This window comes from Streptomyces sp. NPDC045470 (assembly GCF_040646595.1).
In the GTDB taxonomy this organism is placed as follows: Bacteria; Actinomycetota; Actinomycetes; order Streptomycetales; family Streptomycetaceae; genus Streptomyces.
In genome coordinates this window covers 348,873-404,707 of the sequence record NZ_JBEZAN010000006.1, presented here as the reverse complement: position 1 = coordinate 404,707, position 55,835 = coordinate 348,873, and the positions used below count along the sequence as shown (strand labels likewise).

Annotated in this window: 54 protein-coding genes (2 of these 54 cut by a window edge); 21 read left to right on the top strand and 33 right to left on the bottom strand. The window is 72.5% G+C overall.

Annotation, left to right across the window (positions count from 1 at the left end):
• From serC to AB0A97_RS20920, 5 genes are all read right to left on the bottom strand, one after another.
• Positions 1-82: the start of a 3-phosphoserine/phosphohydroxythreonine transaminase gene (serC, locus tag AB0A97_RS20940; RefSeq protein ID WP_361151894.1), read on the bottom strand. It extends 1,064 nt beyond the left edge of the window; the window shows 82 of its 1,146 coding nt (coding positions 1-82); its start codon is at positions 80-82; its stop codon lies beyond the left edge, outside the window.
• 86 nt (positions 83-168) lie between these two features.
• Complete coding sequence (locus tag AB0A97_RS20935) at positions 169-1,554, bottom strand: glutamate-cysteine ligase family protein (protein ID WP_361151891.1); 1,386 nt, start codon at positions 1,552-1,554, stop codon at positions 169-171.
• A gap of 47 nt (positions 1,555-1,601) precedes the next feature.
• Positions 1,602-2,291, bottom strand: coding sequence for a class I SAM-dependent methyltransferase (locus AB0A97_RS20930; RefSeq protein ID WP_361151889.1), 690 nt, complete (start codon positions 2,289-2,291; stop codon positions 1,602-1,604).
• Positions 2,291-3,454, bottom strand: a complete 1,164-nt coding sequence (locus tag AB0A97_RS20925) for an amidohydrolase family protein (protein WP_361151886.1) — start codon at positions 3,452-3,454, stop codon at positions 2,291-2,293. Before AB0A97_RS20925 ends, AB0A97_RS20930 begins: the two co-directional genes overlap by 1 nt.
• Before the next feature lie 353 nt (positions 3,455-3,807).
• Positions 3,808-4,269 carry a VOC family protein gene (locus tag AB0A97_RS20920; protein ID WP_361151884.1) on the bottom strand — a complete coding sequence of 154 codons (462 nt, stop codon included), beginning with the start codon at positions 4,267-4,269 and terminating at the stop codon, positions 3,808-3,810.
• A gap of 140 nt (positions 4,270-4,409) precedes the next feature.
• On the opposite strand from AB0A97_RS20920, the gene AB0A97_RS20915 reads away from it, so the two are divergent.
• Positions 4,410-5,408: a YafY family protein gene (locus AB0A97_RS20915; RefSeq protein WP_361151982.1), complete on the top strand. Its 999-nt coding sequence runs from the start codon at positions 4,410-4,412 to the stop codon at positions 5,406-5,408.
• A gap of 518 nt (positions 5,409-5,926) precedes the next feature.
• Here the strand turns inward: AB0A97_RS20915 and AB0A97_RS20910 are convergent.
• The 8 genes from AB0A97_RS20910 to AB0A97_RS20875 form a co-directional block, all read right to left on the bottom strand.
• Positions 5,927-6,628, bottom strand: a complete 702-nt coding sequence (locus AB0A97_RS20910; RefSeq protein WP_361151881.1) for a hypothetical protein — start codon at positions 6,626-6,628, stop codon at positions 5,927-5,929.
• Entirely contained in the window at positions 6,625-7,746 is a 1,122-nt protein-coding gene (locus AB0A97_RS20905) for an ROK family glucokinase (protein WP_030023694.1), read from the bottom strand. The genes AB0A97_RS20910 and AB0A97_RS20905 overlap by 4 nt, the downstream gene beginning before the upstream one ends.
• Positions 7,747-8,100: 354 nt before the next feature.
• The gene (locus tag AB0A97_RS20900) at positions 8,101-9,060 is read right to left on the bottom strand and encodes an ATP-binding cassette domain-containing protein (protein ID WP_361151879.1); all 960 of its coding nucleotides are present in this window, start codon (positions 9,058-9,060) and stop codon (positions 8,101-8,103) included.
• The gene (locus AB0A97_RS20895) at positions 9,057-10,127 is read right to left on the bottom strand and encodes an ABC transporter permease (protein WP_361151876.1); all 1,071 of its coding nucleotides are present in this window, start codon (positions 10,125-10,127) and stop codon (positions 9,057-9,059) included. The genes AB0A97_RS20900 and AB0A97_RS20895 overlap by 4 nt, the downstream gene beginning before the upstream one ends.
• Entirely contained in the window at positions 10,124-11,107 is a 984-nt protein-coding gene (locus tag AB0A97_RS20890) for a sugar ABC transporter substrate-binding protein (protein WP_361151874.1), read from the bottom strand. The genes AB0A97_RS20895 and AB0A97_RS20890 overlap by 4 nt, the downstream gene beginning before the upstream one ends.
• A gap of 584 nt (positions 11,108-11,691) precedes the next feature.
• Complete coding sequence (locus tag AB0A97_RS20885; RefSeq protein WP_361151871.1) at positions 11,692-12,465, bottom strand: GntR family transcriptional regulator; 774 nt, start codon at positions 12,463-12,465, stop codon at positions 11,692-11,694.
• Positions 12,466-12,598: 133 nt separating this feature from the next.
• A complete protein-coding gene (locus tag AB0A97_RS20880) occupies positions 12,599-13,480 on the bottom strand; it encodes a transporter substrate-binding domain-containing protein (protein ID WP_361151868.1) in 882 nt (293 codons plus the stop codon).
• 245 nt (positions 13,481-13,725) lie between these two features.
• Positions 13,726-14,625, bottom strand: coding sequence for a LysR family transcriptional regulator (locus tag AB0A97_RS20875; protein WP_361151866.1), 900 nt, complete (start codon positions 14,623-14,625; stop codon positions 13,726-13,728).
• Positions 14,626-14,767: 142 nt separating this feature from the next.
• Between AB0A97_RS20875 and AB0A97_RS20870 the strand changes: the two genes are divergently transcribed.
• Positions 14,768-16,072 (top strand): MFS transporter, encoded by a 1,305-nt coding sequence (locus AB0A97_RS20870; protein ID WP_361151864.1) that lies wholly within the window; start codon positions 14,768-14,770, stop codon positions 16,070-16,072.
• 497 nt (positions 16,073-16,569) lie between these two features.
• Here AB0A97_RS20870 and AB0A97_RS20865 read toward each other — a convergent pair whose 3' ends face one another.
• The 3 genes from AB0A97_RS20865 to AB0A97_RS20855 form a co-directional block, all read right to left on the bottom strand.
• Positions 16,570-17,775 carry a cytochrome P450 gene (locus AB0A97_RS20865; protein ID WP_361151862.1) on the bottom strand — a complete coding sequence of 402 codons (1,206 nt, stop codon included), beginning with the start codon at positions 17,773-17,775 and terminating at the stop codon, positions 16,570-16,572.
• A 141-nt stretch (positions 17,776-17,916) separates the two neighbouring features.
• A complete protein-coding gene (eda, locus tag AB0A97_RS20860; protein ID WP_030023706.1) occupies positions 17,917-18,585 on the bottom strand; it encodes a bifunctional 4-hydroxy-2-oxoglutarate aldolase/2-dehydro-3-deoxy-phosphogluconate aldolase in 669 nt (222 codons plus the stop codon).
• 852 nt (positions 18,586-19,437) lie between these two features.
• Positions 19,438-19,881: a ribonuclease gene (locus AB0A97_RS20855; RefSeq protein WP_361151858.1), complete on the bottom strand. Its 444-nt coding sequence runs from the start codon at positions 19,879-19,881 to the stop codon at positions 19,438-19,440.
• Positions 19,882-20,051: 170 nt separating this feature from the next.
• Between AB0A97_RS20855 and AB0A97_RS20850 the strand changes: the two genes are divergently transcribed.
• The 5 genes from AB0A97_RS20850 (at position 20,052) to AB0A97_RS20830 (ending at position 24,494) form a co-directional block, all read left to right on the top strand.
• A complete protein-coding gene (locus tag AB0A97_RS20850) occupies positions 20,052-20,681 on the top strand; it encodes an XRE family transcriptional regulator (RefSeq protein ID WP_361151857.1) in 630 nt (209 codons plus the stop codon).
• 20 nt (positions 20,682-20,701) lie between these two features.
• Positions 20,702-20,884: a DUF6126 family protein gene (locus AB0A97_RS20845; RefSeq protein WP_361151855.1), complete on the top strand. Its 183-nt coding sequence runs from the start codon at positions 20,702-20,704 to the stop codon at positions 20,882-20,884.
• Between the two features lie 215 nt (positions 20,885-21,099).
• A complete protein-coding gene (locus AB0A97_RS20840) occupies positions 21,100-23,073 on the top strand; it encodes a beta-N-acetylglucosaminidase domain-containing protein (protein WP_361151853.1) in 1,974 nt (657 codons plus the stop codon).
• 103 nt (positions 23,074-23,176) lie between these two features.
• On the top strand, positions 23,177-23,872 hold the full coding sequence (locus AB0A97_RS20835; RefSeq protein WP_361151850.1) for a transcriptional regulator: 696 nt from the start codon (positions 23,177-23,179) through the stop codon (positions 23,870-23,872).
• Positions 23,873-24,053: 181 nt separating this feature from the next.
• Positions 24,054-24,494 (top strand): DUF732 domain-containing protein, encoded by a 441-nt coding sequence (locus tag AB0A97_RS20830; RefSeq protein WP_361151848.1) that lies wholly within the window; start codon positions 24,054-24,056, stop codon positions 24,492-24,494.
• A gap of 52 nt (positions 24,495-24,546) precedes the next feature.
• Here the strand turns inward: AB0A97_RS20830 and AB0A97_RS20825 are convergent, their stop codons facing one another.
• A complete protein-coding gene (locus AB0A97_RS20825) occupies positions 24,547-25,254 on the bottom strand; it encodes an RraA family protein (protein ID WP_361151845.1) in 708 nt (235 codons plus the stop codon).
• Positions 25,255-25,363: 109 nt separating this feature from the next.
• Here AB0A97_RS20825 and AB0A97_RS20820 point away from each other — a divergent pair, with 109 nt between their 5' ends.
• Positions 25,364-26,761 (top strand): inositol monophosphatase family protein, encoded by a 1,398-nt coding sequence (locus AB0A97_RS20820; protein ID WP_361151842.1) that lies wholly within the window; start codon positions 25,364-25,366, stop codon positions 26,759-26,761.
• Positions 26,762-26,780: 19 nt separating this feature from the next.
• On the opposite strand, the gene allB is transcribed toward AB0A97_RS20820, so the two are convergent.
• Positions 26,781-28,115, bottom strand: a complete 1,335-nt coding sequence (gene allB / locus AB0A97_RS20815; protein ID WP_361151839.1) for an allantoinase AllB — start codon at positions 28,113-28,115, stop codon at positions 26,781-26,783.
• Positions 28,116-28,565: 450 nt separating this feature from the next.
• Between allB and AB0A97_RS20810 the strand changes: the two genes are divergently transcribed.
• Positions 28,566-29,363: an IclR family transcriptional regulator gene (locus tag AB0A97_RS20810; protein ID WP_361151836.1), complete on the top strand. Its 798-nt coding sequence runs from the start codon at positions 28,566-28,568 to the stop codon at positions 29,361-29,363.
• A gap of 53 nt (positions 29,364-29,416) precedes the next feature.
• Here AB0A97_RS20810 and AB0A97_RS20805 read toward each other — a convergent pair whose 3' ends face one another.
• Entirely contained in the window at positions 29,417-29,734 is a 318-nt protein-coding gene (locus AB0A97_RS20805; protein ID WP_361151834.1) for a DUF5955 family protein, read from the bottom strand.
• A gap of 223 nt (positions 29,735-29,957) precedes the next feature.
• Between AB0A97_RS20805 and AB0A97_RS20800 the strand changes: the two genes are divergently transcribed.
• The 4 genes from AB0A97_RS20800 (at position 29,958) to AB0A97_RS20785 (ending at position 33,745) form a co-directional block, all read left to right on the top strand.
• A complete protein-coding gene (locus AB0A97_RS20800; protein WP_361151831.1) occupies positions 29,958-30,620 on the top strand; it encodes a nucleotidyltransferase family protein in 663 nt (220 codons plus the stop codon).
• A gap of 224 nt (positions 30,621-30,844) precedes the next feature.
• Positions 30,845-32,473, top strand: a complete 1,629-nt coding sequence (aceB, locus tag AB0A97_RS20795) for a malate synthase A (RefSeq protein WP_361151829.1) — start codon at positions 30,845-30,847, stop codon at positions 32,471-32,473.
• Between the two features lie 122 nt (positions 32,474-32,595).
• On the top strand, positions 32,596-33,387 hold the full coding sequence (locus tag AB0A97_RS20790; RefSeq protein WP_361151827.1) for a VOC family protein: 792 nt from the start codon (positions 32,596-32,598) through the stop codon (positions 33,385-33,387).
• 94 nt (positions 33,388-33,481) lie between these two features.
• The gene (locus AB0A97_RS20785) at positions 33,482-33,745 is read left to right on the top strand and encodes an SCO5918 family protein (RefSeq protein WP_125053272.1); all 264 of its coding nucleotides are present in this window, start codon (positions 33,482-33,484) and stop codon (positions 33,743-33,745) included.
• Positions 33,746-33,762: 17 nt separating this feature from the next.
• Here the strand turns inward: AB0A97_RS20785 and AB0A97_RS20780 are convergent, their stop codons facing one another.
• From AB0A97_RS20780 to AB0A97_RS20770, 3 genes are all read right to left on the bottom strand, one after another.
• Entirely contained in the window at positions 33,763-35,340 is a 1,578-nt protein-coding gene (locus tag AB0A97_RS20780; RefSeq protein ID WP_361151979.1) for a YfcC family protein, read from the bottom strand.
• 8 nt (positions 35,341-35,348) lie between these two features.
• Entirely contained in the window at positions 35,349-36,761 is a 1,413-nt protein-coding gene (locus AB0A97_RS20775; protein ID WP_361151977.1) for a M20/M25/M40 family metallo-hydrolase, read from the bottom strand.
• A 195-nt stretch (positions 36,762-36,956) separates the two neighbouring features.
• Entirely contained in the window at positions 36,957-38,036 is a 1,080-nt protein-coding gene (locus AB0A97_RS20770; protein WP_361151824.1) for an FAD-dependent oxidoreductase, read from the bottom strand.
• A gap of 66 nt (positions 38,037-38,102) precedes the next feature.
• Here AB0A97_RS20770 and AB0A97_RS20765 point away from each other — a divergent pair, with 66 nt between their 5' ends.
• The 3 genes from AB0A97_RS20765 to AB0A97_RS20755 all read left to right on the top strand — a co-directional run bounded on the left by AB0A97_RS20765 (position 38,103) and on the right by AB0A97_RS20755 (position 40,591).
• On the top strand, positions 38,103-38,684 hold the full coding sequence (locus AB0A97_RS20765) for a TetR/AcrR family transcriptional regulator (protein ID WP_361151822.1): 582 nt from the start codon (positions 38,103-38,105) through the stop codon (positions 38,682-38,684).
• Between the two features lie 67 nt (positions 38,685-38,751).
• On the top strand, positions 38,752-39,594 hold the full coding sequence (locus AB0A97_RS20760) for a GNAT family N-acetyltransferase (protein ID WP_361151819.1): 843 nt from the start codon (positions 38,752-38,754) through the stop codon (positions 39,592-39,594).
• Positions 39,595-39,724: 130 nt separating this feature from the next.
• On the top strand, positions 39,725-40,591 hold the full coding sequence (locus AB0A97_RS20755; protein ID WP_361151816.1) for a chitosanase: 867 nt from the start codon (positions 39,725-39,727) through the stop codon (positions 40,589-40,591).
• Between the two features lie 76 nt (positions 40,592-40,667).
• Here the strand turns inward: AB0A97_RS20755 and AB0A97_RS20750 are convergent, their stop codons facing one another.
• The 8 genes from AB0A97_RS20750 to AB0A97_RS20715 all read right to left on the bottom strand — a co-directional run bounded on the left by AB0A97_RS20750 (position 40,668) and on the right by AB0A97_RS20715 (position 48,089).
• Positions 40,668-42,083: a nucleobase:cation symporter-2 family protein gene (locus tag AB0A97_RS20750; RefSeq protein WP_361151814.1), complete on the bottom strand. Its 1,416-nt coding sequence runs from the start codon at positions 42,081-42,083 to the stop codon at positions 40,668-40,670.
• A gap of 304 nt (positions 42,084-42,387) precedes the next feature.
• Entirely contained in the window at positions 42,388-43,791 is a 1,404-nt protein-coding gene (locus tag AB0A97_RS20745) for an 8-oxoguanine deaminase (protein ID WP_361151811.1), read from the bottom strand.
• A 75-nt stretch (positions 43,792-43,866) separates the two neighbouring features.
• Complete coding sequence (locus AB0A97_RS20740; RefSeq protein WP_361151808.1) at positions 43,867-45,273, bottom strand: nucleobase:cation symporter-2 family protein; 1,407 nt, start codon at positions 45,271-45,273, stop codon at positions 43,867-43,869.
• Between the two features lie 86 nt (positions 45,274-45,359).
• On the bottom strand, positions 45,360-46,316 hold the full coding sequence (gene pucL / locus AB0A97_RS20735) for a factor-independent urate hydroxylase (protein WP_361151805.1): 957 nt from the start codon (positions 46,314-46,316) through the stop codon (positions 45,360-45,362).
• A gap of 5 nt (positions 46,317-46,321) precedes the next feature.
• Positions 46,322-46,738 (bottom strand): hydroxyisourate hydrolase, encoded by a 417-nt coding sequence (uraH, locus tag AB0A97_RS20730; RefSeq protein ID WP_361151802.1) that lies wholly within the window; start codon positions 46,736-46,738, stop codon positions 46,322-46,324.
• Complete coding sequence (gene uraD, locus AB0A97_RS20725; RefSeq protein ID WP_361151800.1) at positions 46,735-47,277, bottom strand: 2-oxo-4-hydroxy-4-carboxy-5-ureidoimidazoline decarboxylase; 543 nt, start codon at positions 47,275-47,277, stop codon at positions 46,735-46,737. Before uraD ends, uraH begins: the two co-directional genes overlap by 4 nt.
• A 171-nt stretch (positions 47,278-47,448) precedes the next feature.
• Complete coding sequence (locus tag AB0A97_RS20720) at positions 47,449-47,829, bottom strand: helix-turn-helix domain-containing protein (protein ID WP_361151797.1); 381 nt, start codon at positions 47,827-47,829, stop codon at positions 47,449-47,451.
• Positions 47,826-48,089 (bottom strand): hypothetical protein, encoded by a 264-nt coding sequence (locus AB0A97_RS20715; RefSeq protein ID WP_361151794.1) that lies wholly within the window; start codon positions 48,087-48,089, stop codon positions 47,826-47,828. The genes AB0A97_RS20720 and AB0A97_RS20715 overlap by 4 nt, the downstream gene beginning before the upstream one ends.
• 187 nt (positions 48,090-48,276) lie before the next feature.
• On the opposite strand from AB0A97_RS20715, the gene AB0A97_RS20710 reads away from it, so the two are divergent.
• From AB0A97_RS20710 to AB0A97_RS20690, 5 genes are all read left to right on the top strand, one after another.
• Positions 48,277-49,119: a TIM barrel protein gene (locus AB0A97_RS20710; RefSeq protein ID WP_361151792.1), complete on the top strand. Its 843-nt coding sequence runs from the start codon at positions 48,277-48,279 to the stop codon at positions 49,117-49,119.
• Positions 49,120-49,147: 28 nt separating this feature from the next.
• Positions 49,148-50,041 (top strand): 2-hydroxy-3-oxopropionate reductase, encoded by an 894-nt coding sequence (locus tag AB0A97_RS20705; protein WP_361151789.1) that lies wholly within the window; start codon positions 49,148-49,150, stop codon positions 50,039-50,041.
• A 4-nt stretch (positions 50,042-50,045) separates the two neighbouring features.
• Complete coding sequence (locus AB0A97_RS20700; RefSeq protein ID WP_361151786.1) at positions 50,046-51,059, top strand: thiamine pyrophosphate-binding protein; 1,014 nt, start codon at positions 50,046-50,048, stop codon at positions 51,057-51,059.
• 215 nt (positions 51,060-51,274) lie between these two features.
• Positions 51,275-52,744, top strand: coding sequence for a catalase (locus AB0A97_RS20695; RefSeq protein WP_361151783.1), 1,470 nt, complete (start codon positions 51,275-51,277; stop codon positions 52,742-52,744).
• Between the two features lie 489 nt (positions 52,745-53,233).
• Entirely contained in the window at positions 53,234-53,968 is a 735-nt protein-coding gene (locus AB0A97_RS20690) for a hypothetical protein (RefSeq protein ID WP_361151781.1), read from the top strand.
• Positions 53,969-54,069: 101 nt separating this feature from the next.
• Here AB0A97_RS20690 and AB0A97_RS20685 read toward each other — a convergent pair whose 3' ends face one another.
• The 3 genes from AB0A97_RS20685 to AB0A97_RS20675 form a co-directional block, all read right to left on the bottom strand.
• Positions 54,070-54,303 carry a ferredoxin gene (locus tag AB0A97_RS20685; RefSeq protein WP_361151778.1) on the bottom strand — a complete coding sequence of 78 codons (234 nt, stop codon included), beginning with the start codon at positions 54,301-54,303 and terminating at the stop codon, positions 54,070-54,072.
• A 3-nt stretch (positions 54,304-54,306) separates the two neighbouring features.
• A complete protein-coding gene (locus tag AB0A97_RS20680; RefSeq protein ID WP_361151775.1) occupies positions 54,307-55,575 on the bottom strand; it encodes a cytochrome P450 in 1,269 nt (422 codons plus the stop codon).
• A gap of 85 nt (positions 55,576-55,660) precedes the next feature.
• Positions 55,661-55,835, bottom strand: partial view of an ABC transporter permease gene (locus AB0A97_RS20675; protein WP_361151772.1) — the final stretch only. It continues 617 nt past the right edge of the window; 175 of the gene's 792 nt are visible here — the last part of the coding sequence; its start codon lies beyond the right edge, outside the window — the gene reads right to left on this strand; the stop codon is at positions 55,661-55,663.

Here is a 55,835-nt window from a genome sequence, read left to right as displayed (position 1 = left end):
CGGAGAAGTTGTACGCGTCCCGGGGCTCCGGCGGCGTGCCGGGCGCGCCCCGCCGGTTGCCCTGCGTCTGCAGCCGTCCCATCCCGCCGCCCCTCCCGGTCGTCTGTACGTCCTCAGGCCCTCCGCACGGCGCGGGCGCCTTCACGTACGGCCACCGCCCCCACCCCCTCAGCACATCCGCAGCCCCTCCACGAACGCCTCGATGCCCTCGGAACGGACCTGCGCGACGGCGTCGGTCGCCGGGCTCGTCCGGTCCCGCAGCCGCCGGGCCAGCGGTTCCAGCTCCTCGACGGGCGCCACCGGCTCCCGGCGCAGCGACTCGGCCGCCAGGTCCAGGGCGCGCCGGCCCCACTCCGGCAGCGGCACCCCGGCGACCTCGGCCGCCCAGCCGCGGGTCTGGACCTCGGCGGCGGCCGTACGGGCGTCCTGGAGCGACCAGCCGCCGAACAGGTCGCGGCAGCCCTCGGTGTCGCCCAGCCAGCCCAGCAGGACGGCCAGCCACGCGAACGTCTCCTCCCGGTTCATCGTGGGCAGATGGCGGATCTCGACGAAGGTGCCGCGTCCGCCGTCCCGGAGCACCGCCTCGCCCCGGCCCGCCGCCACCGCCTCCAGCACCTCGGCGACGGTGCACGACTCGTCCAGCCGCATCCGTACCCGTACGGCCGGCCAGCAGAAGACGAGGCCGGACGCCAGGTCGGCGGTGGTGCAGTGCAGGATGCGCTTGGTGCCGTCCGGGTCCACGAATTCGGCGTGGCCCGCCTCGGCGAACTGCCGCGTCGTCAGCTCGGGCACCAGCGGGGTGTGGAGGACGCCGTGCCGGGTGACCTCGAAGATCGGCAGCGCCCAGGCCGCACGCATGTAGTCCGCGAGGCTGCCGTACAGGTGGCGGGGATAGTGCAGACGGTGGGCGAAGAACGGGTTGGTCTCGGACAGTTCCGTGTAGCCGCGCAGCCGCAGGGAGTGCCAGGGCTGCACCCGGCCGCCGAACACCGCCGAGTTGGCGCCCCACGCGAAGATCAGCGGTGTCATTTTGATGAGCGTGTTGCAGGCGTCGATCACCCGCGGCAGCGGGACGTCGACGTTGAACTGGACGGCGGCGAACCCGGGCCAGGCGTCGCTGGCGTAGTGCCCCGGATACCGCTCGGCCTGTGCCAGCCACAGGCCGTAGTGCGCCTTGTCGGCCAGGTACGGGCCGCCGAGGGTCTCGGTCAGCGGCTGGCAGCCGTGCGCGAGGGCGGACAGCCCCTCGGCCGCCAGGGCCGGGAACACCACGTCGTCGAGCGTGCGGTGCCAGGCGGCCTTGGCGGCGGCGAACCCCTCTTCCGGCGGCAGGGCTGCCTCGACCGTGCAGACACCGTAGTCGTTGCCCACGTCCAGGGTGCCGTGGTCGCGTGCCGACCGGGCGCCGACCAGCGTGCCGGTGGTCGCGTCGTGGTACGGGTCGAAGTCCGGTCGGGCGGCGAGCCGTTCGAAGACGGCCTGTACGGCCGGGCGGTCGGCCGCGGCCCCCCGGCGGTCGACCACGGGCAGTTCTGACTCGATGCCGATCTTCATGTTCCAAGCTCTCCGTCGGAAGAGGGGGCGGCGGTGGCGGGGCCACGCTAGGGCCCGGAACCGGGCCCTCGCCGAACGCCGGGCCGCGCTTCACGCTTTACGGTGAACTCGACCCCGTCCCCGATCTTCAGTACCTGGCTCTGCGCGTCCGGCATGCCGCCCACGTGCCGCCGGTACGCGGCGATGACCTCGGCGTTCTTCTTCGGGACCAGGATGTTGTCGGCCACCACCAGGCCGCCGGGACGCAGCGCCGGCCAGCAGGCGTCGAAGTCCCGTACGTACAGCTCCTTCCAGTGGTCCAGGAGGACGAGGTCGATGGGGCCGGACAGGGTGGGGACGAGGGCGGGCGCCTCCAGCGCGGTCAGTTCGACGACGTCGGCGAGCCCCGCCTGCGTCACGTTGTCCCGCTGCTCGGCCCGTTTCGCGGGGTCGACCTCGATGGAGTACAGGCGTCCGCCGGTGGCCCGTACCGCCTCGGCGAGCCAGAGCGTGGAGTAGCCCACCGAACCGCCGACCTCCACGACCGTGCGCGCGGCCACCGCCCTGACCAGGGTGTTCAGCAACTGGCCGACCTCCGGGCCGACGTCGAGCATGAAAGACCCGGCGCGGGCGCGCAGGGCGGTGCCGCCCTGCGCGCGCAACGCCTCCAGCTCCCGCTGCTCCTTGAGGGACCGTTCCTCCAGCTCCGTCAGAACAGCCGTGAACCGGGTGTCCGGTTCCGCGGGAACCCGCCCCATCAGCCGATCCCGAAGAAACGGCGGGCGTTGTCGCAGAGCAGTTGCCGCTTGGCCGCCTCGTCGATGTCCTTCCGGTCGGTCAGAGCCGTGACCGCGCCGGGGAACTTGGCGTCGAAGTGCGGAAAATCGCTGGCGAAGAGCAGATTCTCCCCCAGTCCCTGCTCGATGAGCATGGGCAGCAGCGGGTCCTCCGGCTCCACCCCCAGGTAACACTGCCGCTTGAAATACGTACTGGGCCGCTCGGGCAGCGGCGGCCGGTCCTTGGCGAACTGCTCGGCGTGGTCGTCCATCCGGTTCAGCCAGAACGGGGCCCAGCCCGCCCCGCTTTCCATGAAGGCGAACCGCACTCCGGGAAAGCGCTCCAGGACACCACCGGTGATGAGCAGCATGACCGCCATCATGTGCTCGAAGGTGTGGCTGACGAGGTGGCCCTGCATGGTGTCGTGGGTGCGTTCGGTGCCGATACGGGGGATGCGGGCGACCCCGAACCCCTCATGGAAACAGACCGCCACGTCGTGTTCCTGACAGAACTCCCACAGCAGGTCGTACACCGGGTCGTCGATGTTGGTGCCGGCCACGGTGTTGGGCCGCAGGATGACGGTGCGCACACCCTGTTCCAGGACCCGGCGCGCCTCGTCCACCGCCAGCACGAGGTCGTGCTGCGGCACCGCGGCCACCGGGAACAGCCGCTCCCGGTCCTCGGCGCAGTAGGCCAGCACCCAGTCGTTGTACGCCTTGGCCACCTCGTACGCGAAGGCGGAGCTGCGCAGGGCCGGAAGCAGTCCGAGGACCTTGGACGGGAAGATGTAGGCGCGGCTGATGCCCTCCCGGTCCATGGCGGCGAGCCGGTCCTTCGGATCCAGGCCGCCACGCCGCAGGGCGCCGAGCACGTCCACGGCGGCCGGATCGTCGAACTTCCAGCTCCCCGGGGTGTAGGTGGCCCCCTGGCTGCCACCGAACCAGGCGGCCTGCGTGGGCCGGCCGTGGAAGGTGGACGAGGGCTGCTCGATGACCCGGCCCTCGGCGGTCAGCCGGTCGTCCCGGTAGGACGGCATCCAGGCGGCGTACTTCTCGGGCAGCCTCCCCCGCCACCAGTCGTCGGAGTCGGGCAGCACGATGTGGCTGTCGGCGTCGATGACGGGGTAGTCACGATGAGCGACCATGTACCACTCCTTCGGGAGATCCCAGGAAGGTCTGTCGGTCGGCGCACCCGGCCCGCGGCCCCGCACACACGCACGCAGATCGGCGATGGTCCGTGGAGCGCCCGTACGGATGTCGTCCCCGCGTCCGAGACTCCGGACCATTGTGGCCGCCCCGCGGGCAAAGGGAAGACCGCCACCCGGCCAATGAATCCTCAGGCGGTTCCCGTCGTTACTTGCGTCTCGTCGGTCTCTTCTGTGGGCGGTGGGGTGCCGGGTGGTGGCCCGGTGTTCGTGCGCGGGGGTGTGCCCGGCACTGCCGCGTCGAAGCGCGGTGTGTCTCAAGGCGGGCGGCGGAGGGGCAGTTGACCACCGCCTCAGTCCAAACAGAACTCGTTCCCCTCCGGGTCGGTCATCACGATGAAGCCGGCGCTCATCGGAGGAGCCGGCTCGTGGCGGCGCACCCGTGCAGCCCCCAGGGTGACGAGGCGGGCGCACTCGGTCTCCAGGGCCGCCATGCGTGCCTCTCCCTCCAGTCCGGGGGCTGCGCGGACGTCGAGGTGGACGCGGTTCTTGGCGGTCTTGCCCTCCGGTACCTGCTGGAAGAACAGGCGCGGGCCGTGTCCTTCCGGGTCCTCGATGGCCGACTTCGTGTTGCGCTGGTCCTCCGGTACGCCGATCCGGGCGAGGAAGTCGTCCCAAGCGGCCAGGGGGTCGGCGCCCTCGGGCAGGTCGACTCCGGGTGGGCCGGGGTGGACGTAACCCAGTGCGTCGCGCCAGAAGGACGACAGGGCCCGCGGGTCGTGGGCGTCGAAGGTGAGCTGGAGGTGGCGGCTCATCGGGGTGCTCCGTTCGTCATGGGTGGCGTGGTGTGCAGGTGCACGTGGAGGTCGCGCGGTTCGTCGTCCGCGTCCATGGGGTTACCGTGACACCTCTGGCGGACAGGATCGGTCCGCTATTGCGGGAGGGCGGGCGCGGCATGGGCGGGGAATGCGGTGGCGAGCGGGGTACGACGGAGCGGGTGCTCACCTTGCTCGGGCTGTTGCAGCAGCGCCAGACCTGGACCGGGCCCGAGCTCGCCGACCGGCTCGGGGTCACCCCGCGCACGGTACGGCGTGATGTCGAGCGGCTGCGCGCACTGGGCTATCCGGTGCATGCCGCCCAAGGGATCGGCGGCGGCTACCGGCTCGGCCGGGGGCAGGACCTGCCCCCGCTGCTGCTCGACGATCAGGAGGCGATCGCCACCGCGGTCTCGCTGCTCGCCGGTGCGGACGGTGCGGTGACCGGCACCGGCGACGCCGCTCTCCGGGCGCTGACCAAGCTCGACCAGGTGCTGCCGGCCCGGCTGCGGCACGAGGTACGGGCGCTGTCCGGCTCGGTGGAGTCCTTCGGCGGAGGCCGGACGCCGGTCGATCCCGGGGTGCTCATGACACTGGCCCGAGCCTGCCGCGACGAGGTCGAGGCCGGGTTCGGTTACGCGTCCAAGGGCGATGTGCGGCAGCGGCGGGTCGAGCCCTACCGGCTGGTCGCCTCCGACCGGCACTGGTACCTCTTCGCCTTCGACCTCGACCGCGACGACTGGCGCAGCTTCCGTGTCGACCGGATGACCGACGTGTCCGCACGGACCTGGCGCTTTCGCCCGCGCGCGGCGCCTGACGCGGCAGCCTATGTGCAGGAGGGCGTGGCGAGCCGCGTCTACCCGCACCAGGCGCGCTTCCTCGTGCGCGCGTCGGCCGATACGGTGCGGGCGCAGATTCCGGCGTCGGCGGCGGTGGTGCGGAGCCGCGGGAGCGAGCACTGCGAAGTGCTCAGCGGCGCCGCCGGCCTCGACGCCATGCTCCTGCACGTGCTCCTGCTGGGGCACGAGTTCGAGGTACTCGACCCTCCGGAGCTCGCAAAGCGCTGCCACGCGCTGGCACAGCGGCTCCTGGCGGCCGGAGCAGCGGTCCCGCCCGTGCCGGGTGGGGAGGAGTCGTGAATGACGATGTGCCCGGTAGCGGGCACCGCTCGGCGTGCCCTCGTCTGATCACGCCCGGCCGGACCGTCCCCGAGGCCGCTTCGTGAGCCTGTAGCCCGTGTACCGACGCTCGCTGGGAGAACGTACACACTTCGGGTCATTCGACAGCCGCTGCCCAGCCCGGCGAGGTCGGCCCTGTGGGCGGCGGCGGTTGTCGGGCTCGGTCAGCGCAGGCCGCGGGCGTCGCCGCCGTCGTTCCGCCGCTGGTCCTCGGGGTCTCGCAGCGCTCCGCCGTGGGTGAGGTCGCGCCGGTCACCGACGGAACCCCGTACCGCTGCCTCGCCTGGCTGCTCACCCCCGGCCAGGGCACGTTTCCCGGCGCTCTGAAGCTCCGGCCGGACGCTGCTGCACCCGCGCCGGGCCGGCAGCGGCTTACCGGCGCGGCGCTCGTGGTCTGGAGGTCGCCCTGTATCGACGCGGATCCGTCGTCTCTGCCTCGTCCGACCGCTCGCGGGGGGGGCGGTCCGCCCGTACGCCGCTCAGCGTTCGAAGCGGACCGTCGAGACGACGTAGACCACCGGCTGGCCCGGTTCGTCGAAGTTGACGGTGATGTTCTGGCTCGGGTGGGGGTCCTCGGCCTTGAGGGAGGTACCGGCCCACTGGCCGCCGCTGAGGTCCCAGCCGACCTTCGCCGCCTGAGCCCCGGTGATGGTGATCTCGCCGTCCTTGAGGGCGTCACGGCTGGTGCCGATCCACTTCAGGTAGTGGTCCAGGCCCCAGTCGTTGGTGCGGAACTGGACGTACAGGGAGCTGCGGTGCCAGGCGTTGGACTCGTAGTAGTAGACCGGGGTGGCACCGGCCGGGACCGGGACGTTGTAGATGCGCTGCTGCACCTTGGAGGGGTAATCGTTGTAGAGGCCGGTGGAGGCCGCCTCCTCCTCCTTGCTCTGGCCGCTGTCCCGGCTCTGCTCGGCGGAGATGACGATGTAGCCCGCCGGGATGGCGATCAGCAGGAAGATCACCAGTGCGGTGAGCCAGCGGCGGCGCCGGCTCGGCCGGGCAGCCGCGGACGCGCCGGCCGAGGACCCGGGCGGCGGCCCCGGCGGGGGCCCGCTCGGAGCTCCGGCCGAGGACCCGGACGGCACCTCCGGACGCTCAGGGGTCTCGCGCGCGGCCGGCCCCGCCCCGGGTGGGGCCGGATCGTGTTCCTCGGTCATGGGTGGGGTGTCCAGCTCCGTCATCGCCGGCCCGATCGTTCGTACCGCTCATAGCGTTCCACGCGCCGACGGTTGGCGCGCCGGAAGCGGCGGGCCACCAGGCGGGCCAGGTCGGCGGCGCCGACCATGCCGGCCTCGGGGCCCAGCTGTGCCTTGGCGATACGGGCCTCGGGACGGTAGCCGCGGCCGGTCAGGGTACGCCGGAAGGCATCCCGGGCCGGGCCGATGAGCAGGTCGTCGGCGGCGCTGACGCCGCCGCCGATCACGAAGCAGGAAGGATCCAGCGCGGCGGCGAGATTGGCGATGCCGACGCCCAGCCACTGGCCGATGTCCTGGAGCAGTTCGACGCACATGGCGTCGCCCTCGCGGGCCAGCTCGGTGATGAGCGGGCCGGTGATGTCGGTGACGCGCCCGCCGACCCGGTCGATGATGTTGTACGCGACCGGGGAGTCCGCGGCGGCCAGCTCGCGGGCCTCGCGGACCAGGGCGTTGCCGGAGCTGTACTGCTCCCAGCAGCCGCGGTTGCCGCACGGGCAGCGGTGCCCGGCCGGCACCACCTGCATATGGCCGAACTCGCCGGCCACCCCGTACTTGCCGCGCTTGACCGCGCCGTCCTCCAGGATCGCACCGCCGATGCCGGTACCGAGCGTGATCATGACGAGGTGGTCCTCGCCGCGGCCCGCGCCGAAGCGCCACTCGGCCCAGGCGGCCGTGTTGGCGTCGTTGTCGACCATGACGGGGACCGCCAGGCGGCCCGCGAGGCGGTCCCGCAGCGGCTCGTTGCGCCAGTTCAGGTGGGGGGCGAAGAGGACGGTGCTGCGTTCGGCGTCGACCCAGCCGGCCGCGCCGATGCCCACCGCGTGCACGTCGTGCCGGTCGGAGAGGTCCAGCACCAGCTCGGTGATGACGTCCTCGACGACCTTGGGGCTCTTGGACTTGTCGGGCGTCTCGGTACGGACCTTCTCCAGGATCGTGCCGTCCGCGTCGACGACGCCGGCCATCACCTTCGTCCCGCCGATGTCGATGCCGACGGTCGGCACGCGGGGCGCGCTCAGGTGGGAGCGCCGCTCGCGGGTGCCCACCGTGCGCAGCACGGTCGCTCTGGCGGATCCTCGGTGCACCCGGTCCCGGTACGTGCTCATCGACCCACCTCTTCGCCGTTGCGGTGGCGGCGGCTGCGTGCTCGCAAGAGTCGTCTCGTCCCTGCGGGTGTCGGGAGGCCGGGGCCTCGGGCGTGCATGGTCCGGTGTCGTGCTCGTTCGGTGCCGTACGCGTGTACGGGTTCGTGCTCGTGCGGTGTCGTACGCGTACGGGTCCTGCTCGTACGGTCTCGTACGCGTACGGGCGCTCGCGGGGCCGGGCCCCGAGGGCGCGCGGTGGCCGTGCCGGCGGCGGTGACGTGCACGGTCCGGTGCGATTGTGCCCTAACAGCGGTACACGGCGCATGGCGGCGCGGGCCCGTCGGAACCCGCGCCACCGCCCGTGGGCCGCCCCGCTCAGTGCGTGGGGTGGCCGCCGAGGTGGCTGGGCTCGGGCGCGCGGGCCAGCTCGTGGCTGAGCTGTTCCAGCTCGCTGCCGCCCGCCATCTGGCGCGTCAGCTCGTCCAGGGCGATCTCCGACCGGGTGTGGCGGCCGGCCATCGTCCCGCGCTTGAGGAGGACGAAACGGTTGCCCACGAGGTAGGCGTGGTGCGGATTGTGGGTGATCAACACCACGCCGAGCCCGGCGTCCCGCGCGGCCGCGACGTACTTCAGGACGACGCCGGACTGCTTGACGCCGAGCGCCGCGGTCGGCTCGTCCAGGACCAGCACCTTCGCGCCGAAGTAGACGGCGCGGGCGATGGCCACGCACTGCCGCTCGCCGCCGGAGAGGGTACCGATGGGCTGGTCCACATCGCGCAGGTCGATGCCCATGCGCAGCAGCTCGGCGCGGGTGGTCTCGCGCATCAACTGGACGTCGAGCCGCTTGAAGGGGCCGACGCCCTTGGTGGGCTCGGAGCCGAGGAAGAAGTTGCGCCAGACCGGCATCAGGGGGACGACGGCCAGGTCCTGGTAAACGGTGGCGATGCCGCGGTCCAGCGCCTCGCGCGGGGAGGACAGCCGGGTCTCCTCGCCCTCGATCGCGAAGCGGCCCGCGTCGTGCTGGTGCAGCCCCGCGATGATCTTGATGAGGGTGGACTTGCCCGCGCCGTTGTCACCGAGCACACAGGTGATCTCCCCCGCGTGCACCTCCAGCGAGACGCCTTCCAGGGCCTTGACGTTGCCGTAGAACTTGCTGACGTCCGCCAGCTCGACGAGGGGCGGGGTGGTGTCAGCGGCGGACGGGTCACCCGTGGCGGGCAGGCCGTCCGTGGCGGCTGGGGTCCCCGGGGCGGGCGAGGCGTCCGTCGCTTCGCCCGGGGATGTGCCCGGGGCGTCGCCCGGCACTCCGTCCGGCGCTTCGTCCGGATTGCTCATTTTGTCGCCTCCGCGCGCTTGCGGACCCATGCGTTCAGGAGCGTGGCCAGCAGCAGCATCGCCCCGAGGAAGAACTTGTACCAGTCCGGGTTCCACTGGGCGTACACGATGCCCTTGCTGGCCATGCCGAAGATGAAGGCGCCGACGGCGGCGCCGATCGCCGAGCCGTAGCCGCCGGTCATCAGGCAGCCGCCGACCGCGGCGGCGATGATGTAGAGGAACTCGTTGCCGACGCCGTCGCCGGACTGGATCGCGTCGTACGAGAACAGCAGGTGCTGCCCGGAGATCCAGGCCGCCAGCGCGACCCCCATGTACAGGCCGATCTTGGTCCGGGTGACCGGGACGCCGACCGCCCGCGCGGCGTCGGAGCCGCCGCCCACCGCGAAGATCCAGTTGCCGACGCGGGTGCGCAGCAGGACCCAGGTGGCGAGCGCGACCAGGCCGATCCACCACAGGATGGTGACCTGGATGTCCACACCGCCGACGCTCAGGTGGGACGCGAAGAGCGCCCGGGCCGAGTCGAAGCCCTCCATGTCGGCGATGGACTTCGTCGAGACGGTGCCGCTGATCAGCTTGGTGAAGCCGAGGTTGAGGCCGGTCAGCATGAAGAACGTACCGAGCGTGATGATGAAGCTGGGCAGCTTCGTACGGGTCAGCAGGAAGCCGTTGAAGACTCCGATGGCCAGGGTGACCAGCAAGGACACCCCGACGCCCACCCAGACGTTCGCCGTCATCTGATAGCTGAACATCGACGAGACCAGCGCCGAGCTGACGACCATGACACCGGCCGACAGATCGAACTCGCCGCCGATCATCAGCAGCGCCACCGGCACGGCCATGATGCCGATCGTGGACGACGCGTACAGCACGGTGGAGAGGCTGGAGGCCTGCAGGAACGTGTCGGCGGCGAAGGAGAAGAAGAGGAAGACGGCCGCGGCGCCGACCACCGCGCCCAGCTCGGGACGGCTCATCAGGCGACGCGCCGGCGAACGGGGCACCAGCCGCTCGTCCGGCTCCTTGCCGTCCTGCGGCCCGCTGTCCTGCACAGGGGTCTCCGCGGTGCTCATCGGGTCCCCCGCTTCGTGTACTCCTGCAGGGCCGCCGCGTCCTTCTTGGTGATCACCTGGGGGCCGGTGAAGACCGGCTTGCCGCCACCGAGGACGTCGGCGTTGTACTTGTAGAGCCACAGCAGGTCGACGGCCTGGTACCCCTGGAGGTACGGCTGCTGGTCGACGGCGAAGCCGAGCGAGCCGTCCTTGAGGCCGTCGGCGACCTTGGCGTTCAGGTCGAAGGTGTCGATCTCGGCGTCGCTGCCGGACTGCTCCTTGGCCTTGACGGCGGTGGGCGCGAACGGCGCGCCCAGCGTCACCACGGCGTCGATGCCGCGGTCCGACTGGAGCTTGGCCTCGATGGTGGACTGGACGTCGGGCATGTTGGTGCCCTCCACGTACAGCTTCTGCATCTCGCCCTCGAACGTCTTCTTCGCGCCGTCGCAGCGCTGCTCATGGCCGACGTTGCCCTGCTCGTGCAGGACGCACAGTGCCTTCTTGCGGCCCCGCTCGTTCAGCTCCTCGCCGACGGCCTCGCCGGCCACCGTCTCGTCCTGGCCGATGTGGGTCAGGGCGCCGTACGCCTTGGACGCCTCGGCGCCGGAATTCACGGTGATCACCGGAATGCCGGCCTTCTCGGCCCGGGCGACCACGTCCTTCATCGCGTCGGGCTTGGCCAGCGTGACGATCAGCCCGTCCACCTTCTGGTCGATGTAGGACTGCACCAGCTGGCTCTGCCGCTGTGCCTCCTTGTCGTGCCCGTAGACGAATTTGATGTTGTCCTTGTCGGCGGCCTGCCGGGCGCCGTTCTGCACGATGTCCCAGAAGGTGTCGCCGTCGCCCGAGTGGGTGACCATGGCGAAGGTCCACCTCGGGGTGTTGACGGCCGCCTTGCCGCCCGCGGTCTGGGCGGCGCGCGCTTCCTCGGCGCGCTTGCCGCCGGTGCTGCTGCACCCCGCCAGGGACGCGGCGAGCACCGCTGCCAGCACCGCGGTCACCGCGCGTACCCCTGTCCGAACCCTTGCCACGAGGTCGAGCCCTTCTCGTTGCTGTTGCTGCTGTCACTGCGCGCCTGGGGCGCTGTGCCGGGTTTGGGCCGAAAATGATCGGTCCCGGCCGCCCAAGTATCCGTTACGCCTGTTCCGCGTGGGGTCATCGGGTCCCGCGCCCGGGGTACTCCGCCGGCTGCGGTGCGCCCGTCCCCGGCTGTGACACGCCGGCGTCCGGCTGCCGTACGCCCGTACCGGTGGCCGCGCGGACGGGCCGGTCAACGCCGGATCGCCGGGAGCCGGGCCCTGCGGACGGGGACGGTCCGGGGCACGGAGGTATCAGGCTCGGTGACACCGGGCTGGGTGGTACCGGGCTCGCTGGTGGTACGGGCCGTGCGCGCGGTACGCCTCATGGGGCCGCCCTCTCTCCCGTGCCGCCCGACGGCGACTGGAGGAGTTCTAGCGGCGCGCACCGAGCCCCGTCAATGGTTTGTCAGAACATTCTTACCCGGGCGGTGTCCGGGCGGCCGGATTTCCGGCGCCCGGCGCCCACAGGGCCGTACGAGGTACCGGAACTCCGGCATGCGGCGCCCTCAGGGCCGTACGAGCAACTGGAACTCGAAGGCGTACCGCGAGGCCCGGTAGACGTGCGAGCCGAATTCGACCGCTCGGCCCGTGTCGTCGAAGGTCGTACGCTGCATCGTCAGCAGCGGGGCACCCTCGGGCTCCCCCAGGCGCTCCCCCTCCCCGGCCGTCGCGGCGCGCGCGCCGACGGACTGGCGGGCGCTGTGCAGGGTGATGCCGGCCGCCCGCATCAGGCGGTACAGGCCGGTCTCCTCCAGCCGCTCGGTACCGAGATCGAGCAGTCCGGCGGGCAGGTGGTTGCGCAGGTGGGCGACGGGTTCACCGTGCGCGAGCCGCAGCCGCTCGACGAGCGCGACCTCGGCCCCCTCCGCGACCCCGAGCGCGGCGGCGACCTCGACGGTGGCTTCGGTGGTGGTGTTGAGGAGCACGCGGGTGGCGGGCTTCTGCCCGGCGGCCTCCAGGTCGTCGTAGAGGCTGCTCAGCTCCAGCGGGCGCTTGACCTGGCTGTGCACGACCTGCGTACCGATGCCGCGGCGCCGCACCAGCAGCCCCTTGTCCACCAGCGACTGGATGGCCTGGCGGACCGTGGGCCGGGACAGCCCGAGGCGTCCGGCCAGCTCGATCTCGTTGCCGAGCAGGCTGCCCGGAGCCAGCCTGCCGGTCTCGATCGCCGCTTCCAGTTGCTGGGACAGCTGGAAGTACAGCGGGACCGGGCTGCTCCGGTCCACACTGAACTGGACGGGGCTCTCGGTTCCCTCGGAGTCTGTATCGCGTTTCCCCACGGGCGGGAGCGTATCCGGCCGCGATGATGACGGGAAGTCCGGAGGTCACATTGTCCGGACAATCACGTCAGGGGCTGGTACGTACCAACGGTTTCAGCCACCGTCATCACCGGCACCGTGGCCGGTGTCCCCTTCACTTCGCCATCCAGGCGTCCTCGTACTTCTTGTACGTGCCGTCGTGCTTCGCCAGGTGGACCCACTGGTCGACGTACGCCTTGAACGGGAAGTCGGCGCGCGGTACGGCGTACGCCTTCTCGGAGAAGGTGAAGGGCCGGTCGGGGTGGACCGCGCACAGCTCGGGGTGGATCTTGGACTGGTAGCGGGTCTCGCTCGCGTCGGTCATCATCACGTCCGCCCGGCCCGCGATGATCTCGTCGAAGATGGTGGTGTTGTCGGGGTGCGTCTTGATGGTCGCGCGCTTGATGACGGACCGGGTGAACTGTTCGTTGGTGCCGCCCGGGTTGACGATCACCGTGGTGCCCGGACGGTCGATCTCGTCCAGCGTCCGGTACTTGTCCCGGTCCGCGCAGCGGACGACGGGGGTCTTCCCGTCGGTGCGGACCGGCTCGCTGAAGGCCGCCTTCCGGGCGCGCGGCAGGGTGATCGACACGCCGCCCATGGCGATGTCGCAGCGCCCCGCCGTCAGGTCGTCGACCAGTTTCGCCCAGGTCGTGGGCACGTACGTGGGCTTGGCGTCCAGGCTCCGGGCCAGGTCGCGGGCCATCGAGATGTCCACACCGCGGTACGCCCCGGACGCCGGGTCGCGGTGGGTGAAGGGGCGGTAGTCGCCGGTGGTGCAGACGCGGAGGACACCCCGGCGGGGAACGGTGTCGAGGAGGGAAGCGGGGCCGGGAGCGGGGTGCGTCGTGGGGTGCCCGGCGGTGGCCGGCCGGTCCGGGCGGGCGGCCTGGGCCGCTGGGGCGGCCGACGGGGCGATCGGCGGGGCAGTCGCCGGTGCGGCCATGGTGAGGGCGAGGACGCAGGCCAGGGCGGAGAGGGCTACGGCGCGGCGCATGGGGCGGCTCCTGTACGCGGCGAGGGGCGGGCGACGGGCGGAACACGCGGATCGGGCCGTCAGCGTGGCAGAGGGCCGGACGGGAGTGAAGGGCGTGACCGGCTGATGGGACGGGGGCTGAAGGGCGTGATCGGCTGTCGGGAGTGAAGGGCGTGACTGGTGGGCGGGGCGGAAGTGAAGGCCGGGGCCGGTGGGCGGGACGGGAGTTGAGAGCGGGGCCGGTGGGCGGGACGGGGCACCGGCCGTCACTGCGCGTCGGCGGCCCAGTGTGCGCGGGCGATGCCGGCCAGGGCGGCGAGGGCCGCGGTCGGGCTCCGGTCCTTGTGCCGTACGAGATGGACGCCGAGCGCGGGCCGGCAGGTCCACGGCAGAACGGCCACCTCGCCACGCGCCACCTCGTCCGCCACCGCCACGGCGGGCAGCAGCGCCACACCGAGACCGGCGGCGGCGCAGCGCTTGAGAGCCTCCACGCTCAGGAACTCCATCACGGCCGGCCGGACACCCGCCGACCGCAACTCCCGGTCCATCAGCTCGCGCTGGGCACAGGTGTGGTCCATCAGCAGGAGGGTCTGCGTGGCCAGGTCGGCGGTACGGACGCGGGTACGGCGCGCCAGCGCGTGGTCGGGGTGGGCGATCAGGACCATCGGTTCGCCCGTGAGGCGTTCCGCGCGCGCCACCGGGTCCCGTACGGACTCCTCCAGCAGGAACCCCGCGTCCAGGGCGCCGTCGCGGAGGTTGGCGAGCAGCGTCGTCCTGCTGTCGGGGCCGAAGACGACGCGCAGGCGCGGGAAGCGGTCCTGGAGTGCGCGCAGTACGGGCGGCAGACGGTACGCGCACAGCGTCTCGGGGGCGGCGATGTGCAGGGTGCCGCGGACCTGCGCCGGGTCGCCGGCGCCGCGTACGGCGTCCCGGGCCTCGTCCGCGTACGCGAGCATCCTGCGGGCGTGACCGCGCAGTTCGCGCCCTGCCTCGGTGAGGGTGACGCGTCGGCCGAGCCGTTCGAAGAGGCGCGTACCGAGGTCGTTCTCCAGCGCTTTGATCTGCGCGGTGACGCTGGACTGGACATAGCCGAGTTCCTGGGCGGCGCGGGTGAAACTCAGGTGCCGGGCCACCGCCAGGAAGGTCGTCAGATGCTTCAGTTCCATGAGCGGATCGTAGGGCGGGCCGCAGGAGCCGGACCGGGAGTGCGGGACAGCAGGGCGGCGGGCCATCGATCGGCTGCCGCGATGCTCCGGATCGGAAACATTCGTTGGACGCGATGGTTCCGGGGCCCGTAGAACGGCAGGCATGGCTGCGTTCACCTCCCTCTTCCCGTCCGGGCGCCGACAGCGGCCGCCACACCGGGACCGGCGGCCGGCGACGGGTCTGGCCGGCCGGGACTTCCTGCTCCTGCTGCTCGCGACCCTCGGCACCTTCGCGAACTACGCGCCCATGCTGACCGTCGTCCCGCTGTGGACCGCCCGCGGCGCGGCGGGCGAGGGCGTGGCGGGCGCGGCGACCGCCGTCACGATGGCGACGACCGTGGCCGTCCAACTGTGCATGGGGTGGCTGACGCGGCGCTTCTCCCTGCGCCGTCTGCTGGGCGCGGGTGCGCTGCTGCTCGGCCTGCCGACGTTCGGTTACGTGCTGTCGTCCGGGCTCGCGTGGGTGCTGGCGGTCTCCGCCGTACGGGGTGTGGGCTTCGGCGTGGTGGCGGTGACAGGCAGCGCGCTGGTCGCCGAACTGGTGCCGCCGGAGCAGCGCGGGCGGGCCGTCGGCTGGTACGGCGTCGCGGTGGGACTGCCCCAGGTGGTGCTGCTGCCGCTGGGGGCGTGGCTCGCCGCCGACGGGCACTTCGGCGCCGTCTTCGCGGCGGCGGGCGCGCTGAGCGTGGCGGCGGTGCCGCTGGTGGCGGCGATGTCCGGGCGGCCTGCGGCGTCCCTGCGGCCGTCTCCGGCGCCGTCCCGGCCCCCGGAACCGTCGGCGTCCGAAAGCCACCGTCCACTGCTCCGCCCGGCGCTCCTGCTGGCCGCCGCTTCGGTGGCGCTCGGCGGGCTCACGTCCTTCCTGCCGTTCGTGCTGGCGCGCCCGGAACTCGCGCCCACCGCGCTGCTCGGGCTCTTCGTCGCGATGATCGCGGGCCGGTGGGCGGCGGGGGTGTGGAGCGACCGGCGGGGCCCGGGGCGGCTGGTGCTGCCGGCCGCGGCGGTCTGCGCGCCGGCCGTCGCCGTCCTCGCCCTGACGGCCGGGCACGAGGCGACCGTACCGGTGGCGCTCGCGATGGTGGCGCTGTACGGGCTGGCCGACGGCGCTCTGCAGAACGAGACCCTGGTGCTGATGTTCCGGCGGGCCGGGCCGCACGGCAGCGGCGCCGCGGGCACCGCGTGGAACACGGCGTACGACGGCGGCACCGGACTCGGTTCGGCCGGTGTCGGGCTGGTCGCGCCCTGGCTGGGGCCCGGTGGCGCGTTCGGGGCCGTTGCGGCACTGATCGCGCTCTCCGTCCCGATCGGTGCGCGCCTGCGGCCCGGCGTACGGGCGCAGCGGGCACGCCGGGCCGAGACGCCGCCCAGCCGTACACCCGACAGCACACCACCGCGCGGGCACCTGTGACCGACCAGACCGCGCCGCAGTCGGCTTGGCCGCATTCCCCCCTTTGTGCCGGGCTGCTGCGTGGCAGGGGCGGGAAGCGTGTGCCGTTTGTACGCAGTCATCGCTCGACGCACTCCGTGAGAGAGGGCGCGCTCCGCCGGAGAGGGCGTCCGTCCCTGGCTCCGATCCCGGCCAAGCCCGGCAAGGACAAGATGCACGCGCACATCATCGGTCCCAGCAGCCTGCTGACGGCCACCGAGTACGCCGTCCAACACGGTGCTCCCGTCATCACCGACCGCCTCAACCCGTCATCGGCGGCGTCGAGATCCTGTCGGACAAGGGACTCGCCCTGCGTGCCGGGCACCGCGGCGCGCGGATCACGCTCGTACCGCCGAAGCCCGAGTTCCAGGAGACCTGGGCGCCGGAGTACCTGGGCCCGATCGAGACGCAGCGGTCGCGCCGGCGCAGGGCCCGCCGCTCCGCTCACCGCGGGGCCCGCACCTGCCCGAACGGCGCACCTAGCGCCAGCGCACCGGCAGTTGCTGCGGCCCGCGGATCGTCATGCCGGGACGCCAGGTCAGCGCGTCGTTGTCGGCGTCCAGTGCCAGGCCGGGGCAGCGTTCCAGGAGGGTGCGGATCGCGATGCGGCCTTCCATACGGGCCAGTGGGGCGCCTAGGCAGAAGTGGATGCCGTGGCCGAAGGCGACGTGGCCGCGCGTCTCGCGGGTGATGTCGAAGGTGTCGGGGGCCTCGAAGCGTTCGGCGTCGCGGCCGGCCGCCGCCAGGCCGACGATGACGACGTCCCCGGCCGGGATGACCTTGCCGCCGATCTCGACGGGCTCGGTGGCGAAGCGCCAGGTGGAGTTCTCCACGGGGCCGTCGTAGCGCAGCATTTCCTCCACGGCGTTGTCGAGGAGGGAGAAGCCGTCGCGCAGGGCGGCCAGTTGCGCGGGGTGCCGGAGCAGTGCGCGCACACCGTTGGAGATCAGGTTGACGGTGGTCTCGTGGCCGGCCACCAGGAGAAGGAAAGCCATGCCGAGGAGTTCCTGATGGGAGAGCTGGTCGCCGTCCTCGTCGCTCGTCCGCACCAGGGCGCTCAGCAGGTCCTCGCCCGGTGACCGCCGCTTGGTCTCGATCAGGCCGTCCAGGTACGCGGCCATGTCGCGGGCGGCGGTCATCGTCGCCTCGTGGCTGGTCGGTGAGACCAGTTCGTTGGACCAGACGCGGAAGGTCTCCCGCTCGATGTCGGGTACGCCGAGCAGTTCGCAGATGACGGTCATCGGGAGCGGGAAGGCGAGCGCCTCGACGAGGTCGGCGCGGCCGTCGGGGGCGGCCAGCATGGTGTCCAGGAGTTCGTCGGTGATCTGCTGGACGCGCGGGCGCAGCGCCTCGACGCGGCGGGAGGTGAACTCGCGGGCCACCAGCTTGCGCAGCCGGGTGTGCTGCGGCGGGTCGGCGTCGAGCATGTTCATGAGCTGCCACTCGGCGTCCTCGTCGGGGCCCAGGAGCGGAGCGGCGGAGCGGGTCCAGTCCTTGGCGAGCCGGGCGTCGGCCAGTGCGGCCCGCACCTCCTCGTACCCGACCACGAGCCATACGTCCATGGTGTCGGCTTCGGGGACGCGGACCCGGTGGACCGGTGCCTGGGCACGCAGCTTGGCGTAGTACGGGTGGGGGTCGGCGACGAAATCCGGGCCGTACGCGCCCAGGTCGATGATGTCCGGCATGGCCTGTCCGCCCCTCGTAGACGTTTTCGTCACCGTACGTTCGCCGGGGGCGGGCGGCATCGGCCCCACGGAGGAGCCGGGAGTCCCGGCATCCTCCGTACGGAGTGCTTCGCCTGCGGTACTGCCGCGGGCGGGGCGGCCTCAGACCTCGTAGAGGCCCGGCGTCCCCGGGCCGGCCGGCGGCTGCGGCGCGGCGTCGGCGAGGCGGGCGAGCAGGTCGGTGGCGCGCTTGGCGACCGTCTCGCGGTCGCCTTCCGAGAGCGCCGAGCCCATGCCCACGGCCACCGCGCCGGCGGCTATCCACTCGGGCGCCGTCTCGACCGTCACACCGCCGGTGGGCAGCACCGGTGCCTGCGGCAGGGCGGCGCGTACGTCACGGAGCCAGTCCGGGCGGTGCGCCGAGGCGGGGAAGAGCTTGAGCGCGTCGGCGCCCAGCTCCAGGGCGCGCACCATCTCGGTGGGGGTGGCGACGCCCGGGAAGACCGGTACGCCGTAGCGGTGGCCGGTGCGGATGACCTCGGCGTCGAGGCTGGGCGAGACCAGGAAGCGGGCGCCGGCGTCCACCGCCATCCGCGCCGAGACGGCGTCCAGGACCGTGCCGGCGCCGATGACGGCGTCGTTGCCCAGCTCGCGGCTGAGGGTGGTGACCGCCTCCAGCGCGAACGGCGTGGTCAGCGATATCTCCAGGCTGGTGATCCCGGCGGACAGCAGGGTGTCAGCGGTGGCGCTGGCCTCGTCGTAGGTCTCGCTGCGGACGACGGCGAAAACACGCTGCGCCAGAGCGGCCCGGGTGATCTCCCAGCGGTACACGGCAGTTCGCCGCCTTCCTTGTCTCTATCGCCAAACCCGTCGCGGTACGCCCGCGGAACGGCCGGGCACACGGCGTCTCCTGGGCCGTGCCGCGTCGCAGGTGACCACACCTCCTGGTCCCTTTGCCGCCGTTGCCCGCCCATTCGTCGTTTCTACCGAAACGCTACCGGGGACCGCTGACAATCCTCTCGCGGGGGTACGTCACGGCGCCTGCCGAACGCCGGGAACCGGCCCGGCCGCAGGGCTGCGGCACCCACGGTGACGGCTTCCGGGCCGAGCCGCCCGAGCCGCCCCGGTTCGATGACGGTGCGCTCGAAGGTCGGTCGGGGACCCGCGCCGAGTGCTCGGCGGTCTCGGCCAGAAGAGCTGGACAAGCAGTACGCCGGCCTCATCGCGGAGGAGAAGATCGCCGCGCCGACTCCGCCTCCGGGTCGCTGCCACCGGTCGAGGGGGCACAGTAGGGCCCCGCGTTCGACGCGCCCGAGCAGGCCATGCAGCGCACCGCACTCGACGCCATGCCGCGCCGCTCCCCCAGGCCCCGAGGAGAGCCGGTTCGAGGCGCTCGTCGGCACGGCGGTCAAGGAGCTGTTCGCGGACGCCGCGGCGGGCCGCCCGGTCACCACGGACTCCGTCGAGCAGCGCTTGACCAAGGCGCAGCGGCAGACGGCCAAGTGAAGGGCGCGTGAACCAGCCCGCCGGAAAGGGGGCGCGGGTCGGCGGGACGGACGACGGCGGAGACCGGGACACCGCCCCGACCTCCGCCGCGCCCACCATCTGATCGTTTCCGCAGCTACCCGCTGGTCGCTTCGGCAGCTACCGGCTGATCGTTTCCGCGACCACTGACCGATCGTTTCAGCAGCTCCGGTCGACCAGGTCGAACGACCGGTAGTGGTCGGCGGTGTAGTAGTCCTCGTTCTTCTTCTCACCGGTCACGATGCGCCGGGCACCGCGGTCCGGGGAGCCCGGCGTCTTCACGGTGTACTCGTGGTAGTAGCCGCTCTGCTGCTTGGGGAGGACGCCCTCCCGGTTGCTGAAGACCGTGCCGTCCTTCGGGTACGGGAAAGGGCCGCCCTTGGCGATCAGGTCCAAGGTGTCGTGGGCCTGCGAGGGCAGCTTCGAGTAGCAGATGTCGCCGACCGCGTTGATGTGCGCGGCGGGGCGGACGGTGGCCGTGTGCGCCACAGGGGCGGCGGCCGTCGTGGTGGGTGTGGCCGCGATGGCGGGCCCGCCGACGAGGAGGGCCGACGCGAGGGCGCCGACGGCGCCGAACCGGGTGATGCGTGGGGGGATCTTCATGGACCCAGCATGACGCGCGTAGACAGGTACCTGTCAATGCCAAGGGGCGGATGTTTCCCGCGAGTTCACCGGAGACCACCCGACCGGGTGAGCGCAATGCCCGGAAATGATCCACTTGCCCGTGAGGCAAAACTTTTGCCCGAGAGGCGAAACCTGGCTATACCGGTTGCATGAGCGACACCGCTGCCGAGCCCGCCCCTGGCGAGCTGCCCGAGGACCTGCCCTCCGTCGCGCCCCGGCTGCGCGAGCTGCGGCGCCGTACCGGTCTCACGCTGGAGACGGCCGCCCGGCGGGTGGGCCTGTCGCCCGCGCACCTGTCCCGGCTGGAGACCAACCAGCGCCAGCCGTCGCTGCCGATGCTGCTCGCCCTGGCACGTATGTACGGGACAACGGTATCCGATCTGCTGGGCGAGGCGACGCCGGAACGGGACCCGATCGTCCGGGCCGGCCGCGCCGAGCCGTCCGAGGCGGGCGGCTGGACGTACTGGACCCTGGGCGGCGCCGGACGGGCCATGCAGGCCCTGCGGGTGCACGTGCCGCAGCGCGCGCAGGGCGACCTGGTGCGGGTGCACCCGGGCGAGGAGTGGCTCTACGTCCTCAAGGGGCGGCTGCGGCTCACGCTCGGCGAGACGGCCCACGTCCTCGACCCCGGCGACGCCGCCCACTTCGACTCGCTGACCCCGCACCGCATCGCCGCCGCCACCCGCGGCGGCACGGAGCTGCTGTTCGTCCACACACTGCTGCAGAGCGGCGCGGCCGAGCTGTGCCTCGGCGACGCCGTTCCGCGCCGCGGCCTGTGACCGAGGAAGGAACCTCTGCCATGTCCGACGACCCGACCCCCCAGGCCCTCCCCGAAACCGCCCCCGCCCCCGCCCCCGCGCGCAAGTACGTGGAGAACAAGCCGCCGCGCGGCGTCTACGTGCGCGTCTTCATCTACGTCGTGGCCACCCACGTCCTGCTGGCCTTCATGAGCATCATCTTCATCATCGCGAAGAACCGCTGAGGCGCCGCCGCGCGGTGCCGCTGAGGCGCCGCCGCCCGGGACCACCGAGAGGCGCCGCCCGGCGCCCCCGAGCGGGGCACCGCCACCGGAACGTCCCACCACCCGGCGCAAAAGTCCATTGTCCTCCGCCCGCGACGGGTGAACCCTGCTGTCGCTCGCAGCGCACGCACCACGGCTGATCCGCGCACCTCGTGGCACCGAGGAGGACTCGAAGGATGCACCGTACGCGCACCGTCGCCACCGCCGCCCTCGCCCTGGCCCTGGCCGCCGTCCCGCTGACCGGCCCGCCCGCCGGGGCCGCCGGTCGGCAGGACGACGGCGGACGGGACAGACCGCCGTCCGCCGGGCCCGCCATCACCCCGGCACCGCAGTCCGTCCGCGCCCTCGGCGGCCGGGTCACCATCACCCCGACCGTCACGGTCGTCGCCGGCCCGAAGGCCGACGGACCGGCGCTGGAGGTCGTCGAGCGGTCACTGAAGCGGGCCGGTGCCGACCGGGTCGTACGGGCCGGAAAGGCAGGCCGCGGCCTGACCGTGTACGTGGACGGCCCGGGCGCCGACCGCACCCTGGCGGACCTCGGCGCGCGCGGCACCGCCGGGCTGCCCGCCGAAGGGTACGCGCTCGCCGTCGGCGACGGCCGGATCGCCCTGGCCGGCGCGGACGCCACCGGCACGTACTACGCCGCCCAGTCGCTGCGCCAGCTCCTCCCGCACCGCGACCGCCCCGGCGCCCGCATCCGCGGCACCGCCGTACGCGACTGGCCCGCCACCCCGCTGCGCGGCGTCATCGAGGGTTTCTACGGCACCCCCTGGTCGCACGCCGCGCGCCTGGACCAGCTCGACTTCTACGGCGCGCACAAGATGAACACGTACGTCTACTCACCGAAGGACGACCCGTACCTGCGGGAGAAGTGGCGCTCCCCCTACCCGGCGGAGCAGCTCGCGCGGCTCAAGGAGCTGGTGGACCGCGCGCGGGCCCGGCACGTCGAGTTCAGCTACGCCCTCTCTCCCGGCCTGTCCGTCTGCTACAGCTCGGACGCCGACCTCAAGGCGCTGACCGGCAAGTTCCAGGCACTCTGGGACATCGGCGTACGGACCTTCGCGGTGCCGCTGGACGACATCAGCTACACGGACTGGAACTGCGCCGCCGACAAGGAACGGTTCGGCACCGGCGGAGGCGCCGCCGGCACCGCCCAGGCGCATCTCCTCAACCGGGTGAACCGCGAGTTCATCGCCGCCCACCGGGACGCGGGGGCACAGCCGCTCCAGATGGTGCCGACCGAGTACTACGACGTGAAGGCGACGCCCTACAAGGCGGCGCTGAGGGAACGGCTCGACCCGGACGTGCTCGTGGAGTGGACCGGCGTGGGGGTCATCGCGCCGGTGATGACCGTCGCCCAGGCGGACGCGGCCCGGCAGGTCTTCGGGCACCCGATCCTGACCTGGGACAACTATCCCGTCAACGACTACGTCACCAACCGGCTGCTGCTCGGGCCCTTCAACGGACGCGAGAAGGGGCTGCCCGGGCGGCTGGCGGGGATCACCGCCAACCCGATGATCCAGCCCGCCGCCTCCAAGATCGCCCTGTTCACGGTCGCCGACTACGCGTGGAACGACGGCGCCTACGACGCCCGTACCTCCTGGGCGGCGGCGCTCAAGGAACTCTCCGGCGGTTCCGCGCGCACCGAACGGGCCCTCCGCACCTTCGCCGACGCCCACTACGGCTCCGCCCTCAACCCCGAGCAATCGCCCGAACTGGCCGCTGCCATCGGCCGTTTCTGGGAGGGCGGGAGCGCGAAGTCCCTGGACGCGACCCTGCGTGCGCTCCAGCGCGCGCCGGGAGTGCTGCGCGACTCCCTCCCGGACCGCGGCTTCATCGCCGACAGCGGGCCCTGGCTCGACGCGACCGCCGCGTGGGGCGGCGCCGCCCGCACGGCGCTGCGCATGGTCCAGGCGTCGCGCGCGGGTGACGACGCGACGGCCCAGCGGCTGCGCACCCGGCTCGCGGCACAGGTCGCGGTCGCGAAGTCGTACGTCTATGTCGACATGAACGGCAAGCGCGTACCGGTCCTCGTCGCCGACGGCGTGGTGGACACGTTCGTCGCGGACGCCATCGCCGAACACGAGGGACGCGGACACGGCGCGACCGCCCGGCAGGACCGTACGCGAGGCAGCGCGCCCCTCCACTGACCGGCGGGCCTCCCCCGCGCGGGCCGTACGGGGCTCCAGGCTCCCGGTACGTACGCGCCCCAGCAGATCCGCCCCACCAGCCCGCACGCGGGGAGGCACGCTCATGGCCCGTGAGAACGACGCGTCCGCCCCAGGGCGGGCGGACACGCCCACCGCCGACGGCATCCTGGCAGCAGCGGTACGGGAGCAGGCTCCCGGCGCGGCGGACATCCCGCTCGTGGCGCGGATCGCCGCGGGCGAGGCGCCGCGCGAGGTGTTCACCGTGCTCGCCCTGGAACAGCACCAGATCATCACCGCCGACCGGGGCAGCTTCCGGCACCTGGCGCGGCGTGCCGACGGCGACCCGCCGGTGGCGGCCTTCTTCGAGGCGGTGGCCGAGGGCGAGTCGATGGCGCTCGGCGCGCTGAGCGGGCTGGAGGAGACCTGCGGCCTCGATGCCGACGCGCTACGGGAGCACGAGCCGCGCGCCGGATGCCAGGCGTACCCCTCGTACGTGGCGCGGCTGGCGCTGGAGGCGGAGCCCGCCGACGTGGTGATCGCCCTGACCGCCAACTTCGCGGCCTGGGGCGGCTGCTGCGCCACCGTCGCGCACGCCCTGCGCAGCCGCTACGGCTTTCCCGACGCGGCGTGCGCCTTCTTCGACTTCTTCGCCGAACCCGCCGCGGAACCCGCCGTCCTGGCCCAGGCCGCGGTACGGCACGGCCTCGACGCCTCGCGGGTCACGCCCCGCCTCGCGCACCGCTACGGTCGGCTGCTCCAGGAGTACGAGCTGATGTTCTGGACGGCGCTCGCGGAATGACCGCGCGCGGCACACACCGGGACTCCGGAAACAGAGAACTTCAATCTTTTTCCCAACCCCCCTTAGCACCAGGCGCTTTCCCTGTCAGAATGACCGCTCATGTCCACCGGTCATCGATCTCCGGTCACCGGTCATTCGGTCATCGGTCATCGGCCGTTCCGTCATCCGGTCAGGGAGAATCGTGAAACACCGCACCGCCGTCGCCTGGTCCGCCGCCCTCATCGCCACCGCGGGACTCACCGCGTGCGGTGGCAGCACCAAGAGCGAGAGCCGGACGTCCGCCGCGCCGTCGGGTTCCGGTGCTCCGTCGGAGCAGGCGCCGTCCAAGGCGATCGCCGACGCGGAAGCGCGGCTGGGCATCCCCCCGAAGCCCGACGCCGCGACCCAGCGGCGCTACACCGCCGCCCTCGACGCGATTTCCCGGGAGATCGTGAACGGGAAACCGGAGCGCGCGGTGAGCCGTGGCAGAAGCACCTGCGGCACGATCCACTCCTTCCCGAAGGACCATGCCAAGCAGGTGGATCTGACCCGGCAGCGTTTCTCCGGGGCGACCCAATTCACGCCGGAGCAGGCGGAGAAGATTCTGCAGGCCGTGCACACCCATCTGTGCCCGAAGAATTGACCGCGCGGACCTTCCCCGCCGCACACATTCCGTGCGCTGCGGCGCGGGGCCGTCATTCCTCCACGGCTCCGCCCACGGCCCGCAGATGCGCGCGGAAGGTCAGCGCGGGATCGCGCCGCCGCCCGGCCAGATAGGCGGCGAACGCCAACTGCCGGCGCAGCGGCTCGCCACCCCGGATGCGGTCGGCCTGCCGGCGTTCGGTGGCACGGACCGACTCCGCGAGCGCGAAGAGTTCACCGGCGTCCGCGGCGGGCAGGAAGAGCACCCCGTCGTCGTCACCGCACACCAGGTCCGCACGGCCGACGGTCCATTCCCCTACCGTGGCACTGTCCAGCGCACCGTCCGGACGGGCGTCCAGGCGCCGCGGCCCGGTCGGTGTCGCACCCAGGCTGAAGACCGGCAGGCCGATCTCCCGCAGGTCGGCCGTGTCGCGGTGCAGTCCCCAGATGACGATGCCGTCCAGCCCGGCGGCCTGCGCCTCCAGCGCGACGAGGTCGCCGACGCAACTCTCGTCGGCCCGGCCGCCGTTGTCGGCCACCAGCACGTCGCCGGGAGCGGCAGATTCCAGCGCTTCGAGAAAGACATCCACACTGCCCACGTGCCGGGCAGGCAGTACCCGACCGACCAGCCGGGCACCCGGCACCAACGCCCGCAGCGGCGGCGGCGCACAGCGCACCGGCATCCGGGCGCGCAGGCACGCGTCCGCCAGGTGAGCCGTGGTCAGCGCCGCGAACCGCCGTCGCAACTCCTCGTGTTCCATACCGCACTCCTCCCCCGGCCGGGCCGCTGCCCGGTGCCGGACGGACACCGTGCGCACACCTTCCTCCGCCGCCGCCAGGGCGCGCCAGAGGGTGTGGCAGGCTCGCCCCATGGATCACTTCACCGGCACCCCGCCCGTCTCCCGAGAGTTGTTCGACTTCGCCGTCCGTCTGGCCACGCGCGCCGGACGGCTGAGCGCCGAGGGGTTCCTCGGCGGCTGGTCGTCCGGACGCAAGGTGGACGGCACCGAGGTGACCTCGGTGGACCTCGCCGTCGAGGATCTCGTGCGCAAGGAACTGGCGGCGGCGTGTCCCGCGGACGCGGTGCTCGGCGAGGAGGCCGGGCTGCGGGCCGGGACGTCCGGGCGGCGCTGGGTGATCGACCCGGTCAACGGCACCCAGCAGCTCACCAACCGGGTGCCGACCTTCTCCTGCGACCTGGCGTACGAGGACGAGCACGGGCCCGCGATCGGCGTGGTGCACCTGCCGATGAGCCGGCAGACGGTGGCGGCCGGGCGCGGTCTCGGCTGCTGGCTGCTGCTGGGCGAGGACCCGGACCCGCTGGAAGCGCTGTGCTCGGGGCACGGACGGCTGCACGTCCACGGCCGTACGGAACTGAGCGGGGCCAGGACGCAGGCGCACAACATCGCGGGCTGGCCGGAGTCGTTGCTGACGGCGCTGCACCGGCGGGTGACGCTCGTACCGACCGGCGGCGGTGTGGTGGACGTCCTCGCCGGCCGGGCGGACGCCTGGGTGATCGCGGGCCCCGCGATGCGGTACGAGGACATCGCGCCGCTGCCCGTGATCGTCGCGGAGGGCGGTGGGCGGATCACGGACCTCACCGGAGCGCCCGTCCTGGCGGGGGACGGCACGGTGCTGATCACGGGCGGGCCGCTGCACGACGCGTTCCTGGAGGTGGTGGCGGAGTCCGGGGAGGATCATGAGGCGCGGGCCCTGCTGGTCGACGCCCACCCGGGGTGGGCGGCCGCAGGAAACGCGCTCACCGAGGAGTTGCTGGCGCTGCTCGCCCCGGTGGCCCGGCGGGCCGAGCACATCGGGAGCACGTCCGTGCCCGGCATGGCCGCCAAGCCCGTTTTCGACCTCCAGGTGAGCGTGGCCGACCTGGCGGAGGCCGCGGACACCTTCGAGGCGCCGCTGGCGGCCCGGGGCTTCGTCCGCTCACGGTACGAGAGCGACCACGTACCGGCGGGCCGGGACGACGATCCGGCCCGGTGGGCGAAGCGGCTGTGGTCGCGGCGGGGCGGCCCCGGGCCGGACGTCAACCTGCACGTGCGGCGCGCGGGTTCGCCCAACGAGCGGCTGGCGCTGCTGTTCCGCGACTGGTTCCGCGCCCACCCGGAGGCGGTACCGGCGTACGCGCGCTTCAAGCGTGAACTCGCCCAGCGGACCGCGGACCTGGGCAGCTACGCGGAGGTCAAGGACCCGGTCGTGGACCTGGTGGCCGAGGTCGCGGAGGCATGGGCCGCGGAGACCGGGTGGCGCCCCTGAGGGGCGCGCCGGACACTGCCTACGGCCGGTCCAGCAACTGCCCCGCAGGCTCGGCCGGCGTCCCGCCGTCGTTGATCCGCCGGCCGCGCAGCCAGGTGGACCGTACGACGCCGTGCAGGGTGCGCCCGGCGTAGGCCGTGATCTTGTTGCGGTGTTGCAGACCTGCCGGGTCGACGGTGAACGTGGCGTCCGGGTCGAGCACGGCGAAGTCCGCGTCGCGGCCGGGTTCGATGGCGCCCTTGTGGTGCAGGCCCACCAGTGCGGCCGGGGCGGTGGCCATCCAGCGGGCGACGTCGTCGAGGGTGTGGCCGCGTTCGCGGGCGGCGGTCCAGACGGCGGGCAGGCCGAGCTGGAGGGAGGAGATGCCGCCCCAGGCGTCGCCGAAGTCGGGGGTCTTCAGGTCGGCGGTGGAGGGGGAGTGGTCGGAGACGACGCAGTCGATCGTGCCGTCGGCGAGGCCCTGCCAGAGGGCGTCCTGGTTGGCGGCCTCGCGGATCGGCGGGCAGCACTTGAACTCGGTGGCGCCGTCCGGTATCTCCTCGGCGGTCAGGGTGAGGAAGTGCGGGCAGGTCTCGACCGTGACCCGTACGCCCTCGGCGCGGGCGTCGGCGATCAGCGGCAGGGCGTCCGAGGAGGACAGGTGCAGGATGTGCACCCGCGCGCTCAGCCGCCGGGCGAGCGCGATCAGCCCGGCGATCGCGTCGTTCTCGGACACCCGGGGGCGGGAGGCGAGGAAGTCGGCGTACTTGGGGCCGTGCGGCTGCGGCGCGGCCTCCAGGTGGACCGGGTCCTCGGCGTGCACGATGAGCAGGCCGCCGAAGCCGGCGATCTCGCCGAGTGCGGCGGCCAACTGCTCCTGGTCCAGTTCCGGGAACTCCTCCACGCCGGACGGGGACAGGAAGCACTTGAAGCCGAAGACGCCGGCGTCGTGCAGCGGCCGCAGGTCCTTGATGTTGCCGGGGACGGCGCCGCCCCAGAAGCCGACGTCGATGTGCGCCTTGGAGCGCGCGACCTCGCGCTTGGTGTGCAGGTTCGCCTCGGTGGTGGTGGGCGGCAGGCTGTTGAGGGGCATGTCGACGAGGGTGGTGATGCCGCCGGCCGCGGCCGCGCGGGTGGCGGTCCAGAAGCCTTCCCACTCGGTGCGGCCGGGGTCGTTCACATGGACGTGGGTGTCGACCAGGCCGGGCAGCAGGACGTCGTCGCCGAAGTCCTCGACCCGCGCCCCGGCCGGTGCGGGGGCGCCGTGCGGGAGCAGCTCCACGATCTTCCCGTCCCGGACGGTGACGGTCGCCGCGCGTGTCCCCCGGGGGGTGACGACGCGCGTGGAGCGCAGCACCAGATCGATCTCGGACACCCGGTCCCCTCCTCGTGCGGTCCCCGTGGGCTTCCGCACCACGGAATTCAACTTTCTGTTGAAGGAGTCTTCCCCCGGTGCCGCGGCCCGTCAAGACCCTGCCGGACACGGGGCGGTGGCACAGATCGCGCCGGAAGGCGGGAGCGGCGGGTGCGGGTTCATGGCGCGATCATGCCCCCCGAGCGGACGACTGGAGGATTCCACGGAATGGATACGGACTTTCGGTCAGCAGAATGTAGCTCCGACCACTGGCCCGGACCGGCGCGGGCCGGTAGCGCCCGGATGCCGGCCGGGCGCAGGTCGAGGACGGGTCCTGACCGGCGGGAACGAGTGTGCGACAGACCGTGTGTCCACCGGAGGGGACCGGTAGGCTGCTCCGGGTCGGTCCCGGCACCCGAACACCCAGCCCTGCGCCGAGCCCGCCACCACCTGCCCCGAAAGGAACGCGTCGTGCCGCCGTCCAGCGCCAGCACTTCCGCCGCCAAACCCGCAGCCGCCGGCGGTGGCGTCCAGTCCCTTGAGCGCGCCTTCGACCTGCTGGAGCGGATGGCCGACGCCGGTGGCGAGGTCGGTCTGAGCGAGCTGTCGACGAGCAGCGGGCTGCCGCTGCCCACCATCCACCGGCTGATGCGCACCCTCGTGGCCTGCGGCTACGTCCGCCAGCAGCCGAACCGCCGGTACGCGCTCGGCCCCCGGCTGATCCGCCTCGGCGAGAGCGCCTCGCGCCTTCTCGGCACCTGGGCCCGGCCCTACCTGGCGCGCGCGGTCGAGGAGACCGGCGAGACCGCCAACATGGCGCTGCTGGACGGCGACGAGATCGTGTACGTGGCGCAGGTGCCGTCCCGGCACGCGGTGCGGATGTTCACCGAGGTCGGCCGCCGGGTGCTGCCGCACTCCACGGGCGTGGGCAAGGCGCTGCTGGCGGGCCATCCGCCGGAGGAGGTGCGTGCGCTGCTCGGCCGTACGGGCATGCCGGCCGCGACCGAGAAGACCATCACCGACCCGGACAGCTTCCTGGACGCCCTCGAAGAGGTCCGCCGGCTCGGGTACGCGATGGACGACAACGAGCAGGAGATCGGCGTCCGCTGCATCGCGGTGCCGGTGCCCGACTCCCCCACCGCGGCGGCCATCTCCATCTCCGGCCCGACCGGCCGGGTGACCGAGGCGTCCATCGGCACGATCGTTCCGGTGCTCCAGGAGATCGCGGCCGAACTGTCCGTGGCGCTGGCCAACCAGAACCCGGCGTGACGTTCCGGCCGGGGCGCGGGGCAGGCCGTACGGCTCCCCGCCCCGGCCGGGGCTCAGAACCGGCGCGGCGCCTCCCCGTACATACCGATCAGGTCGCGCACGTCCGCGAGTGCGGGCGCCAGCGCGCTGACCGAGCCGACCGCTCCCGCGATCAGCAGCAGGGAACGGCGCAGCCGGGGCACCTCGGGGTCACCGGCGCTCACCAGGGCGTGCAGCGCGGCCAGTTCGTCGTCGGCGGCAGCGCGGTCGGGCAACTCCGCCGGGAGAACGGCCAGTTCACGGCGCAACCGGGCCACCGCCCCGCACAGGGCGACGGCCCGCGGGTCGCCCTCGGCTCCTGCGACTCGCCTGTGCTTCTGCCTCTGCTCCACAACGACGGTACCCTCCACGGCCGTTGGCCCCGCTCCACGACGCGGGCCAGTTAACGCCACCCTGCGCGGTCCGCGCCATACGGAGAGCGAAATCAGGATCACCGAATTCCGGTGCGCACCGGCGGCCGTCGTGCGGTACCGTTCTCGGCCCGCCCCCGCTCCCCGCCGCCGCGACCGGCCCCACACCACACCGCGGGCCCCGGCCATGAGGTAAGCAGACCCCATGGCACACATCTCACCTCCCGCCTCGGACGCCCCACCTGTACGCCGCCCGGTCGCCGGACTGCTCCTCGCCGCGGGCGGCGGGCGACGGCTGGGCGGCCGCCCCAAGGCCCTGCTGGATTTCCGCGGGCGGCCGCTGGTCGAGAACGCGGCCCGGGTCCTGCGGGAGGGCGGCTGCGGCCCGGTGCACATCGTCCTGGGCGCGGCGGCCGCAACAGTACGGGAGCGGGCCGACCTCGCGGCGTACGAGACGGCCGAGAATCCGGACTGGACGCAGGGCATGGGGTCCTCGCTGCGCGTCGGACTGGCCGCCCTGGCGGGCTCCGGGGCGGGCGCCGCACTGGTCTCGCTGGTGGACCAGCCGGGCATCGGCGCGGCGGCGGTGGCGCGGGTGATCGCCGCGTACGAGGGCGGGGCCGGGCTGGTCGCGGCCGCGTACGGCGGGAAGCGCGGGCATCCGGTGCTGTTCGGGGCGGACCGGTGGGCGGCGGTCGCGGCGGGCGCCTCGGGCGACCGCGGGGCGCGTGCGTACCTGGAGGAGCACGCGGCCGCCCTCACCCTCGTCGAGTGCGCGGACGTGGCCGAGCCGTACGACATCGACACGCCGCGGGATCTGTTCCGTCTGGCGTCACCGGGCGCGCCCCGGGCAGGCGAGGGGCAGTGACCGTGGTGGCACTCCGAGTCATCCGGTCCCCGCTTCTGTCGACGGAGAGAATCTCGACGTCAACAAACCATTGAAGTTCCGCGATAAGGAAACTACTCTCCACTGGTCAGAAGCGCCCTGCACCCGAACGGCGCCCGCCACCGCCGGCTGCGGCCCGCGGCACCCCGTGCCGCGCACCCGCCCGGCGGCCGCCCGGGCTCCGCCGCTGAATGGAGTGACAGCTCATGTCCGCACCAGCGCCGTCCCCGCTGGCCATCACCGACGTCGACCCCGGCAAGGCCCCCGCCCGCCAGGACGAGATCCTCACGGAGGCCGCGCTGGCCTTCGTCGCCGAACTCCACCGCCGGTTCACCCCGCGCCGCGACGAACTGCTCGCCCGCCGCGACGCGCGCCGCGCCGAGATCGCCCGCACCAGCAGCCTGGACTTCCTGCCGGAGACCGCCCACGTCCGCGACGACGAAAGCTGGCGCGTCGCCCCGGCGCCTGCCGCGCTGGACGACCGCCGGGTGGAGATCACCGGCCCCACCGACCGCAAGATGACCATCAACGCGCTCAACTCCGGCGCGAAGGTCTGGCTCGCGGACTTCGAGGACGCCTCCGCCCCCACCTGGGCGAACGTCATCGGCGGCCAGATGAACCTGATCGACGCCTACGAGCGCCGGATCGACTTCACCGACCCGGGGAGCGGCAAGTCGTACGCCCTGAAGCCCGCTGAGGAACTGGCGACCGTCGTCGTCCGCCCGCGCGGCTGGCACCTCGACGAGCGGCACCTCCGGCTCGACGGCACGCCGGTCCCGGGCGCGCTGGTCGACTTCGGCCTGTACTTCTTCCACAACGCCCAGCGCCTGCTGGACCTCGGCAGGGGCCCGTACTTCTATCTGCCGAAGACCGAGTCGCACCTGGAGGCGCGTCTCTGGAACGACATCTTCGTCTTCGCGCAGGACTACGTCGGCATCGCGCAGGGCACCATTCGCGCCACCGTCCTCATCGAGACCATCACCGCCGCGTACGAGATGGAGGAGATCCTCTACGAGCTGCGCGACCACGCCTCGGGGCTGAACGCCGGCCGCTGGGACTACCTGTTCTCCATCGTGAAGAACTTCCGCGACGGCGGCGAGAAGTTCGTGCTGCCGGACCGCAACGCGGTCACCATGACCGCGCCGTTCATGCGCGCGTACACCGAACTCCTCGTCCGCACCTGCCACAAGCGCGGCGCACACGCCATCGGCGGCATGGCGGCGTTCATCCCCAACCGCCGCGACCCCGAGGCCAACGAGACGGCACTGGCCAAGGTCCGCGCCGACAAGGACCGCGAGGCCGGGGACGGCTTCGACGGCTCCTGGGTCGCCCACCCCGATCTGGTCCCGGTCGCCCGCGCCTCCTTCGACGCGGTGCTCGGTGACCGGCCGCACCAGAAGGACCGGCTGCGCGAGGACGTCGCGGTCTCGGCCGCCGACCTCATCGCCGTCGACTCCCTGGACGCCAAGCCCACTTACCAGGGCCTGGTGGACGCGGTCCGGGTCGGCACCCGCTACATCGAGGCATGGCTGCGCGGCCTCGGCGCGGTCGCCATCTTCGGACTGATGGAGGACGCGGCCACCGCCGAGATCTCCCGGTCGCAGATCTGGCAGTGGGTGGACGCGGGTGTCGTGTTCGAGAACGGCGAGAAGGCCACCGCCGACCTGGTCCGCAGGATCGCCGACGAGGAACTGGCCGCGATCCGCGCCGAGACCGGCGACGAGTCCTTCGCCGCCGGTTGCTGGCAGCAGGCCCACGACCTCCTCCTGAAGGTCGCCCTGGACACCGACTACGCCGCGTTCCTGACCCTGCCGGCGTACGAACTGCTGGACTGACCCCGGTCGCCCCGCAGGTGGCTGCCCCGCGAGGCAGCCACCTCCCCCAGGGGGCCGCACCCCCGTACGATCCCTCAACCCGGTACGGTTAGGCTGCCCTTACCAACTCGGGGAGGGTGACCATGACCGCCACACAGCCGATCCGCACCCCGGATCTCCGCCCGACCGAAGCACCGCGCTTCGACCACCTGCTGCACTGCGTGCCCGACGTGGCCGCCGCCGTACGCGACTACACGGCGGCCGGACTGCCCGCGCACACCAATCCGGTGCACGAGGGCTTCCAGAACGGTGCCTGGCGGCTGGACGACCGGTACGTCGAAATCCTCACCGTCGTCGACCCGGAGACGTACGCGCGTTCCGCGTTCGGCCGGGCCACGGCCCCGTGGCAGTCCCGTATCGACGCGCTCCTGGCGGCCGGCGGCGGCCCGCTGAACTTCGCGGTGCACGTCGCGGACTCCACCGCCACGGCCGAGCGGCTGCGCCGCGCCGGCCACGGCACCGACGTGCACGACTTCTCCTTCCTGGCGGGCCGGGTCACCTTCCAGGAGGTGATGCTGACGGGCTCCGGCGTCCCGCCCTGGGCGCCGTTCTTCATCACCGTCCACGCCGACCCCGCGCTGCGCCGCGAGCACGAGGCGTCCGGCCGCGTCGACCGCGGCGCCTTCGACCTCGCCGGGTTCGTCGTCGAGACGCCCGACCCGCACGGTGCCGCCGCCTGGCTCGGCGCGCTCACCGGCATCCCGGTGGACGCGAGCGGCACCGTCGTACCGCTCGAAGGCGGCCGGGTGCACTTCGCCGCCGGCCCCGCCGACCGCATCACCACCCTGCTGCTGGCCGGGGACCGGCCGCCGCACACCGAGATCGCCGGGCTGCGGGTGCGCGGAGCCGAAGACGGGGACACGCGTTCGGCGTGACCCGGAATCCGGCGGCGATCGGACCACCGGACGGGCGGGCCACATGAGAAGGTGGGGGCTCGGCTCCATTCCTGCTCACCCTTGTCGAGGCAGCATGCGTGTCACCATCGCCGGCGTCTTCTTCTACCTTCAGGCGATCGAGGTGGAGCAGAAGATGAGCGCGGTCGAACCGGAGCCCATTCACGGGGACTCCGTGCTCGTCGGATCCGTCGCCTACCCCGTCAAGCAGGTGGGCCGTATCGTCACCGGCCAGGATCCGCGGGACTTCAGCGCCGGGGAGATGGTGCGGGCGCTGCGCCGGCTCGGCTTCACCTGCAAGCCGCGGCCCGCGTCGCCGGAGCCGACCGCTCTCCTGTGACGCGCGGGCCGGCCGGCTCAGGTCATCGCCGCTCCCAGCCCCACGAAGCCGCAGATGAGAACGGCGAGGAGGGCGAGCAGGGGCCAGACGAAACGCAGGTACTTGTCGTAGCCGACCTTGGCCAGCGAGACGCCGCCCATGATGACGGCGGTGGTCGGCACCCACAGGTTCATCCACCCGCTGGCCGCCTGCCAGGCCGTGACGACCACCGCGCGCGAGACGTGCGCGAAGTCGGCCAGCGGGGCCAGGATCGGCATGGCGAGGGTGGCGTGGCCGGAGGTGGAGGGGATGAGGAAGGCCAGCGGCAGGTTGACGACGTAGACCATGATGCCGAACAGGGCCGACGGGGTACCGGAGACGGCGCCCTCGACGGCATGCAGGACGGTGTCCGTGATGCGCGAGTTGTTCATGATGGTCGTCACCCCCCGGGCGAGCACGATCACCAGGGCCGGTGAGATGAACTCGGCGACCCCCTGCACGAACGTCGAGCTGAGCTTCTGTTCGCCCATCCGCGCGATGATCCCGACGAGGATCGAGGCCGCGACGAACAACGCAGCCAGTTGGGGGAAGGACCAGCCCAGTTCGAAGGCGTACGGCGCGGCGTCGGCGTCCCCGGTGAGCGCCCCGGCCCACGGGATCACCGAGAAGATCATGAAGGCGAACACCAGCGCGACGGTGATCAGCACGGTCTTGTGCAGCCCGGTCAGCGGGGGTGGTTCGACCGCGTCGTCGTCGGCGGCCCGCGCGCGGTCCCGGTCGCCGGGCAGGAAGCCGACGAGGGAGCGGTCCGGGTCGGCCCGTACACGCCGCGCGTAGCGCACCACGTAGCCGATGGTGACGGCGGTCAGCACCAGCCACATCACCACCCGCAGCGCGATGCCGTCGCCGAGCGAGATGTCCGCGGCGGAGGAGGCGACGCCGGTGGCGAAGGGGTTGACGGTCGAGCACAGGACACCGATGCCGGCCCCAAGGATGATCGTCGCGGTGGCCACCATCCGGTCGTACCCGAGCGCCAGCATCAGCGGTACGACCAGGCCGTAGAAGCCGAGCGTCTCCTCGGCGAACCCCTCGACGGTGCCGAGCAGCGAGAAGACCGCCATGACCCCGGCGATCAGCAGCGCGCCGCGGTGGCGGAGGCGGTGGGCCAGCCGGCCGATGCCGCGGTCCAGGGCCCCGGTGGAGAAGACGACCGTGATGAACGCGCCGATGGCCAGCACGAACAGGAACACGCCCGCGCTGCCGTACAGTTCGCCCGCCAGGGTCGGGCCGACCTGCCCGGTCTTGGTGTCCTGCACTCCGTAGAGGCCGTTGACCGGCGAGAGGAAGAGGTCGTTGAGGCGGTCGGTGAAGGACTGGCCGGAGGGGGTGCGGTGGTAGGTGCCCTGCTGCGGGGTGCCGTCGCCGTCGCGGTCGTAGGTGCCGGAGGGGATGAAGAAGGCCAGGAGCCAGACGGCCAGGGTCACGACGACCAGGACGGTCAGGGCGCTGGGGAAGGTGAACCCGCGCCGGGGGCGTCGCGGCCCGTCGTCGTGGCCGGCGTCGGCCGTAGCGGTGGTCCGGGAGTCCTCGGCGGGCCGGGGGTTCTCGTCGGGCATCGGGACGTTCACGCGGCGGCTCCGGCACGGAAGGCGGCGGCGTACTCGCGCAGGAAGACGGCCTCCGCCAGGACGGCGGCGCGCAGTTCCGAGAGCAGCACACGTTCGTCGGGCGCGTGCAGATTGCACTGCTTGTCCTCGGCGCCGAAGATCAGCACCTCGGCTTCCGGTACGGCGCGCGCGAGGCCGTTGACCAGCGGGATGGAGCCGCCGCCCGCGGTGTGTACGGGTTCGGCGCCCCACGCCCGGCGCATCGCGGCCTCGGCGGCGCGGTAGGCGGGCCCGCCGGTACGGGCCTCGAAGCCGGCGCCCGCGTCGCCGGGTGTCACGGTCAGCGGGACGCCGAACGGACGCAGCCGCTCCAGATGCCGTACGAGTGCGTCGAGCGCTTCCTTCGGGTCCTGGCGCGGGTGGCAGCGCAGGTTGAGCTTGGCACGGGCGTAGGGCACGACCGCCGAGGCGGCCTGGTCCACCGAGGGAGCGTCCAGGCCCATGACCGTGATGGCCGGGCCGCTCCAGAGGCGTTCGCCGAGGCTGCCGGAGCCGAGGAGCGGCAGTCCCGCCCGCACACCGGCCAGTTCGCGGAACTCGGCCTCGGTGGGGGACGTGCCGGTCCACGGTTCGCGGCGCAGCCCTTCGACGGCGACGTCGCCGTGCACGTCGTGCAGGGTGGCCAGGGCGTTGAGGAGGACGAGCAGCGCGTCCGGGGCGGCGCCGCCGTATTCGCCGCTGTGCACGGCCTCGTCGAGGGTGCGCACCTCGACGGTCAGTTCGGCGGCGCCGCGCAGGCCGGTGACGAGCGTGGGCGTACCGGCGCGGAGGTTGCCCGCGTCGGCGATGACCATCGCGTCGCAGGCGAAGCGCCCGGGGTCGGTGGGCGGGTAGTCGTCGAAGGGGCTGCCGTACTCCTCCTGGCCCTCGAAGACGATCTTGATGCCGACCGGGGGACGGCCGCCGTGGGCGCGCAGCGCGCCGAGGTGGACGAGGAGGTTCGCCTTGCAGTCGGCGATGCCGCGGGCCCGGATGGCGGGGCCGCCGTGCGGGTCGTCGAAGTCGGTGGGTTCGAAGGGCGGTGACGTCCACAGGCCGGGGTCGCCCGCGGGCTGGACGTCGTAGTGGCCGTACAGGAGGACGGTGGGGGCGTCCGGGGAAGGCGGCGGAACGGTGCCCGTGACGACCGGCGCGGTGCCGGGCAGGTCGAGCTGTCCGAGGTCGGTGACGCCGGCGGCGCGCAGCAGGGCGAGGAGTTCGTCGCGTGCCGCGAGGACCGGCTCGGGCGGGTGGCCGGGGAAGGCGACCGAGGGGATCGCCGCGAGCCGCTTGAGGTCGTCGCGGATGCCGGGCATCAGGCGGTCGACGGCGGCTTCCAGGTCGTCGGCGCCCTGAGGTGCGCAACGGGCGCCCGGGGATGCGGAACGCAGGTCCGGGGGGACGCCCCCGGGGGCGGGGCCGGCTTGGCGCGAGGGCTCGGTGTCCGGCGGCCGGGCGGGTGGGTGCTGGGCGTTCGGGTCCACCGCGGAACCCCTCTCCGTGGCGTCGGGCGCGCACTTGACTGACGATCAGGACGAATGAAGCGTATCGGGCAAAACGTCTGCACCCTCGGCACCCGCCGCCCCTCAGGCCGGCGGCCCGCCGAGCGTCAGCGCGGCCCGCATCGCCGCGTTCCGCAGACCCGTCAGCCGCCGCACATGCGCCATCCGGTTCATCAGCCGCGCCGTGCGCACCAGCCGTTGGGTCACGGAACGCCGTTCATGATCATACGTACGGAGGGCCGTCGTCACGTGGGGCGACACCCGCAGGGCCCGGGTCAACTCCACGGCGTCGACCAGCGCTTCACCGGCCCCGCGCCCCAGGTCGGGCGTCATGGCGTGAGCGGCGTCACCGATGAGCGCGGTGCGGCCGCGGACGTACGAGGGCAGCGGCGGATCGAGGTGATACAGGTCCAGGCGCAGCACCCCGGGCTCGTCCAGCCGCTCCAGCACGTGGCGCACACCCGCGTGCCAGTGCCCGAAGCGGGAGCGCAGCGCCTCGGCCTCGCGTCCCGGATCGCGCTGCCCCTCCGGCGCCACCGCGCAGGCGAACCAGTTGGTGCGCCCGCCCGTGGTGGGCGTGACGCCGAACCGCAGCCCCTCGCCCCAGGTCTCGACGACGGCGCCGGTGTCACCCTCGACCGCGCCGCGCCAGGACGACGCGCCGACGTAGCGGGCGCGGTACCGCGGGCCGAACAGGGCCGTGCGGGCGGCACTGTTGAGGCCGTCGGCCGCGATCACCACGTCGTACGCGCCGGCCACCGCCCGGATGTCGTCGACCGGGTGGCCGAAGGTGACCGAACCCTCGCCGCCGGCCGCCTCGTACAGAAGGGCCAGCAGTTCGGGGCGGGAGATCAGGCGGACGACATCGCCGGTGCGCCGATGGAGGGCGGCGACATCGAGGGTGGCGATGCGTCCGCCGTCGGGGCGCAGGAAGGCGCCGGCGGTCTGCGGCCGACTCAGGTCCCGTACCCGTTCACCGAGGCCGAGGGCGTCCAGGGCGGCCAGCGCGCCGGGCCACAGCCCGAGGGCGGTGCCGGTGGCGGGCAGGCGGCGGGCGCGTTCGAAGACGTCGACCGACCAGCCGCCTTCGCGCAGGTGGAGGGCGGTGGCGAGGCCGCCGATGCCGCCGCCGACGACGGCTGCCGTGCGTGGTGTCAGCTCCATGCCCCCGCACGGTACTATGTTTATAGTGAATCGGCACTACAAACATAGTAACGAGAGGTGCGCAGGGTGGCACGACGGCGGGACCAGGTGCTGGACGCGGCGATCGGAGTACTGGGCGCCGAGGGGCCCCGGCGACTCACCTACCAGGCGGTGGACACCGCCGCGGGGGTACCGTCGGGCACCACCTCCAACTACTTCCGCAACCGCGGCGCCCTGATCGACGGCATCGTCGGCCACCTGGAGGCGCTGGAGCGCCGCGACTGGGAGGAGTTCGCCCGGCAGGCCGCCCCGGCCGACGTACCCGAACTCGCGGACGCCGTGACGCGGTTCCTCCTGTACGCGACCGGCCCCGAGCGCGCCAGGACCGCCGCCCGCTACGCCCTCTGCCTGGAAGCCTCCGCCCGGCCCGAGCTGCGGCCCGCACTCACTCGGGGGCGGGAGGCCGTCGTCGGCTGGGGCACGGAGTGGATGCGGCGCTTCGGGTCGCCGACGCCGCGGCGGCACTGCGAGATCCTCTTCGACTACCTCGACGGTGTCGCCTTCCACCAACTCTCGTTCCCGGCCGGGAGCTTCGACCCGGGGCCGGGCATCAGGGAACTGCTGGCCGGACTGCTCGGCACACCCCCGGAGCCCGCCGCGACGGCCTGACGCCGGTACGCCACGCCGCGGCCGAATTCGATGGCCACCGGCCGCGGCCTGTGGTGGAGTGGCGCCGGTGACCACACAAGACACCGAGTCAGCACGAGCCGCCGCCTACCGCGCGGCGTACGACGAGCAGATGCGCGACCGCGGGTTCGCGCCGGACACACCGGGCATCGAGCGGGTCGGCCCCGTACTGCGCAGAACCCTGCCCGCCCAGGGCGGACTGATCCTCTACCGCGACCTGGGCGGACTCGACGGGGCGGAGCTGGACGCCTTCATCGCCGCCCAGCGCGACCACTTCGCCGCCCGCGGACTGCCGGTCGAGTGGAAGTACCACGGCCACGACCTGCCCGCCGACCTGCCGGACCGGCTGGCCGCCGCCGGATTCGTGCCGGACGAGCAGGAGACGGTCGTCATCGGCGAGGCGGCGGAGATCGCCGGGCCGCCCGGCGAGGCGCCGCTCCCCGAGGGCGTACGGCTGCGCGAGGTCACCGGCCGCGCCGACTTCGACCGCATCGGGGAGCTGGCCGCGGCCGTCTGGGCCGACGACCGGAGCTGGCTGGCGCCGGCCATGGAGGAGTGGGTGGCGGGGCGGGACGGCGACCCCTGCACGGTGACCGTGGCGGAGTCGCTGGCCGGCGAGGTGGTCTCGGCGGCATGGATGCGCTTCCACCAGGGCACCGCCTTCACCTCGCTGTGGGGCGGCTCGACGCTGCCCAACTGGCGCGGCAAGGGCATCTATCGCGCCCTGGTGGCCCACCGGGCGGCGCTCGCGGTGGCGCGCGGCTTCCGGTACGTGCAGGTCGACGCGCTGGAGACCAGCCGCCCCATCCTCAACCGGCTGGGCCTGGTCAGCGCCGCCACGACCGTTCCGTACGTCTGGCGGCCGTCCGGCGACGCGCCCGGAGGCGTCTGATACGCCGGGGGTTGGCGCGATCTGACCGGTGACGGCCCTGGGCGGAGTCTGATAGGAAAGCTTCCTAACGATTGGGATCCCTCACCGCACCACGGCCCTCACCCGGCCCGCTCCCCACTGGAGGACAACCATGCGTGCCCGATCCATAGGCAAGGCGATCCGCAAGCCCGCCACCGGACTCACCCTCGGCCTGGTCCTGCTCGCCGTACCGGCCACCGCCGTCGCCGGTACGGCGGTCGCCGCCACCGGCCAGGCACCCGCCACGGCCCGCGTCGCCGCCAAGGCCGCGGCGGGACTGGACGACCCGGCGAAGAAGGAGATCGCCATGCAACTGGTCTCCAGCGCCGAGAACTCCTCGCTGGACTGGAAGAAGCAGTACGCCTACATCGAGGACATCAAGGACGGCCGCGGCTACACCGCCGGCATCATCGGCTTCTGTTCCGGCACCGGCGACATGCTGGACCTGGTCGAGCTGTACACGAAGCGCAAGCCCGGCAACGTCCTGGCGAAGTACCTGCCCGCGCTGCGCAAGGTCAACGGCAGCGACTCGCACGCGGGCCTGGGGTCCGCCTTCGAGAAGGACTGGAAGAAGGCCGCCCAGGACCAGGACTTCCAGAAGGCTCAGAACGACGAGCGGGACCGGGTGTACTTCAACCCGGCCGTCAAGCAGGGCAAGGCCGACAAGATCGGCGTACTGGGCCAGTTCGCGTACTACGACGCCCTCGTCATGCACGGTGACGGCAGCGACAAGACCAGCTTCTCCAACATCCGCAAGCGGGCCATGGCCAAGGCGAAGACGCCGGCCCAGGGCGGCGACGAGAAGGCGTACCTCAACGCCTTCCTGGACGCCCGGGTGTGGGCGATGCAGCAGGAGGAGGCGCACAGCGACACCAGCCGCGTGGACACCGCGCAGCGCGTCTTCCTCAAGAAGGGCAACCTGAACCTGGACCCGCCGCTGGACTGGAAGGTGTACGGGGACTCGTACCACATCGGCTGAGCGGGGCGACGGCCCGTACCGCGCCGGGATTCCGGCACGGTACGGGCCGTCGGTGCGTCCGTGTCCGTACGGCGGCTCAGTGTGCCCCGGCCGGCCGCGCGTCCGGAGCCCCGCGCTCCGGCTGCTGCGGGATCACCTCCAACGGCGGTTCGCCGCGCCGCCTGCCGAGGTGGTTGAAGGCGAGGTTGAGCACGATGGCGACGAGGCAGCCGGTGCTGATGCCGGAGTCCAGGACGACCAGCAGGTCCTTGGGGAAGTCGTGGTAGAACCGCGGCGCCGCGATCGGGATCAGGCCGATGCCGACCGAGGCCGCCACGATCAGCGCGTTCTCCCCCTTGTCCATCGCGGCCGTGGCCAGCGTCTGGATGCCGCTGGCGGCCACCGAGCCGAACAGCACGATGCCCGCGCCGCCCAGCACCGGCAGCGGAACGAGCGAGATCACCGAGGCGGCGACCGGGCACAGGCCCAGCACGATCAGGATCAGGCCGCCGGTCGCGACGACGAACCGGCTGCGCACCTTGGTCATCGCGACCAGACCGATGTTCTGCGCGAAGGCGCTGTTGGCGAAGCCGTTGAAGAGCGGACTGAGGGCGGTGCCGAGGGTGTCGGCCCGCAGGCCGCCCTCGATGGTGCGCTCGTCGGCGGGCCGGTCAACGATCTTGCCCAGGGCGAGCATGTCGGCGGTGGACTCGGTCATGCAGACCAGCATGACGATGCACATGGAGACGATCGCGGCGACGTCGAACTGGGGCGCGCCGAAGTGGAAAGGCGCCGGGAAGCCCACGACATCCGCCTCGGTGATCGCTCCGAAGTCGGTGATGCCGACGGGTATCGCGATCAGCGTGCCGGTGACCAGGCCGAGCAGGATGGAGATCTGCTGGAGGAAGCCGCGCAGCGCCCGGCGCAGCACCAGCACGATGACGAAGGTGAGCGCCGCCATGCCGATGTTGGTCAGCGAACCGTAGTCGTGCGCCCGGGCGTTGCCGCCCTGTGACCAGTTGAAGGCGACGGGCAGCAGGGAGACACCGATCAGGGTGATGACGGTGCCGGTGACGACCGGCGGGAAGAACCGCACCAGCTTGGAGAAGTAGGGCGCGAGGAAGAAGCCGAGGGCACCGGCGACGATCACCGCGCCGAAGATGACGGGCAGCGCGTCGCCGGGGCTCTGCGCCTTGCCGATGGCGACCATCGGGGTCACCCCGGCGAACGAGACGCCGTTGACGAACGGCAGTCTGGCGCCGATCTTCCAGAAGCCGAGGGTCTGGAGCAGGGTGGCGACGCCCGCGGTGAAGAGGCTGGCGCCCATCAGGAACGCGGTCTCGGCGGGGCTCAGCCCGCAGGCCGGGCCGACGATCATCGGCGGGGCCACCACGCCCGCGTACATGGCGGCCACGTGCTGCAGGCCGCTGGTGAACATCTTGAAGGGCGGGAGGGTCTCGTCGACCGGGTGCTTCCGGTCGCCCTGCGCCGTCCGCCCTGGGGTTGCGGCCACTGCGGGCCTCCTTCGATTTCTGCGCCGCGAGGGGGGCGGCGGCGCGAGCCTGTCACGGAGGGCGTGCGTCGGTGCGGTGGTGCAGCGGTCCGCGCTTGTGGCGCGTCAAAGTGTGTGACGGGTCGTCACATGTGCGCATGGAAAGCTGGGTTGCCGGGGCATGAGGTACGGCGGTACCGGGCCGGGGGCACGGAGAGAGGTCTCCGTGCCCCCGGGTTCCGGCGCTTGTGGATCCCGCTCGGATCCACAAGCTCCCGGCCGGGGCCGTCCCCCCGGCCGAGTTCTCGGGCCGCCGGGCGGGGGCTCAGCCCTCGGCGGCGATACGGGCCAGGCGCCGGGCCTCGGCCCGCGCGGTACGCGCGACGGTCTCCTCGTCGACGTTGGTCAGCCGGCCGCCCTCGACCACCGGCGCGCCGTCGACCAGCGACAGCGTGACGGGCGCGGCGGCGCCGAAGACCAGCGCGGTCACCGGGTCGGCGATGGTGGAGTGGGCCAGGCCGTCCAGCTTCCACAGCACCAGGTCGGCCAGCTTGCCGGCCTCCAGGGAGCCGATCTCGGCCGTCCGGCCCAGGACCTGGGCGCCGCCGTAGGTACCCAGGCGCAGTGCCTTGCGGGCGTCGAGGGCCGCCTCCTTGTGCGCGCCGAGGCGATTGATCAGCAGCGCGGTACGCAGTTCGGTGTGGAGTTCGCCGCTCTCGTTGGAGGCGGTGCCGTCCACGCCGAGGCCGACCGGTACGCCCGCCGCGAGCATGTCGGGGACGCGGGCGATGCCGGCGGCGAGCCGCGCGTTGGAGGACGGGCAGTGCGCCACGCCGGTCCTCGTCCGGGCGAAGGCGGCGATGTCGGAGTCGTTCATGTGGACGCAGTGCGCCATCCACACGTCCTCGCCGAGCCAGCCGGTGGACTCGAAGTAGTCGGTCGGGCCCATGCCGAACAGTTCGTGGCAGAACTTCTCCTCCTCGACCGTCTCCGAGCCGTGGGTGTGCAGCCGCACACCCTTGCGCCGGGCCAGTTCGGCGCCCTGCCGCAGAAGTTCGGTGGATATCGAGAACGGGGAGCAGGGGGCCACGGCGATGTGCACCATCGAGCCGAAGGAGGCGTCGTGGTGGGTGTCGATGGCCTCTTCGGTGGCTTTCAGCGCGCCCTCGGTGGTCTCCACGGCGAAGTCCGGCGGCAGTCCGCCGTCCTTGACGCCGCGGTCCATGGAGCCACGGGCCAGGGTGATGCGGGCGCCGATCTCCCGGGCGGCGGCCAGTTCGGCGCCGACCAGGTCGCCGGAGCCCCGCGGGAAGACGTAGTGGTGGTCGGAGGCGGTGGTGACACCGCCCTTGACCATCATGCCCAGCGAGCCCTGGGTGGCGGCCGCGAGCATCGGCGCGTCGATGCGGGCCCAGGTCGGGTAGAGGGCCACCAGCCAGTTGAAGAGGTTGTGGTCGGTGGCCATGCCCCGGGTCATCCACTGGTAGAAGTGGTGGTGGGTGTTGACCAGGCCGGGGGTGACGAGGTGGCCGGTGCCGTCGATACGGCGGACGACGTTCGCCAGGCCCTCGGGGGCCGGTCCCGCGCCCACCGACTCGATGAGGTTGCCGGCGACGACGACATGGCCCGAGGCGTACTCGGTGTCGTCGGCGTCGACGGTCGCGACGGCGCAGTTCTCGATGACGACGCGCCGCGTCACCGCGCTGTCAGGGGATGCCGGTGCTGCCATGGTGGTTCTCCTAGAAAATGCGGCATGGGTTTCCCCCCTGCTCGTCGGGAGCCTGAGGGAGGGCACGGCATGGCCCTACGGGATTTGAGTGCCGGAACCGGGCGAAGCGGCTGACAGGACCGCTGCCCCCTTGGTGCTCCGGGTGCCGAGATGGTGGAAGAACAGGTTGAGCAGGACCGCGACGAGCGCGCCGGCGCTGATGCCGGAGCCGAGCACGGTCTGCGCCCAGGCGGGGAAGTCCTCGTAGAACGTCGGGGCGGCGAGCGGGATGATGCCCGCGCCCAGCGAGACGGCCACCAGGATGATGTTGGAGCTGTCGTCGAGGCCGGCTTCGGCGAGCGTACGGATGCCGCTGACCGCGATCGAGCCGAACAGCACGAGGCCGGCGCCGCCGAGGACGGGCATCGGCACGAGGTTGACGACCGCGCCGAGGACAGGGAAGGCGCCGAGGACGAGCAGGGTGGCTCCGGCGACGGCGACGACGTAGCGGCTGCGTACCCGGGTCAGCGAGACGACACCGACGTTCTGCGCGAAGGCGCTGGTGGGGAAGCCGCCGAAGACCGGTCCGACGAGGGTGGCGATGCCGTCGGTGCGCAGGCCGCGGGTGATGGTCTGCCCGGTCGTACGCCGTTCGCAGATCTCGCCGAGGGCGAGCATCCCGGCCGCGGACTCGGTCATCAGGACCAGCATCACGATGCACAGGGACAGCACGGCGGCGGGCTGGAACTCCGGTGCGCCGAAGGCGAAGGGCGTGGGCAGCGCGACGACGGGCGCCTCGCCCAGCGCGTCGAAGCCGGCCATGCCGAACGGGACGGCGGCGAGAGTACCGGCGACCAGGCCCAGCAGCAGGGCGATCTGCTTGACGAAGCCGCGGGTGAAGCGCTGGATCAGCAGGATGACCACGAGGGTGAAGGCGGCCAGCGCCAGGTACTTCATGGCGCCGAAGTCGGCGGCCTCCTTGTCGCCGCCCTGGGCCCAGCCGACCGGTACGGGCATCAGGGTGACGCCGATGAGCGTGATGACGACGCCGGTGACCAGCGGTGGGAAGTAGCGCAGCAGTCTGCCGAAGAACGGGCCGACGGCGAGGCAGAAGGCGCCGGCGACCATCACCGCCCCGTAGATGGCGGGCAGTTGGTGGCCTTTGGCGGTGGTCTCGGCGATGGCGAGCATCGGGGTGATGCCGGCCGAGGAGGCGGCGTTGACGAACGGCAGGCGGTTGCCGGCGAACCGGCCGGCGCCGAGGGTCTGCAGGAGGGTCGCGAGACCGGCGATCAGCAGGCTGGCGGCGATCAGCCGGGTGCGTCCCGCGGTGTCCAGGCCGGTGGCCTGGCCGATGATGAGCGGAGGGGTGACGACGCCGGCGTACATGGCGGCGATGTGCTGCAGAGCGGCGGGGACGAGCCGCTTGGGAGCCGGCTTCTCGTCCACCGGGTGGACCGGTGGGACGGGGTGGTGCTCAACGTGCGGTGGTGGTGCGGCCATGTTTCGCGTTCCCCTCAGGAGGCGCGGGCCCCTCCCCGCTGCGGGACGGGGAGGGACGGCGAGGCACGGCGCTGCGTCGGTAGCCGTCAGAGGTTGGTCAGATCCATCGGGATCTCGGCTTCGACACCGTCGCGCAGGACAGTGGCTTCTATCAGGCCGTACGGGCGGTCCGCCGCGTGGTAGACGGCGCTGTCGGTGGTGTCGTTCTTCAGGCCGAAGGGCTCCAGGTCCACCAGGAAGTGGTGCTTGTTCGGCAGCGAGAACCGCACCTCGTCGATCTCCGCGCGGTGGGTGATGATCCGCGAGCCCATCTGGTACAGGGTCTGCTGGAGCGAGAGGCTGTAGGTCTCCGCGAAGGCGTCCAGCAGGTGCTTCCTGACCTGGGCGTAGGAGCGTTCCCAGTTCGGCATCCGCTGGTCGTCGTCGGTCCAGTTGAACCGCCAGCGGCCGGAGACCTCGGTGGCCAGGATGCGGTCGTACGCCTCCTTGAGCGTCGTGTACCGGTCCTTGATGTAGCCCCAGAACTCGGAGTTGGTGGAGTTCATCACCACCAGGTCCTTCAGGCCGGAGATCACCTGCCACCGCTCACCGTCGTAGGTGATCTGGGTCAGCCGGGTCTCCTGGCCCTTGCGGACGAAGGAGTGCCTGACCTCGTCGGCGCCGATGAACTTGGCGTTGGCCTCGGAGGTCTCGATGCGCTCCCAGGCGTACTCCTCGATGCGGATACGGGCCCGGTGGATCGGTTCCTGGCTGGTGACGAAGTGCCGGGCCAGGTGGATGCCGAACTGCTCGGCCGACTCGATGCCGTGTTCCTTGGCGAAGGCGTACACGGTGTTCTTCGTCGTGTCGGTGGGCAGGCAGTGGGCGTTGGAGCCGGAGAGGTGCACCTCTTCGAGGTCGCCGGAGAGCGCGACCGAGACGTTGAGGTCCTTGATGTGGTGGGTGTCGCCGTCCCGGGTGATACGGACGACGCGGTTCTCCGCCTTGCCGTACTGGTTCTGGCCGAGCATCGCCGGGCGGGCGGGACGGGGGGTGTGGACCATCGGTGCTAGCTCCCTCGGTATACGGAGTAGCCGAACGGGTTGAGCAGCAGCGGTACGTGATAGTGCTCACCCGGCTGGACGGCGAAGGTGATCGCCACCTCCGGGAAGAAGGCTCCGCTGTCCCTTACGCGGGGGGCGTCCTGCTGTTCCTCGGCTTGCTGGTCGGCCGTTGCGGCCTTGCTGGCGAGGTACGCCTCGGTGTCGAAGTCGAGGCGTACGTGGGTGGTGCCCTGCGGCAGCGCCGGCAGGTCCTTGCAGCGTCCGTCCGCGTCGGTCTTGGAGGTGCCGTGCTCCTTCCAGACCCCGCCGGGTCCGGAGCGCGCCGAGAGCGTGAGGGCGATGCCTTCCACGGGGCGGCCCACGCTGGTGTCCAGGATGTGCGTGGACACCGAGGGGTCGTGCCGGGCCGTCTCGCTGCTCATGGTCGCGCTCCTTCTGCGGCGTCTGCCGGGTCAGCCGCGTCCTCGACGAGGCGGCCCAGCCGGATGCGATTGATCTTGCCCAGTTCGGTACGGACGATCTCGCGTTCTTGTTCCGGCGTGTTGTCCAACCGGTTACGGGCGGCGTCCCGCATCTGCTCACCGGTCCGTCCGGTGGCGCAGATCAGGAAGACGTGCCCGAACTTCTCCTGATACGCGAGGTTCAGTTCGAGCATCTCCGCCTTGAGGTCGTCCCCGGCCGCCGACATTCCCCGCTGTTCGCGGGAGGACGTGGCGTCGCCCGGTGCGGGCCGGCCGATGGGCGGGTGTCCGGCCATCGCCTCGGCCAGGTCCGCCGCGGTCAGCTCGGCCATGGCGGCGTCGCTGGCGGCGAACAGGGCGTCGGTGCTGGGGTACGGGCGCCGGTCGAGAAGTCTGCTCCCCCACGCTTCGCTGGCGCACGCCTCGCGCAGTGCGGCACGGGCCGTACGCTCGGCTGCGGCGTTGAACCGGGCGAGACCCGGCGTCGGATTCGAAGACACGGGAAGCCTCCGTGGCCTGGTGCGGTACGGGCTCTGCTTGGCTGGAAACAGCTAAGACCTCCGGCAACATCACGTCAACACTTTGTTGAAAACTCGGCAACAAGAAAGCCGCCGTCCGGTTCACCCGGACGGCGGCATGTGCGCAAGTGCCCAACTGGCACCATTTCTGGGTCAGTCGGCACCCTTCGCCGCGTTGTCCCTGTTCAGGTAGTTGTAGACGGTGAAGCGGCTGACGCCGAGCGCACCGGCGACCGTCTCGACCCCGTGGCGTACGGAGAACGCGCCCCGCGCCTCCAGGATGCGCACCACCGACTGCTTGGTGCGGCGGTCCAGATCGCTGAGCGGCACCCCGTGCCGGCGCTCCAGCTCGGCGAGGAGGTGGTCCAGCGACTCGGCCAGGTGCGGCAGCCGTACCGCGACCCGGTCCCGCCCCTCCCAGGCCAGGACGACATCGTCACCCCGCGCCTGCTCCGGCGCGACCATCTCCGCGCCCATGGCGTCCACCAGCGGCTTCACCGCCCGGACGAACGGGTGGTCGGCAGGCTCGGTCACGTGGCGTCCTCCCCGGCCGGCGCGATCACGTTGACCTGGAGGGAGACGCGGGTGGCGCCGGCCTCCAGGGACTTGCGCAGCAGCGCGTCCACCGCGGAGAGCACCTTCTCCTCCTCCCCCTCGGCGGTGTTGCCGAACGGGCCGACGTCGACGGCGTCCAGCCCGGCGCCCGTGATGATGTCGCGCCCCACGACCGCGTGGGCGGGCGCTTCGTCCAGGTCGAACGGTTCCGTCGTGAATTCCACTCGCAATCGCACCATGCCCCCAAACTAGCGCCGCCGGACGGCGCCCCGTCCAGGCCCCCGGAACTCCCCGCGCACAGGAGGGCGGCGAACCGCCGCCGTGCCCCGCCGCTCGCGCGACCCCCTTGACAGGTCGCGAGATCCGCAGGCAATGTTCCAATCAGCAGAAAGAAAGTTCCGCAATACGGAAGGGCGCTCTTCCCTCATGGGCTTCTCGGACGCGCGTTTCAACGTCAATCTGTCGATCCTGTTCACCGAGCTGCCGCTGCTGGAACGCCCGGCGGCCGCCGCGGCCGCCGGATTCGGCGCGGTGGAGCTGTGGTGGCCGTGGGTGGACGCCCCGGTGCCCGAGCAGCGGGAGCTGGACGCGCTGCGCGACGCCCTGTGCGACGCGGGCACCCGGCTGGTCGGGCTGAACTTCTACGCCGGGCAGTTGCCCGGTCCCGACCGCGGCGCCCTGTCCGTCCCCGGGGAGGAGTCCGAGCGTTTCCGGGCCAACGTGGAGGTGGCCGCGGACTTCGCGCAGTCGCTGGGCTGCACCGCGCTCAACGCCCTGTACGGCAACCGCGTCGAGGGCGCGGACCCGGCCGTCCAGGACGCCCTGGCCCTGGAGAACCTGACACTGGCCGCCCGAGCCGCGCACCGGGTGGGCGCCACGCTGCTGATCGAGGCGCTGAACGCGCCGGAGTCGCCCGACTGCCCGATCGTCTCGGCGCCCAAGGCGATCGAGGTCGTCGACGCGGTCAACGCGGCCACCGGCCTGGACAACGCCCGGTTCCTGATGGACCTGTACCACCTGTCGATGAACGGCGAGGACCTGGAGGAGGTCATCGACCGCCACACCGGCAGGACCGGCCACGTCCAGATCGCCGACAACCCCGGCCGCGGCGCCCCCGGCACCGGCACCCTCCCCTTCGAAGACCTCCTCGACCGGCTGCGCAAGAACGGCTACGACGGCTGGATCGGCCTGGAGTACAAGCCGGGTGACACCCCCAGCGCCGGCGCGTTCGCCTGGCTGCCCCGCCCGCTGCGCGCCGCCGCCCACTGAATCCCGTTTCGCGAAAGGCACCCCGTACATGAGCACTCTTCCGAAGATCGCCTGGATCGGGCTGGGCATCATGGGCGCGCCCATGGCCGAAAACCTGATCAAGGCCGGCTACCCGGTCACCGGCCACACCCTCGAACAGGACAAGCTCGACCGGCTCGCCGCCGCCGGCGGCACTCCCGCCGCCTCGATCGCCGAGGCGGTCCGGGAAGCGGACGTCATCATCACCATGGTGCCCGCCTCCCCGCAGGTCGAGGCCATCGCCTACGGCCCCGACGGCATCCTGGACAACGCCCGGCGCGGGGCGCTGCTGATCGACATGTCCTCGATCACCCCGCAGACCTCCGTCGACCTGGCCGCCGCCGCGGCCGGCAAGGGGATCAGGGTGCTGGACGCCCCGGTCTCCGGCGGTGAGGCCGGCGCCGTCGAGGCCGTCCTGTCCATCATGGTCGGCGGGGCCCAGGAGGACTTCGACGCCGCGTACCCGGTCTTCGAGGCGCTCGGCAAGACCATCGTGCGCTGCGGTCCGCACGGCGCCGGGCAGACCGTCAAGGCCGCCAACCAGCTCATCGTCGCGGTCAACATCCAGGCCTGCGCCGAAGCCGTCGTCTTCCTGGAGAAGTCCGGCGTCGACCTGGCCGCCGCCCTCGACGTCCTCAACGGCGGGCTGGCCGGCTCGACCGTACTGACCCGCAAGAAGGACAATTTCCTGAGCCGCGAGTTCGCGCCCGGCTTCCGTATCGACCTGCACCACAAGGACATGGGCATCGTCACCGACGCCGCCCGCACCGTCGGAGCCGCGCTGCCCGTCGGCGGCGTCGTCGCCGGCCTGGTCGCCGCCCTGCGCGCCCAGGGCGACGGCGGCCTCGACCACTCCGCCCTCCTGCGCGGCGTCGAGCGCCTCTCCGGCCACACCAGCGGCTGACACCGTGCCCGTCCACGTCTTCGGCTCCCCCGGCGCCACCGCCCTGCCGTGGTACGAGGCGCTGGAACGGGCCCACGGCTCCCGCCACCTGATGGCGCAGCATGAGGTGGACGCGGTGCACATGGCGGACGGCTGGGCCCGTACGAGCGGGCGGACCGGTGTCGTCGTCGCGGCCCCGGAGGAGCCGGAGCGGACCGGCGTCAGGTCCGGCGCGGGCCTCGACGGCCTGCTCGCCGGGCTGCGCACGGCCCACGCGGACGCGGTTCCGCTGGTCTGCGTGACCGGCCGGACCGCACCGCCCGGCGGGGGCGGCGCAGCCGTACCGGCCGCGGCCCTCGTCCGGTCGGCCCGGCCGGTGGCCAAGGCCGCCGTACAGGTCGAGGACCCGGCCCGGGTGCCGCAGGCTCTCCGCGCGGCCTTCCGGACGGCGCGGGCGGGCCGCCCCGGGCCCGTACTGATCGACCTGCCGTACGCGACGGCCGCCCACGACATCCCGCTCGACGCGGTGGACGAGCAGCACGGCAGGCCGGCCGACGACCGCCGCACGCGCCGGGCGTCGCTCCGCACCCGCCGGTACGTGGTGTGCGGGTGGGGCGGGCCGCCCGGCCGGCAGGTATCGGCCGCGGTCGGTGTACGGGTGGCGTTGGACGCGTCGGGCCACCGGGGCACCACAGTCGTCGCGCTGGTCCGCGCCGACCAACTGCCGTATGCGGCAGGTAGTTTGGGGGTGGCGGCGAGGTACGAAGTACCGTTCGTACTGGCCGCGTTCGACCCCGGCGGCCGGGGCGGCGGACGGGCACGGGAGCTGATGCGGGCCCACGGCTGCTCGGGGCACCGGGTGGACGGCCGCGGCGGCCTGCGGTCCGCGATCACCTGGGCCCGCAAAGAGTGCGTGACGACCGCGCGCCCGGTCCTGCTGCTGATCGCCGCGCACACCCCGGCCGGAGTACGTGCCACCGCACGTACGCAGGCGCTCGTCGCGCGCGTCCCGCACCCGCGCTCCCCGCACGAGGCGTGAGCCTCCCCGAGACTTCCCGGCGGCGGCGCCGACACCTGTCCTGTCGCGCCCAGGCGCCGCCGCCGGGAACACCCCGAGCGCGCCCGTGAGCCGCTCCCGCACCCCCTCCGAGCACCGCCCGGCAACTTTTCAACAAAGTGTTGACGGAGGTGGGGGTGCTCCTTACGCTCCCACATGCGGAAGCCGACTTCCGCGCTCTCGTACGGAAGGTCACCATGCCGAAGCCCACGACGACGCGCCGTCTCACCACGGAAGCCGGCGCTCCGATCGCCGACAACCAGAACTCCGCCACCGCCGGCGTCGGCGGCCCGCTGCTCCTCCAGGACCAGCACCTCCTGGAGAAGCTCGCCCGCTTCAACCGCGAGCGCATCCCGGAGCGCGTCGTGCACGCCCGCGGCTCCGGCGCGTACGGGTACTTCGAAGTGACCGACGACGTCACCGGGTTCACCCGCGCCGACTTCCTGGGCGCGGTCGGCCGGCGCACCGAGCTGTTCATCCGCTTCTCGACCGTCGCCGACAACCTCGGCGGCCCGGACGCCGCCCGCGACCCGCGCGGCTTCGCGGTCAAGTTCTACACCGAGGAGGGCAATTACGACCTCGTCGGCAACAACACCCCGGTCTTCTTCATCAAGGACCCGCTGAAGTTCCCGGACTTCATCCACTCGCAGAAGCGCGACCCGTTCACCGGAAAGCAGGAGCCGGACAACGTCTGGGACTTCTGGGCCCACTCCCCCGAGGCCACCCACCAGATCACCTGGCTGATGGGCGACCGCGGCATCCCGGCCTCCTACCGGCACATGAACGGCTACGGCTCGCACACCTACCAGTGGACGAACGCCGCCGGTGCGGCCTTCTTCGTCAAGTACCACTTCAAGACCAACCAGGGCATCCGCTGCCTGGACGCCGCCCAGGGCGCCGAGCTGTCCGGCAAGGACCCCAACAGCCACCAGACCGATCTGCTCCAGTCCATCGAGCGCGGTGTGTACCCGTCCTGGACGCTGTACGTGCAGATCATGCCGGCGGCCGAGGCGGCGGACTACCGCTTCAACCCGTTCGACCTGACCAAGGTGTGGCCGCACGCCGACTACCCGCTCCAGCGGGTCGGCCGCCTCGTCCTGGACCGCAACCCCGACAACGTCTTCGCCGAGGTCGAGCAGTCCGCGTTCTCGCCCAACAACTTCGTGCCCGGCATCGGCCCGTCCCCGGACAAGATGCTCCAGGGCCGGCTCTTCGCCTACGCCGACGCGCACCGCTACCGCCTGGGCGTCAACCACACCCAACTGCCGGTCAACGCGCCGAAGGCGACCGTGGCGGACAACTACGGCCGGGACGGTCTGATGGCGTCCAACGCCTACGACCGGCATGCCAAGAACTACGAGCCCAACTCCTACTCCGGTCCCGCGCAGTCGGACCAGCCGCTGTCCGCGCCGCTCGCGCTGACCGGCCACACCGGCACCCACGCGGCCCCGGCGCACGCCAAGGACGACGACTTCTTCCAGGCCGGCGAGTTGTACCGGCTGATGTCGGAGGACGAGAAGAACCGCCTGGTGGCGAACATCGCCGGGGGCCTGGCGCAGGTCTCCCGGGACGACGTGGTCGAGAAGAACCTCGCCCACTTCCACGCGGCCGACCCGGAGTACGGCAAGCGCGTCGAGGCCGCGCTGCACGAGCTGCGCGAGGACTGATCCCGGATCGGCGCGAGGGGCCCGACGGGAGGTCCGGCCCCTCGCGCGTCCGTACCGGCCGGTCCGCTGAGGGGTGGCCGGCCGGTACGGTACGGCGGCGCGGGGCTCCGCGGCGTACGGTCAGGGAGCCGACGGCCCGCGCGGCCCGGTTCCCCGGGAGACACCGGTGCGGTGGTCGTGCCCGTCCGAAGGAAGGACGGTCCGTCTCCCCGACAGCGCCGCGGAGCCCGCGTCGCGCTGCTTCTCTCTCCCTCCCCCGAAGCTCCGCCCGGCGGTGCGATTGTCCTGTCGCGCCCATCTCCCGTGCCGCCGGGCGGCACCATCGCCCACGGGCCCTGCCCTGCCGCACGATCGCGGAAAGCCGGGTCCGCGCGCATATGTCTGCGGTAATGTCGGCCTCGCACCCTGAGCCTCCCCGGCGCGAGCCGGTGGAGGACCATGGACGGCAGCAGCAGAACCTGTCTGCCGACCTACCTGCCAGGAGCCGCCATGGCCGACAGCGTGCCGGTGCGCTGCCCGACGTGCCGCCGCGAGAACGCGTTCACCCCGCCCACCTTCCCGTGCGCGTGCGGCGCCCCGCTGACCCTGCCGGTGCTGCGCGGCGGCATACCCGTGGAGATCCTGCACCGGACGTGGCAGAGCTCCTGGGTGGAGGTGCGCTGCGAGACCTGCGGACGGCTCGACGAGTGGCCGGCGCCGGAGTCCGGCTGCGCGTGCGGGACGGTGGTACGCGTCCCCGTCGTACCGGTACCGAACCCGCCGCCGCCCGACCCGCCCGCCCCCGGCGGCCCCGCGTCGGCACCGCCCGGCGGGCCGCCCCGCCGGCCGCCGGTGCTGCGTCCCGCCTTCCGTCCGGTCACCATCCGTACGGCCGGCGACTGTGTCACCGCCGCCGCCCAGTACCTGAAATGGCTGGGCTTCACCGACATCGCGCGGGTGCCGGAACGCACCACGTCGGGCGTGGATCTGCGCGGCTCCGGGCTGGTGGCCCAGGTCGACCCGACGACCCGCGCGACCAAGCTGCGGGAGGTCGAGTGCCTGTGGCTCAACGCGCTCAACGACTCCGCGGTCGCCGTCTGCTTCTCCCTGGCGGGCTACTCCCGCGACGCCCGCGCCCGCGCCGACGCACTGCACATACCGCTGTTCGTCATGGACCTCACGGGCACCCCGCAGCCGGTCAACGACCCGGCCGACGAACTGATCAGGGACGGTACGGGCCGGTAGGGCGGCCGCGCCGATCCGGTGCCGGGGGGACGGCCGTCGGGCACACGAGAGCCCCCCACCGGCGCGCGGTGCGGGGTTCTCGGTCCGGGGCTGCCCCGGTGCTACGGGCCCTCGGCCTCCGCGGAGGCCACGGTGATGGCTCCGGCCGGGCAGAGGCCGGCGGCCATCCGGGCGGCGGCCCGGTGTCCGGGGGCCGGCGCGGCGTCCAGGACGACCACCAGACCCTCCTCGTCGTCCTGGTCGAAGACGCCGGGCGCCGTCAGGGCGCACATGCCGGCGCCTACGCAGCGGTCACGGTCGGCGCCGAGGCGCAGCGGTTCGCGTGGGTCGCTCATGGGCTACTCCTTGTCCCAGGTGACGGGCAGGCTGACCACGCCGTAGATGTTGGCGCGGTCGCGCAGCGGCACCTCGTGCGGCGGCACCGCGAGGCGCAGGGTGGGGAAGCGGGCGAGGAGCGCCGGGAACGCGACGGCCATCTCTACGCGGGCGAGCTGCTGGCCGAGGCACTGGTGGGCGCCGTGGCCGAAGGCCAGGTGTCCGGTGGCCTTGCGGTGGATGTCCAGCCGGTCGGGGCCGGGGAACCTGCGCGGGTCGCGGTTGGCGGCCTGGACCGAAACGGTCACCGTCTCACCGGCCTCGACCAGCCGGCCTTCCACCTCGACGTCTTCGAGGGCGGAGCGCAGGATGGGGTCGGCCACGCTGAGGTAGCGCAGCAGTTCCTCGACGGTCTGCTCCGCGAGGCCCGGGTCGGCGCTCAGGGCCGTCAGTTGGTCGGGGTTGCTCAGCAGGGCGAAGGTGCCGAGGCCGAGCATGTTCGCGGTGGTGTCGAGTCCGGCGGCCAGCAGCACCCCGCCGACTCCGATCAGTTCCTCCTCCGTGAGGTCGGAGGAGGTAAGATCGCTGAGCAGATCGTCGGTCGGCGCGGCGCGCTTGGCGGCCACGAGTTCCCCCATGAACCGGCCGACGGCGGCGAACGCCTCGCCCTTCGCCGCCACGTCCGCCGCCTGGTCGAAGAGGGTCGCCACGTGCTGCTGGAAGCGGTCCCGGTCCGCGTACGGCACGCCGAGCAGTTCGCAGATCACGAGCGCGGGTATCGGCCGCGCGAACGCCTCCACCAGGTCGACGGAGGGTCCGGCCTGCTCCATGGCGTCCAGGCACTCGTCCGTGAACTGCGCGACGCGCTCGGAGAGCTGGCGCATCCTGCGGACCGTGAACTTGCCGGTGAGCAGCCGCCGGAAGCGGGTGTGCTCGGGGGCGTCGAGGCCGAGGAAGTCACCGACCGGTGCCGGCTGCATCTCCGTCACCCCCTCCATGCCGGACAGCGGCATCGGCAGGTGCAGGTGTTCGTAACGGGCGCTGAAGCGCGGGTCGGACAGGATCGCGCGGGCCGCCGCGTGTCCGGTGGCCAGCCAGCCGGAGTGCCCGTCGACGTAGCGCAGGCGGCGCAGCGGCTCGTCGCTCAGCGCGGTGAGTTCGGCGGGCGGGTCGAAGGGGCAGCCGGTGCGGCGGTCGGTGGGCAGGGTGGGCAGTTCTTCGGCGGTGGTGTCGTCGGTGGGGTGGTCGGTGGTGTCGGGAAGGGATCCGGCGGCTGTCGGGTCGTGCGACATGGGGTTCTCCAGTGGTGGTCGGTGCTGGTGAACGTGCTGGCGGCTGGGGCGGGTCACCGCTCGGAGCCGGTGGTGCGGGGCCGTGTCAGCGCTTGGCCCCGGACTTGAAGGTGCGGCGCGCCCAGACGTAGCCGACCAGGGTGAGGCCGACGCACCAGGCGAGTCCGGTGACCGCGCTGCCGCCGATCTCCGTGCCGAGCCACAGGCCGCGCAGGGTGTCGATGATCGGCGTGAACGGCTGGTACTCGGCGAACCAGCGC

Bases quoted from the DNA above. Each gene is read 5' to 3' on its own strand.
- AB0A97_RS20935 (WP_361151891.1), bottom strand. From the start codon at position 1,554: ATGAAGATCGGCATCGAGTCAGAACTGCCCGTGGTCGACCGCCGGGGG.
- AB0A97_RS20930 (WP_361151889.1), bottom strand. From the start codon at position 2,291: ATGGGGCGGGTTCCCGCGGAACCGGACACCCGGTTCACGGCTGTTCTG.
- AB0A97_RS20925 (WP_361151886.1), bottom strand. From the start codon at position 3,454: ATGGTCGCTCATCGTGACTACCCCGTCATCGACGCCGACAGCCACATC.
- AB0A97_RS20920 (WP_361151884.1), bottom strand. From the start codon at position 4,269: ATGAGCCGCCACCTCCAGCTCACCTTCGACGCCCACGACCCGCGGGCC.
- AB0A97_RS20915 (WP_361151982.1), top strand. From the start codon at position 4,410: ATGGGCGGGGAATGCGGTGGCGAGCGGGGTACGACGGAGCGGGTGCTC.
- AB0A97_RS20910 (WP_361151881.1), bottom strand. From the start codon at position 6,628: ATGACGGAGCTGGACACCCCACCCATGACCGAGGAACACGATCCGGCC.
- AB0A97_RS20905 (WP_030023694.1), bottom strand. From the start codon at position 7,746: ATGAGCACGTACCGGGACCGGGTGCACCGAGGATCCGCCAGAGCGACC.
- AB0A97_RS20900 (WP_361151879.1), bottom strand. From the start codon at position 9,060: ATGAGCAATCCGGACGAAGCGCCGGACGGAGTGCCGGGCGACGCCCCG.
- AB0A97_RS20895 (WP_361151876.1), bottom strand. From the start codon at position 10,127: ATGAGCACCGCGGAGACCCCTGTGCAGGACAGCGGGCCGCAGGACGGC.
- AB0A97_RS20880 (WP_361151868.1), bottom strand. From the start codon at position 13,480: ATGCGCCGCGCCGTAGCCCTCTCCGCCCTGGCCTGCGTCCTCGCCCTC.
- AB0A97_RS20875 (WP_361151866.1), bottom strand. From the start codon at position 14,625: ATGGAACTGAAGCATCTGACGACCTTCCTGGCGGTGGCCCGGCACCTG.
- AB0A97_RS20870 (WP_361151864.1), top strand. From the start codon at position 14,768: ATGGCTGCGTTCACCTCCCTCTTCCCGTCCGGGCGCCGACAGCGGCCG.
- AB0A97_RS20865 (WP_361151862.1), bottom strand. From the start codon at position 17,775: ATGCCGGACATCATCGACCTGGGCGCGTACGGCCCGGATTTCGTCGCC.
- AB0A97_RS20855 (WP_361151858.1), bottom strand. From the start codon at position 19,881: ATGAAGATCCCCCCACGCATCACCCGGTTCGGCGCCGTCGGCGCCCTC.
- AB0A97_RS20850 (WP_361151857.1), top strand. From the start codon at position 20,052: ATGAGCGACACCGCTGCCGAGCCCGCCCCTGGCGAGCTGCCCGAGGAC.
- AB0A97_RS20845 (WP_361151855.1), top strand. From the start codon at position 20,702: ATGTCCGACGACCCGACCCCCCAGGCCCTCCCCGAAACCGCCCCCGCC.
- AB0A97_RS20840 (WP_361151853.1), top strand. From the start codon at position 21,100: ATGCACCGTACGCGCACCGTCGCCACCGCCGCCCTCGCCCTGGCCCTG.
- AB0A97_RS20835 (WP_361151850.1), top strand. From the start codon at position 23,177: ATGGCCCGTGAGAACGACGCGTCCGCCCCAGGGCGGGCGGACACGCCC.
- AB0A97_RS20825 (WP_361151845.1), bottom strand. From the start codon at position 25,254: ATGGAACACGAGGAGTTGCGACGGCGGTTCGCGGCGCTGACCACGGCT.
- AB0A97_RS20820 (WP_361151842.1), top strand. From the start codon at position 25,364: ATGGATCACTTCACCGGCACCCCGCCCGTCTCCCGAGAGTTGTTCGAC.
- AB0A97_RS20800 (WP_361151831.1), top strand. From the start codon at position 29,958: ATGGCACACATCTCACCTCCCGCCTCGGACGCCCCACCTGTACGCCGC.
- aceB (WP_361151829.1), top strand. From the start codon at position 30,845: ATGTCCGCACCAGCGCCGTCCCCGCTGGCCATCACCGACGTCGACCCC.
- AB0A97_RS20790 (WP_361151827.1), top strand. From the start codon at position 32,596: ATGACCGCCACACAGCCGATCCGCACCCCGGATCTCCGCCCGACCGAA.
- AB0A97_RS20785 (WP_125053272.1), top strand. From the start codon at position 33,482: ATGCGTGTCACCATCGCCGGCGTCTTCTTCTACCTTCAGGCGATCGAG.
- AB0A97_RS20780 (WP_361151979.1), bottom strand. From the start codon at position 35,340: ATGCCCGACGAGAACCCCCGGCCCGCCGAGGACTCCCGGACCACCGCT.
- AB0A97_RS20770 (WP_361151824.1), bottom strand. From the start codon at position 38,036: ATGGAGCTGACACCACGCACGGCAGCCGTCGTCGGCGGCGGCATCGGC.
- AB0A97_RS20755 (WP_361151816.1), top strand. From the start codon at position 39,725: ATGCGTGCCCGATCCATAGGCAAGGCGATCCGCAAGCCCGCCACCGGA.
- AB0A97_RS20745 (WP_361151811.1), bottom strand. From the start codon at position 43,791: ATGGCAGCACCGGCATCCCCTGACAGCGCGGTGACGCGGCGCGTCGTC.
- AB0A97_RS20740 (WP_361151808.1), bottom strand. From the start codon at position 45,273: ATGGCCGCACCACCACCGCACGTTGAGCACCACCCCGTCCCACCGGTC.
- pucL (WP_361151805.1), bottom strand. From the start codon at position 46,316: ATGGTCCACACCCCCCGTCCCGCCCGCCCGGCGATGCTCGGCCAGAAC.
- uraH (WP_361151802.1), bottom strand. From the start codon at position 46,738: ATGAGCAGCGAGACGGCCCGGCACGACCCCTCGGTGTCCACGCACATC.
- AB0A97_RS20715 (WP_361151794.1), bottom strand. From the start codon at position 48,089: ATGGTGCGATTGCGAGTGGAATTCACGACGGAACCGTTCGACCTGGAC.
- AB0A97_RS20710 (WP_361151792.1), top strand. From the start codon at position 48,277: ATGGGCTTCTCGGACGCGCGTTTCAACGTCAATCTGTCGATCCTGTTC.
- AB0A97_RS20705 (WP_361151789.1), top strand. From the start codon at position 49,148: ATGAGCACTCTTCCGAAGATCGCCTGGATCGGGCTGGGCATCATGGGC.
- AB0A97_RS20695 (WP_361151783.1), top strand. From the start codon at position 51,275: ATGCCGAAGCCCACGACGACGCGCCGTCTCACCACGGAAGCCGGCGCT.
- AB0A97_RS20690 (WP_361151781.1), top strand. From the start codon at position 53,234: ATGGCCGACAGCGTGCCGGTGCGCTGCCCGACGTGCCGCCGCGAGAAC.
- AB0A97_RS20685 (WP_361151778.1), bottom strand. From the start codon at position 54,303: ATGAGCGACCCACGCGAACCGCTGCGCCTCGGCGCCGACCGTGACCGC.
- AB0A97_RS20680 (WP_361151775.1), bottom strand. From the start codon at position 55,575: ATGTCGCACGACCCGACAGCCGCCGGATCCCTTCCCGACACCACCGAC.